Source organism: Vibrio sp. 10N.222.55.C7 (assembly GCF_041473335.1).
Classification (GTDB): domain Bacteria; phylum Pseudomonadota; class Gammaproteobacteria; order Enterobacterales; family Vibrionaceae; genus Vibrio; species Vibrio crassostreae_C.
Genome location: NZ_JBFRSC010000007.1, coordinates 33102 through 90772, shown reverse-complemented (window position 1 = coordinate 90772; position 57671 = coordinate 33102). Strand labels below are relative to the sequence as shown.

46 protein-coding genes (1 of these 46 only partly in view) are annotated in these 57671 nt (G+C 44.8%); 18 read left to right on the top strand and 28 right to left on the bottom strand.

Annotation, left to right across the window (positions count from 1 at the left end; genetic code table 11):
* The 6 genes from leuO to AB4482_RS01920 form a co-directional block, all read right to left on the bottom strand.
* Positions 1 to 903: the 5' portion of a transcriptional regulator LeuO gene (leuO, locus tag AB4482_RS01945; RefSeq protein ID WP_017061397.1), read on the bottom strand. It extends 57 nt beyond the left edge of the window; 903 of the gene's 960 nt are visible here — the first part of the coding sequence; its start codon is at positions 901 to 903; the stop codon falls past the left edge of the window.
* A gap of 346 nt (positions 904 to 1249) precedes the next feature.
* Positions 1250 to 2305: an MJ1255/VC2487 family glycosyltransferase gene (locus AB4482_RS01940; protein WP_017068817.1), complete on the bottom strand. Its 1056-nt coding sequence runs from the start codon at positions 2303 to 2305 to the stop codon at positions 1250 to 1252.
* A 54-nt stretch (positions 2306 to 2359) separates the two neighbouring features.
* Complete coding sequence (locus AB4482_RS01935) at positions 2360 to 2884, bottom strand: phosphatase PAP2 family protein (RefSeq protein WP_017062930.1); 525 nt, start codon at positions 2882 to 2884, stop codon at positions 2360 to 2362.
* A 309-nt stretch (positions 2885 to 3193) separates the two neighbouring features.
* Complete coding sequence (locus AB4482_RS01930) at positions 3194 to 6301, bottom strand: efflux RND transporter permease subunit (RefSeq protein ID WP_372180468.1); 3108 nt, start codon at positions 6299 to 6301, stop codon at positions 3194 to 3196.
* Positions 6298 to 7635 (bottom strand): efflux RND transporter periplasmic adaptor subunit, encoded by a 1338-nt coding sequence (locus AB4482_RS01925; protein WP_372180467.1) that lies wholly within the window; start codon positions 7633 to 7635, stop codon positions 6298 to 6300. The genes AB4482_RS01930 and AB4482_RS01925 overlap by 4 nt, the downstream gene beginning before the upstream one ends.
* Entirely contained in the window at positions 7635 to 8294 is a 660-nt protein-coding gene (locus AB4482_RS01920) for a TetR/AcrR family transcriptional regulator (RefSeq protein WP_372112564.1), read from the bottom strand. Before AB4482_RS01920 ends, AB4482_RS01925 begins: the two co-directional genes overlap by 1 nt.
* 568 nt (positions 8295 to 8862) lie before the next feature.
* Here AB4482_RS01920 and leuA point away from each other — a divergent pair.
* The 5 genes from leuA (at position 8863) to AB4482_RS01895 (ending at position 14685) form a co-directional block, all read left to right on the top strand.
* Positions 8863 to 10410: a 2-isopropylmalate synthase gene (leuA, locus tag AB4482_RS01915; protein WP_372180465.1), complete on the top strand. Its 1548-nt coding sequence runs from the start codon at positions 8863 to 8865 to the stop codon at positions 10408 to 10410.
* 97 nt (positions 10411 to 10507) lie between these two features.
* Positions 10508 to 11599 (top strand): 3-isopropylmalate dehydrogenase, encoded by a 1092-nt coding sequence (gene leuB, locus AB4482_RS01910; protein WP_017061390.1) that lies wholly within the window; start codon positions 10508 to 10510, stop codon positions 11597 to 11599.
* 117 nt (positions 11600 to 11716) lie between these two features.
* Entirely contained in the window at positions 11717 to 13129 is a 1413-nt protein-coding gene (gene leuC, locus AB4482_RS01905; protein ID WP_017062936.1) for a 3-isopropylmalate dehydratase large subunit, read from the top strand.
* A gap of 14 nt (positions 13130 to 13143) precedes the next feature.
* Positions 13144 to 13746: a 3-isopropylmalate dehydratase small subunit gene (leuD, locus tag AB4482_RS01900; RefSeq protein WP_017062937.1), complete on the top strand. Its 603-nt coding sequence runs from the start codon at positions 13144 to 13146 to the stop codon at positions 13744 to 13746.
* A 156-nt stretch (positions 13747 to 13902) separates the two neighbouring features.
* Positions 13903 to 14685: a DUF547 domain-containing protein gene (locus AB4482_RS01895; RefSeq protein WP_017061387.1), complete on the top strand. Its 783-nt coding sequence runs from the start codon at positions 13903 to 13905 to the stop codon at positions 14683 to 14685.
* Between the two features lie 95 nt (positions 14686 to 14780).
* On the opposite strand, the gene AB4482_RS01890 is transcribed toward AB4482_RS01895, so the two are convergent.
* Positions 14781 to 15326, bottom strand: coding sequence for a DUF924 family protein (locus tag AB4482_RS01890; RefSeq protein WP_017066942.1), 546 nt, complete (start codon positions 15324 to 15326; stop codon positions 14781 to 14783).
* A 57-nt stretch (positions 15327 to 15383) separates the two neighbouring features.
* On the bottom strand, positions 15384 to 16238 hold the full coding sequence (gene djlA, locus AB4482_RS01885; protein ID WP_372180463.1) for a co-chaperone DjlA: 855 nt from the start codon (positions 16236 to 16238) through the stop codon (positions 15384 to 15386).
* 149 nt (positions 16239 to 16387) lie between these two features.
* Between djlA and lptD the strand changes: the two genes are divergently transcribed.
* From lptD to AB4482_RS01855, 6 genes are all read left to right on the top strand, one after another.
* Positions 16388 to 18712, top strand: a complete 2325-nt coding sequence (gene lptD / locus AB4482_RS01880) for an LPS assembly protein LptD (RefSeq protein WP_372180462.1) — start codon at positions 16388 to 16390, stop codon at positions 18710 to 18712.
* Positions 18713 to 18755: 43 nt separating this feature from the next.
* Positions 18756 to 20054 (top strand): peptidylprolyl isomerase SurA, encoded by a 1299-nt coding sequence (surA, locus tag AB4482_RS01875; RefSeq protein ID WP_372180460.1) that lies wholly within the window; start codon positions 18756 to 18758, stop codon positions 20052 to 20054.
* Entirely contained in the window at positions 20041 to 21033 is a 993-nt protein-coding gene (gene pdxA / locus AB4482_RS01870) for a 4-hydroxythreonine-4-phosphate dehydrogenase PdxA (RefSeq protein WP_372137824.1), read from the top strand. Before surA ends, pdxA begins: the two co-directional genes overlap by 14 nt.
* Positions 21030 to 21845 (top strand): 16S rRNA (adenine(1518)-N(6)/adenine(1519)-N(6))-dimethyltransferase RsmA, encoded by an 816-nt coding sequence (gene rsmA / locus AB4482_RS01865; protein ID WP_017062942.1) that lies wholly within the window; start codon positions 21030 to 21032, stop codon positions 21843 to 21845. Before pdxA ends, rsmA begins: the two co-directional genes overlap by 4 nt.
* Positions 21846 to 21933: 88 nt before the next feature.
* Positions 21934 to 22314, top strand: a complete 381-nt coding sequence (gene apaG / locus AB4482_RS01860) for a Co2+/Mg2+ efflux protein ApaG (RefSeq protein WP_004735899.1) — start codon at positions 21934 to 21936, stop codon at positions 22312 to 22314.
* 29 nt (positions 22315 to 22343) lie between these two features.
* Positions 22344 to 23147: a symmetrical bis(5'-nucleosyl)-tetraphosphatase gene (locus AB4482_RS01855; protein WP_017062943.1), complete on the top strand. Its 804-nt coding sequence runs from the start codon at positions 22344 to 22346 to the stop codon at positions 23145 to 23147.
* 74 nt (positions 23148 to 23221) lie between these two features.
* Here the strand turns inward: AB4482_RS01855 and folA are convergent, their stop codons facing one another.
* The 6 genes from folA to rplU form a co-directional block, all read right to left on the bottom strand.
* Entirely contained in the window at positions 23222 to 23701 is a 480-nt protein-coding gene (gene folA, locus AB4482_RS01850; protein WP_017062944.1) for a type 3 dihydrofolate reductase, read from the bottom strand.
* A gap of 36 nt (positions 23702 to 23737) precedes the next feature.
* Positions 23738 to 24211, bottom strand: coding sequence for a threonine/serine exporter family protein (locus AB4482_RS01845; protein ID WP_017062945.1), 474 nt, complete (start codon positions 24209 to 24211; stop codon positions 23738 to 23740).
* Complete coding sequence (locus AB4482_RS01840) at positions 24211 to 24978, bottom strand: threonine/serine exporter ThrE family protein (RefSeq protein WP_017061378.1); 768 nt, start codon at positions 24976 to 24978, stop codon at positions 24211 to 24213. The genes AB4482_RS01845 and AB4482_RS01840 overlap by 1 nt, the downstream gene beginning before the upstream one ends.
* A 164-nt stretch (positions 24979 to 25142) precedes the next feature.
* Complete coding sequence (gene cgtA / locus AB4482_RS01835) at positions 25143 to 26315, bottom strand: Obg family GTPase CgtA (protein ID WP_017061377.1); 1173 nt, start codon at positions 26313 to 26315, stop codon at positions 25143 to 25145.
* A gap of 305 nt (positions 26316 to 26620) precedes the next feature.
* Positions 26621 to 26878 (bottom strand): 50S ribosomal protein L27, encoded by a 258-nt coding sequence (rpmA, locus tag AB4482_RS01830; RefSeq protein ID WP_004735905.1) that lies wholly within the window; start codon positions 26876 to 26878, stop codon positions 26621 to 26623.
* 19 nt (positions 26879 to 26897) lie between these two features.
* Positions 26898 to 27209, bottom strand: coding sequence for a 50S ribosomal protein L21 (gene rplU, locus AB4482_RS01825; RefSeq protein ID WP_004740823.1), 312 nt, complete (start codon positions 27207 to 27209; stop codon positions 26898 to 26900).
* Between the two features lie 268 nt (positions 27210 to 27477).
* Between rplU and ispB the strand changes: the two genes are divergently transcribed.
* Complete coding sequence (gene ispB / locus AB4482_RS01820; protein ID WP_017061376.1) at positions 27478 to 28449, top strand: octaprenyl diphosphate synthase; 972 nt, start codon at positions 27478 to 27480, stop codon at positions 28447 to 28449.
* A 103-nt stretch (positions 28450 to 28552) separates the two neighbouring features.
* Here ispB and AB4482_RS01815 read toward each other — a convergent pair whose 3' ends face one another.
* Both AB4482_RS01815 and mdh read right to left on the bottom strand, forming a co-directional pair.
* A complete protein-coding gene (locus AB4482_RS01815) occupies positions 28553 to 28744 on the bottom strand; it encodes a hypothetical protein (RefSeq protein WP_017061375.1) in 192 nt (63 codons plus the stop codon).
* A gap of 124 nt (positions 28745 to 28868) precedes the next feature.
* On the bottom strand, positions 28869 to 29804 hold the full coding sequence (gene mdh, locus AB4482_RS01810; RefSeq protein WP_009847834.1) for a malate dehydrogenase: 936 nt from the start codon (positions 29802 to 29804) through the stop codon (positions 28869 to 28871).
* Positions 29805 to 30136: 332 nt separating this feature from the next.
* Here mdh and argR point away from each other — a divergent pair, with 332 nt between their 5' ends.
* The 4 genes from argR to AB4482_RS01790 all read left to right on the top strand — a co-directional run bounded on the left by argR (position 30137) and on the right by AB4482_RS01790 (position 35295).
* On the top strand, positions 30137 to 30607 hold the full coding sequence (argR, locus tag AB4482_RS01805; protein ID WP_004740827.1) for a transcriptional regulator ArgR: 471 nt from the start codon (positions 30137 to 30139) through the stop codon (positions 30605 to 30607).
* A 342-nt stretch (positions 30608 to 30949) separates the two neighbouring features.
* The gene (locus AB4482_RS01800) at positions 30950 to 31918 is read left to right on the top strand and encodes a TAXI family TRAP transporter solute-binding subunit (RefSeq protein ID WP_017061374.1); all 969 of its coding nucleotides are present in this window, start codon (positions 30950 to 30952) and stop codon (positions 31916 to 31918) included.
* A 255-nt stretch (positions 31919 to 32173) separates the two neighbouring features.
* Positions 32174 to 34753, top strand: a complete 2580-nt coding sequence (locus AB4482_RS01795; RefSeq protein WP_065584689.1) for a TRAP transporter permease — start codon at positions 32174 to 32176, stop codon at positions 34751 to 34753.
* A gap of 104 nt (positions 34754 to 34857) precedes the next feature.
* On the top strand, positions 34858 to 35295 hold the full coding sequence (locus AB4482_RS01790) for a universal stress protein (RefSeq protein WP_004740830.1): 438 nt from the start codon (positions 34858 to 34860) through the stop codon (positions 35293 to 35295).
* An 84-nt stretch (positions 35296 to 35379) separates the two neighbouring features.
* On the opposite strand, the gene AB4482_RS01785 is transcribed toward AB4482_RS01790, so the two are convergent.
* Positions 35380 to 36342, bottom strand: a complete 963-nt coding sequence (locus AB4482_RS01785; RefSeq protein WP_372180458.1) for a D-2-hydroxyacid dehydrogenase — start codon at positions 36340 to 36342, stop codon at positions 35380 to 35382.
* A 34-nt stretch (positions 36343 to 36376) separates the two neighbouring features.
* The gene (locus tag AB4482_RS01780) at positions 36377 to 37111 is read right to left on the bottom strand and encodes a pseudouridine synthase (RefSeq protein ID WP_372180457.1); all 735 of its coding nucleotides are present in this window, start codon (positions 37109 to 37111) and stop codon (positions 36377 to 36379) included.
* Between the two features lie 158 nt (positions 37112 to 37269).
* On the opposite strand from AB4482_RS01780, the gene AB4482_RS01775 reads away from it, so the two are divergent.
* Positions 37270 to 38547: an NRAMP family divalent metal transporter gene (locus tag AB4482_RS01775; RefSeq protein WP_017061369.1), complete on the top strand. Its 1278-nt coding sequence runs from the start codon at positions 37270 to 37272 to the stop codon at positions 38545 to 38547.
* A 92-nt stretch (positions 38548 to 38639) separates the two neighbouring features.
* Here the strand turns inward: AB4482_RS01775 and rapA are convergent, their stop codons facing one another.
* A complete protein-coding gene (gene rapA, locus AB4482_RS01770) occupies positions 38640 to 41549 on the bottom strand; it encodes an RNA polymerase-associated protein RapA (protein WP_372180455.1) in 2910 nt (969 codons plus the stop codon).
* 466 nt (positions 41550 to 42015) lie between these two features.
* On the opposite strand from rapA, the gene AB4482_RS01765 reads away from it, so the two are divergent.
* Positions 42016 to 43395, top strand: a complete 1380-nt coding sequence (locus AB4482_RS01765; RefSeq protein WP_017062953.1) for a PhoH family protein — start codon at positions 42016 to 42018, stop codon at positions 43393 to 43395.
* 108 nt (positions 43396 to 43503) lie between these two features.
* Here AB4482_RS01765 and tldD read toward each other — a convergent pair whose 3' ends face one another.
* From tldD to AB4482_RS01720, 9 genes are all read right to left on the bottom strand, one after another.
* Positions 43504 to 44949 (bottom strand): metalloprotease TldD, encoded by a 1446-nt coding sequence (gene tldD / locus AB4482_RS01760; RefSeq protein WP_372180453.1) that lies wholly within the window; start codon positions 44947 to 44949, stop codon positions 43504 to 43506.
* A gap of 19 nt (positions 44950 to 44968) precedes the next feature.
* Positions 44969 to 45781, bottom strand: coding sequence for a carbon-nitrogen hydrolase family protein (locus tag AB4482_RS01755; protein WP_017061365.1), 813 nt, complete (start codon positions 45779 to 45781; stop codon positions 44969 to 44971).
* Between the two features lie 94 nt (positions 45782 to 45875).
* Entirely contained in the window at positions 45876 to 49751 is a 3876-nt protein-coding gene (locus AB4482_RS01750) for a YhdP family protein (RefSeq protein ID WP_372180452.1), read from the bottom strand.
* A 10-nt stretch (positions 49752 to 49761) separates the two neighbouring features.
* Positions 49762 to 51231 (bottom strand): ribonuclease G, encoded by a 1470-nt coding sequence (rng, locus tag AB4482_RS01745; protein ID WP_017061363.1) that lies wholly within the window; start codon positions 51229 to 51231, stop codon positions 49762 to 49764.
* 20 nt (positions 51232 to 51251) lie between these two features.
* Positions 51252 to 51875 (bottom strand): nucleoside triphosphate pyrophosphatase, encoded by a 624-nt coding sequence (locus AB4482_RS01740; RefSeq protein WP_017066953.1) that lies wholly within the window; start codon positions 51873 to 51875, stop codon positions 51252 to 51254.
* 7 nt (positions 51876 to 51882) lie between these two features.
* On the bottom strand, positions 51883 to 52371 hold the full coding sequence (gene mreD / locus AB4482_RS01735; RefSeq protein WP_017061361.1) for a rod shape-determining protein MreD: 489 nt from the start codon (positions 52369 to 52371) through the stop codon (positions 51883 to 51885).
* Positions 52361 to 53248 (bottom strand): rod shape-determining protein MreC, encoded by an 888-nt coding sequence (mreC, locus tag AB4482_RS01730; protein ID WP_372180450.1) that lies wholly within the window; start codon positions 53246 to 53248, stop codon positions 52361 to 52363. Before mreC ends, mreD begins: the two co-directional genes overlap by 11 nt.
* Before the next feature lie 94 nt (positions 53249 to 53342).
* On the bottom strand, positions 53343 to 54386 hold the full coding sequence (locus tag AB4482_RS01725; protein ID WP_017062957.1) for a rod shape-determining protein: 1044 nt from the start codon (positions 54384 to 54386) through the stop codon (positions 53343 to 53345).
* Positions 54387 to 54626: 240 nt separating this feature from the next.
* Positions 54627 to 57671, bottom strand: a 3045-nt coding sequence (locus tag AB4482_RS01720) for a DUF6701 domain-containing protein (protein ID WP_372180448.1), incomplete at its 5' end; no start/stop codon positions are given.

Here is a 57671-nt window from a genome sequence, read left to right as displayed (position 1 = left end):
GTGTCCTTTATCCTTTTCACTTGATTCGTGCCAGCTTAGGAAGCCAGAAATCGCCGCATTATCGAATGGGAAATCTAGAATCTGAAGCTGCTCTTTGTTTGCTGCATGTTCTACCATCCAACGAGGAGCAATTGTTACTAGTTCAGATTGGCCTACAACGTAAAGAACGTTGCTCAAGCTCGTACCTTCGTAGAAAGGCGTGCAATCTAGGTCACGGTAAGCTTGCTCAGAGAAGCTACGTTGACCGTGGATACGAGACAATTTCGCGTGCTTTTCATTAAGCAGCTCTGCCGCAGAAACTTCACCGTTGATACGTGGGTGAGAAGCAGAAGCAACCACAACTAATTCGTCTTGGAAGATTTCAGTGCTTGAGAAGCCTTGCTCATCAAAACGAGCGTAATCAATAACGAAGTCGATTTCTTGGTAGCGCATACGCTCAGAAAGTTGACGATCGAATTCAGCATCCATGTGCAGTTTCACGCTAGGTGCTTGCTCGTTGATTGTCGACATAATCTTAGGAGCAAAACGCATATCACAAGGGCTGCAAATCGCTAGTTTGAACAGGCGAGAAGACGACTCTGGAGAGAACACAGAACTTGGTAGTTCGTTGCGTACTAACTGTAGCGCTTGGCGGATTGGACCAAACAACTGACGAGCACGTTGAGTCGGTTGAATACCACGACCTTGACGCATGAATAGTTCGTCGTTAAACATCACTTTTAGACGAGCAACAGCGTTACTTACAGCAGGCTGAGACATACCCAGATTGTGAGCTGCACGTGTAATGTTTTGCTCTTGCATAACTGCATCAAATACAGTCAAAAGATTTAAGTCGACTCCACGAAGTGTGCTTTCCATTCTGTAGCTTGCAATAGCACTCATTGCGTCTTTCTTATCTAACATTCAAGTTGCCTCTTGTCGGTTCGACAGCGTTAAATTGGTAATGGTATGAGAATAGATAACCACTAATTCTTATATTTATCAGACCGATGTTTTTCGGATTGACATTACTATTAACCAATGCATCTCGAGCTACCAACAAGATTGATAAAGAATAATTTTATTTTACCTTAATGATTAAACAACATCTAAAAATCAATTATTTATAGAGTTATAAAAAAACATAAAATGCGTCACTTATGAGTTTAATTTCGACTTATTTAGCTGTTCTATCGTTTGGTTACATTTGTTACAATTTATTGAGCTCGTGAATTGTTCAACCGGTCAATTCAGAAATAGCACTTATGAGTTAGGTGAGCGATGCATAACTTGGAAAGTCGACCTTGTCCCAAAGTTGCTTTCTTAAATCATCTTGATTAGACCAATTCCCTGCTAATACCCACTCAACGAGTGCACTTGCCACGTCTGGATAGGTGACCACTTCGGCCTGTTTTTCACTGAGCCAAGCGCGCAAGATAGCCGCATCTAAAAACGTCATGGTTTGAGCTAACCCAAGGGCCTCTAGCGTCGCCACATTGCTCTGTTGTTCGAACTGTCCTTCGAGTGGTTTGAGAAGCAATTTCTTCCCCAAAGTTAGGGCTTCAGATGGCAATTCAAAGCCGCCATTTGCGACCACACCAGAGCACTGATTGAGGTCGAATTGAAAGCCCGCATGACTCAGTGGTTTGAACTCAATATTTTCAACTCGGCTATGCTCAATCACATCCGGGTGGTAACAGACAAAGTTTTGCGAAATGAACTTCATCAGCAGCTCTGAGATCGACTCAAGATCCTCAAATGGCAAATAGACCAACGTAAAGTCTTGTGCTGTTTTGGTTTGTTGCTCACCAACCAGCGTGTGAACGATAGGCGGCAAAATCGGCTGTTCAAAGTGATACCAGTGCAAGCCAATAGAGTGCTCGGTTGGGGCGAAATGTTGAATCACTGAATGTTCAATCCAGTTGCCCCCTTCTTTGGGTACATCATAACGAAACGCATTCTGGTGGCTTATCCCAATGCATGGCACACCTTGTCTCTTAGCCGCCCATGCAGTGACAGGCTCAAAATCATTAATCACTAAGTCATAAGGCGTAAGATCGATCTGGTTAATCTCACGGAGAAATCGCCAGATGTTGTTCTTCATGAATGTTTTGCCGTATTTAACCTGCCCCTGCTCGCTGTAAAAAGTTAAGCCGCTGCGGGTCTGATAGTTGCCAAACGCTTCCATCGAAAAGTATTTGCTCTCATCTCGCCCAGAGAACAGAAAATCGACATCAATATTTTGCTGACGAAAAGCGACGGCCATTGCTCTCGCTCGAGCGATGTGCCCATTTCCTGTGCCTTGTACGCCATATAAAATTTTCATGCATGTTCCTTTAAATTTACCACTTAAGCTCGGCAGTGGTTGCCAACAAAATAATTACAGGATGAAGCTGATAGCTAGGCTGGTACAAGCGATGCCCAAGGCTGCGCCAATCAGTACGTCCGTTAAAAAGTGCACACCGAGCAGGATTCGAGAGCCTGCAATCGCAGTTGCCCACACCAAGCTAAAGAGGTACAAGCTCGGATAGAAATGCCCGATTAGGGTCGCCATAACAAAAGCAGCAGCGGAATGCCCTGAAGGCAGACTGTATTTATCGGATGGCACAATATGAGAGTGAAGTAGTGAAGAGAATTCAGCTGGTCGACGGCGCTTGAGGGTATTTTTAGCAAACCAGTAAATAGGCAGTTCGATTGCGAAGGCGGTTAAGCCCACCAAAAGAAAGTCTCGACCGGTGTTGCTATCGACCAGCAGTGCAATCAAGGCAATCAAAACATAAAGGTGTCCATCTCCAGTATGAGACACCGCTTTACTGAGCGTTGCATGTTGCCCGCCATAGCGGTTGTTTAAACAGAAAACAGAAAATGCCACATCCCAGCGGACAATAGGTTCGATAGTACGCATACGATCTCCTTAACAATCCTTATTCAGTTAAGGCTCAAGTTATGCTCCTGAAATGACAGTTAAGTGACGTTTTGAATGAACTAAAATGAAATTTCCCATGCTTGATAGACAGGTCAATGGATCAAGTCAGGATGGCGATAGATGCAACCGATAAAAATAAAGCGACCCAAGGCCGCTTTATTCTTCTATGTTTTTACTTCTTTATATAATCAAGCAAACGCTACTTCTATCGTGTTAATGGTTATAGCGTTCGCTAATGATAATAGTGCTCGCTAATGATAATAGCGCTAAAGGCTATAGCACTAAAAGTTATAGCGCTAATGGCTCGTGCTTTTTCACCAAACCGAAATCCGCCAATATCGCGTAGGCCGCTGGGATCATAAACAATACTAATAAGGTCGAGGCAAATATGCCGAATACGATCGAAATAACCAGTGGCTGGATAACCTGAGCCTGTAAGCTGGTTTCCGTCAACAGCGGTAGCAAACCTGCCGCAGTCGTCATTGAGGTCAAGAATACCGCTCGGAAACGCTCGCGACTGGCTTTCACCACCGAGTCATGCACGCTATCTCCCTCATCGACATGGTGACGAATGTACTGCACCAACAAGATGGAATCATTAACCACAATACCGGCAAGCGACACAAAGCCCATCATGCTTGGCATACTCAAAGAATGGCCAAGTATCCAGTGACCAACGACCACCCCAATAAAAGCGAGTGGAATCGCTAACATCACGACCACAGGCTCTAAGTAGCTTCGGAATTGATAACTAAGAATCGCAAACACGCCGAATAAGCCGAGCAAGAACCCTTTGCCCATCGAAGCCCCCGTCTTGGCTGCATCCTTGGCCTCCCCTTCGAAATCAAAGCGTAAACCCGGGTACTTCTGAATAAGTTTGGCGGCTTCATCTTTTTGGAACTGAGCCAGAATCGCGGATGAACTCGCTTTCTTATTATCAATATCACCAAAGATACTGATGGTTCTCAGCCCATCAATACGTTGAATTCGCACGTAGTTACGTTGGAAATCTAATGTCGCCAAGGTTGCTAGCGGGATCTGACTGCCATCTGCGGTAATGATTGGGAAGTTAGCTAGCTGCTGTATGTCGCCCGCTTGCTCCTTATCAAGGCGTACTTCAATCGAGATATTTTCAACGCCGATTTGAATCTCATCCGCCGTTTGCCCAAAGAAAGCCGCTCGTAACTGAGACGCAATCATCTGCCCATTCACATTGTAGGTTTCGGCTCCAGGGCGCAGCTTAACCAAAATCTCTTCTTTACCCATACGCATGTCATCCAGCACGCCGTGCACGCCATCAAACTGATTAAGGTATTCCTGAATATCCAAAGAAGCCGATTTCAATGCGCTCAGGTCATCATGCTTAGCACGAATCTCAATCGCACGGCCGCCCGGTCCCATGGTCGGTTGCTTGAAAACTAACGAGATAGGATCAGCCAAGTCACCGATGTCTTCTCGCCATGCATCAATAAAGTCATCAATAACCGTGTTACGGCTCTCAGCTCCGCGTAAGTCTAAGCGCACGGTAGCTAAGTGCGGACCAGATTCGTTGGCATCTGCGTTGGCATTAAATTGGCTAGTAATGTGCTCAACCAAGGTGTTGCCTTCTTCGACCTCTTCGCTCCACTGCGCATTTAAACGCTCGGCTGATGCAACAATCTTATCGACCACTATCTCGGTTTGAGACAGTGACGCCCCCGGCGGAAGAATGATACGCGCCTCGGCAATATCGCCATCCAACTCAGGGAACGGTTGGAATTTGACAACACCACCAGCAATCAAGGCGACCGAAAGTAACAACAGCGTAATCACTCCGCCCATAAAGGCGTAGCGGAAGGTCACGACTTTCTCAACCATGTTCATCAAAGTGGTATTACGGAAGTTCTCAAACTTCTCAAGCAACACCACTTTAAAGCGCAACGCTGGCTTATCATTTTTTTCTTTATGTAATGAATGAGATAAGTGATTAGGTAGAATCAGGAAGGCTTCAATCAAGCTCAACGACAGCACCAAAATCAATACTTGAGGAACGGCCTTAAGCACCGCGCCCATCTCGCCATCAAGAAACAGTAAGCTACCGAAAATACACACCGTGGTTAAGAAAGAAGACAGTACTCCGGGAAGCACTTTCTTAACGCCGTTGTACACCGCATCATCGACGCTTTGTCCCCTATCTAAGTGGGAGGCTATCGATTCGGCGATCACGATGGCGTCATCCATCATAATACCGATTGCCATTAACAACCCGACCAGCGACATAATGTTGATCGACAAACCAAGGTTGGCCATTAAGAACAAGCCACCAAGGAAGGCCACTGGCAACCCTGCCGCCACCCAAAATGAATAACGTAAGCTGAAGAACAGCCACATGGTGGCGAACACCAGCACAATACCTTGCCAGCCATTGCTCACCATCATGGTTAGACGATCCCAAAGTACAGATGAGAGATCGTTGGTCATTTGTAGTGTCACGCCATCAGGAGCAATCGCGCTTTGATCTTCAACGAATCGTGTTACGTTCTCTTTGATTCTCAGCGCATCGTCTTCTTTGTTCTTACTGATCTTAAGCAGCGCTGAAGGCTTGCCATCAAATAGCACCTTTTGCTCATCAAGCTCAAAGCGGTCGGTTATTTTGGCTATGTCTCTCAAACGAATCACCGAGCCATTAGGCGCAGATCCAACCACGATGCTTTCCAGCTCAACAGGCGTAACTCGTCTCTCGTCGAAACGAATCAGAAAGTTTTTGTCTGGTGTTTCAACGTTACCACTCGGCAGTTTTACATTCTGTCGACCAATTTGATCCGCGATATCACCGACACTCAAACCCAACTGACGAATAGCTTGGGTATCCAGTTCCACTCGATATTGATGATCCGAGAAGCCGCTAACCTCGACCAAAGATACATCGTAATCAAGCTTCATGGTGCGCTTAAGATCTTCCGCGTAGGCCTTAAGTTCTGGCCACGACGTTTCGGCTGTTATAGCGATATCGACAACTGGTTCATTCCAATCTAGCTCTTGAACAACAGGCGATTCAATCTCAGTTGGGAAATCATTGATCGAGTTGATCTGGGTTTGCACATCCACCAGCATTCGGCCGATGTCCGCTTTTTCATTTAACTTAAGAATTAAACGGGCGCTGCCTTCGATCGCCTCACACTGAGTTTCTTCAATGTTGGCTAAACCATCTACCGCGTCTTCCATTCGCACACATAGGCTCTCTTCCACTTCTTGTGGAGAAGCGCCGGGATAAACGATGGCTGCCATAATGTAAGGCGGATCATAAGCGGGGAAGGTTTCACGTTTGATGGTTGATAATGAGCTTATACCCATGATCAACAATCCAAGCATCAACAAGTTGGCTGCTGTTGGGTGCCTAGAGAAGAACTTGATCATGACGCACTCTCCTGAGTATCCGATTCAAGCTCAGCCTCTTCAGAGTTCGACTCTTTCAATAACATGCCCTCGATAGCTGGCAGGACATCATTTAGAACCAACTTGTCTCCGGTTTGTAGCTCGCCACTCACAACCACTTGATTGTCTCTGCGATAAAGCACTTCAACATTCACCACTTGCAAACGCTGATTGTCATCCATCAAGTAAACCTTATCACCATGCAGTGCTCGCTCCGGCACAACCCAACTCAGATTCGCTACACCTTCAATCTCGGCTTTTACAAACATACCATTAACCAACGGCGTTGCGCTGTCTGGCTGCAGTTGTGAATAGTCTTGAGCGATCTCGAGAATAATCCCCGCCGTCGCTTGGTTTTCATCAACCGTTTCGCTGATTCTTGCTACCTTCGCAGGCCAGCTAAGATTCAGGTTACCGCTGTTAAGTTGGATGCTTGCTTTGATTGGCGCTTCATAAGGATTAGGAATTCCTGCGGTATCGCGAGGGAACTGCTTAAAACTGGAGGCTAAAGTTTGTATATCGTGAATAGAAAGTTGCGCCTCCACTTCCATGACATCAATCCCGTGAGCAATAAACATCTCTTGCTGAAGGTTAACCACTTGATTTTGCTCGATATAAACTTGAGCAACTCGCATCGCTCTTGGTAAAGTGACGGTAGTCTTATCGAGAGAGCGTTGCGCCTCTTTGACTTTAGATACATTGACCTTAATCACCGCTTGCGCAACACGTTTTTCGTCTGGCATTAATGCGATTTGGTTCGCGATATCTAATACCAACTTCTGTTGAGATAGCGCACTTTGTTTTTGTAGATCGACATCCGATTGAGAGGTGAGCCCTTTCTTACGCAGATCCTGTTTACGTTGTAACTCTTTATTACTGATCACTAAGCGATTCTTTTCGATCTTAAGAGTCTGATTAAGGTTGTCTTCTTCTTGATTCAATTTCGCTAATGAGGTTTGGCTTGATTTTAGATCCGCCTCTGCTTGTATCAGTTTCAATTCGTAATCCAATGGATCAACCTTGAGCACGACCGTTCCTGCAGGGATCACCTGGCCTTTTTCAAGATCTGGATGTCGATACACGATCTGTCCTGTCACCTCTGCAATCGCTTTCCATTCAACTTTAGGCACCACTTTGCCAAAGCCGACCGCTAACGGCGCTATCAGTTGTTGTTCTAGGCTCACAGTATCAACTAAGCGAGCCCTATCACCCGCAGGTTTGGTTGGAAGATCCGGCTTCAAGTTAATCGCGGCGACAAGGCCAATCACACCAACCGCAAGTGCTGGAAAGAAGAGTAGTTTTCTATTTATTTTCATTATCTTTGGTCCTGCACGGAAGAAGGGCTCGGTGCGTTAATAAAGCCTTCAGTCATCAATTGAATGTTGTGTTCGATTAAACGATTAAGAAATTCTTCATTAATCTCAATCCCATGAATTGCCAATAAAGGCGGCGGAGCGATGAAAGGAAACACCATCAAGCTTACATACGAAACACGGCACAATTTTGGATCCATGTTCTGTTTTAAGATGCCTTGTTCAACCAGCTTTTCAAAAATGACATCTTGGGCTGGCTTTGCAACATCGAGGAAAACCTTTTCGAGCAACTCTCTTTGCACTTCAGAGGGAGGCATATTCATCACTTGGGCTATCAAGCGAGGAAACTTCGGCACCTTGACCATCTCTTTGTAGTAAGTCCTCATTAAATCAAGAAAGTTCTCATGACTGCTTTCTTCAACCAACCTCTGCATCTGCAATTGCATCGGTCGTAGCGTTTCACGCAGCATCGCTTCAAACAGCCCGGCCTTACTACCAAAGTAATAGCGGATCATCGCAATATTGACACCCGCACGCTCAGCAATCAGGCGCGTCGAGACCTTGTCGTATGCTTGAACGACAAACAGATCACGAGCATGCTCAATCAATAACTGTCGAACATCTAAGTTTTTTTGAGGTCGCCCCGCTTTACGCGCTGCCATCACTGAGACCTATCCCTATAATTAATCACACGATTAATTATAGGGATAAATCGACATGGTTGTAGAAGATTAATTACTCACTATTTAATCAAATGATTAATTAATTTAGCCACCCTTTTAATTTTATTGGTGAATCGTTCCATCAAAAAGATTTACTACAAAGTTTTAACCTACACATCAGCCAAACGATAAACTAACCGCCCAGTACAAAACACTCAATCAGCTGATAACACCAGCAAACAACACGCAAGCAGCACAAACCAAAAAAAAACACCGCCAAAGCACGCTGATATTGGATTTTCTTGTTTGACGCTCAGAATAAATTGCGGTAAATATGGTGTTAACAGTTTATTTACGGATATTTGTGTAATGATTTTTTCTTCTTCTCGACTGCTGAAACTTCTCCTTATCGTGAACCAATCGCGCGGGTAAGTTGTGGGTCAAGAACTACACAAATATTAAAACCCGCGCTGAGCGGGTTTTTTTGTAACTGGCACTTTTAAAAGAACATCATTCTTAATAATAATTTGGATAGCAATCGATTCATTATCGATATAAGGAAGCACCCATGAACGATCAAGTGATAATTTTTGACACGACCTTACGTGATGGCGAGCAAGCGTTGGCTGCAAGCTTAACGGTAAAAGAGAAATTACAGATCGCTTATGCACTTGAACGACTGGGTGTAGATGTTATTGAAGCGGGCTTTCCGGTGTCATCACCAGGCGACTTTGAGTCAGTACAAACCATCGCAAAAAATATTAGAGACAGCCGAATCTGTGCACTTTCTCGTGCTGTAGCGAAGGATATCGATGCCGCTGCAGAAGCGTTAAAAGTCGCTGAGCAGTTCCGTATTCACACCTTCATTTCTACATCAACGGTTCACGTGCAAGATAAATTACGCCGTAGCTACGACGATGTTGTCGATATGGCAGTAAAAGCGGTAAAGCATGCGCGCAACTACACAGACGATGTTGAGTTCTCTTGTGAAGATGCAGGTCGTACGCCTATCGATAACCTATGTCGTATGGTTGAAGCGGCAATCAACGCGGGCGCGAAAACCATCAACATTCCAGACACAGTGGGCTACACAGTACCTAACGAGTTTGGTGGCATTATCAAAACGCTATTTGATCGCGTTCCAAACATCGACCAAGCAATCATCTCTGTTCACTGTCACGATGACTTGGGTATGTCGGTTGCTAACTCAATTGCTGCGGTACAAGCCGGTGCTCGTCAAGTTGAAGGTACTATTAACGGTATCGGTGAGCGTGCGGGCAACTGTTCTTTAGAAGAAATCGCAATGATCATCAAAACTCGCCAAGAGTTACTAGGTGTTCATACTGGTTTGGATCATCAAGAGATTCACCGTACCAGTAAGTTGGTTAGCCAGCTTTGCCACATGCCAATTCAAGACAACAAAGCAATCGTCGGTGCTAACGCATTCAGCCACTCTTCAGGTATCCACCAAGACGGCATGCTTAAGAACAAGAACACTTACGAGATCATGACTCCTGAGTCTATTGGCTTGAAAAACAAAGCATTGAACCTAACCAGCCGCAGTGGTCGTGCAGCCGTTAAGAGCCACATGGACGCAATGGGCTACAAAGACAATGAGTACAACCTAGATTCATTGTACGAAGACTTTTTGAAACTGGCTGACCGTAAAGGCCAAGTATTCGATTACGACCTAGAAGCACTAATGCACTTCGCAAATCTACGTGACGAAGATGACTTCTATAAACTTAACTACCTAAGCGTACAATCTGGTAGTGTTATGTCTACCACCAGCATCAAGCTGCAATGTGGTGATGAAGAGAAATGCGAAGCGGCTGTCGGTAACGGCCCGGTTGATGCTTTATACCAATGTATCTACCGCTTAACGGGTTACGAAATTGCATTGGATAAATTCGACCTTACCGCGAAAGGTGAAGGCGAAGATGGCTTAGGCCAAGCTGATATTATTGCTAACTATAAAGGCCGTAAGTACCACGGTACGGGCGTTTCAACGGATATCGTTGAGGCCTCTGGTCAGGCGCTACTGCACGTTATTAATAGCATTCAACGCGCAGACACCATTGCTGAAATGAAACAGCAAAGAATCGCAACAGTTTAAACACCCAATAACAGAGCCCTAGAGCCGATGTTATTGGCTTTAGGGACAAAATTTAAAACGAGCGAAAGAGCTCAGTAACAAGAATTAAAGGATTAACATGACTGATAAATCATACAAGATTGCCGTACTACCTGGTGATGGCATTGGCCCAGAAGTAATGCAGCAAGCACACAAAGTGCTAGACGCGATTGAAAAGAAGCATGCGATTAGCTTTTCTCGTGAAGAGTATGATGTTGGTGGTATCGCAATTGATAACCACGGCTGTCCACTTCCAGAAGCGACAGTAACAGGCTGTGAAGAATCTGACGCAGTACTATTTGGCTCGGTTGGCGGCCCTAAGTGGGAACACCTTCCACCAAACGATCAACCAGAGCGTGGTGCCCTACTTCCTCTACGTAAACACTTCCAACTGTTCTGTAACCTACGTCCAGCTCAAATCCATAAAGGTCTAGAGTCTTTCTCTCCTTTACGTGCTGACATCTCAGGTAACGGTTTCGACATCGTGGTAGTCCGTGAGCTAACAGGCGGTATCTACTTCGGCCAACCTAAAGGCCGTGAAGGCGAAGGCGCAACGGAAAAAGCTTTTGATACCGAGGTTTACCACCGCTACGAAATCGAACGTATTGCAAAGATTGCTTTTGAATCTGCACGCCTACGTAACAAAAATGTTTACTCAATCGATAAAGCGAACGTTCTACAGAGCTCTATCCTATGGCGTGAAGTCGTTGAAGAGATCGCAAAAGATTACCCAGATGTAACGCTAAACCACATGTACATCGACAACGCGACCATGCAGCTAATCAAAGACCCATCTCAGTTTGACGTAATGCTATGTTCAAACATCTTTGGTGACATCATCTCTGATGAGTGCGCAATGATCACTGGCTCTATGGGTATGCTTCCTTCTGCAAGTTTAAATGAAAGCAACTTCGGCCTATACGAACCAGCAGGTGGCAGCGCACCAGATATCGCAGGTAAGAACATCGCAAACCCAGTCGCGCAAATCCTTTCTGCAGCCCTAATGCTTCGTTACAGCCTAGGCGAAGAAGCGGCAGCACAAGACATCGAAGCAGCGGTTTCTAAAGCACTTTCTGCAGGCGAGCTAACGGCAGACCTTGCTGGCAAAAACCAAGCGCTGACTACCTCTGAAATGGGTGACAAGATCGCTGAGTACATCTTAGCTTCATAAGCTAAAGGCTCCGATTAGAAGCAAGTACATAAGAATAATATCAAGCCAAGTCAGCGTAAACCGCATGACTTGGCTCGAAACAAACACTGGGACTGATGCTCCCAAGGAAGAAAAGCTATGTCGACAAACCAGCACGCAAAAACCTTATACGAAAAAGTTTATGACGCTCACGTTGCGGTTGCAGCGAAGGGCGAAACACCAATTCTTTATATCGATCGTCACTTAGTTCACGAAGTAACGTCACCTCAAGCATTTGATGGCTTGCGTGAGAAAGGCCGCAAAGTTCGCCAAGTTGGCAAGACTTTCGCGACCATGGATCACAACGTATCGACACAAACTAAAGACATCAACGCTTCTGGTGAGATGGCTCGTATCCAAATGGAAACGCTATCGAAGAACTGTGAAGAGTTTGGTGTCACGCTTTACGATCTAAACCACAAATACCAAGGTATTGTGCACGTAATGGGTCCTGAGCTAGGTATTACGCTACCGGGCATGACCATCGTATGTGGTGACTCGCACACGGCTACACACGGTGCATTTGGTTCACTAGCATTTGGTATCGGTACTTCAGAAGTGGAACACGTTCTAGCTACGCAAACGCTAAAACAAGCTCGCGCTAAAACCATGAAGATCGAAGTAAAAGGCAAGGTTACTCCTGGCATCACTGCAAAAGACATCGTGCTAGCGATCATCGGTAAAACAACGGCTGCTGGCGGTACTGGCTACGTAGTTGAATTCTGTGGTGAGGCAATTACCGACCTTACGATGGAAGGTCGTATGACAGTATGTAACATGGCAATCGAGCTTGGCGCTAAAGCAGGCTTAATCGCTCCAGATGCAACGACATACGAGTACATCAAAGGTCGTAAGTTCTCTCCAGAAGGCGAAGACCTAGAAGCAGCAATCGAATACTGGGATACGTTAAAAACCGATGCTGATGCAGAATTCGATGCAGTTGTTACATTAGAAGCGGCAGACATCAAACCACAAGTCACTTGGGGTACCAACCCAGGTCAGGTTATCTCAGTAGACACACCAATCCCTGCACCAGAAAGCTTCGCAGACCCTGTAGAAAAAGCATCAGCTGAAAAAGCGCTGGCTTACATGGGTCTTGAAGCCGGTAAATCTCTATCTGATTACAACGTAGATAAAGTGTTCGTGGGTTCTTGTACTAACTCTCGTATCGAAGACATGCGTGCAGCAGCAGCAGTAGCGAAAGGTCGCCAAGTTGCAAAACATGTGCAAGCGCTTATCGTTCCGGGTTCAGAGCAAGTTAAAGCACAAGCTGAGGCTGAAGGCCTAGATAAGATCTTCATCGAAGCAGGCTTTGAATGGCGTTTACCGGGTTGCTCTATGTGTCTTGCGATGAACAACGACCGTCTAGGTCCACAAGAGCGCTGTGCTTCTACATCAAACCGTAACTTTGAAGGTCGCCAAGGCCGTGATGGTCGTACGCACCTAGTTAGCCCAGCAATGGCAGCCGCAGCGGCTATCGCTGGTCACTTTGTCGATATTCGTGAACTTTAATTAGAGGATTTAACATGTCAGGTTTTCAACAACACACCGGATTAGTCGTTCCTCTAGATACGGCCAACATCGATACTGATGCGATCATTCCAAAGCAGTTTCTACAGAAAGTAAACCGCATCGGTTTTGGTAAGCACTTGTTCCACGATTGGCGCTTCCTAGACGATGCAGGCCAACAGCCAAACCCTGATTTTGTAATGAACGAAGCTCGCTACCAAGGCGCTTCAATTCTTTTAGCTCGTGAAAACTTCGGTTGTGGTTCATCTCGTGAACACGCACCGTGGGCGCTTGCCGATTACGGTATCCAAGTAATGATCGCACCAAGCTTTGCCGACATTTTCTACGGTAACTCGATCAACAACCAAATGGTGCCAGTTCGATTGACTGAGCAAGAAGTGGATGAGCTATTCCAATTCGTTGAAGCGAATGAAGGTGCAGAAATTACGGTTGATCTAGAAGCAATGAAAGTCAGCGCGAACGGCAAAGAGTACTCGTTTGAAATTGATGAGTTCCGTCGTCACTGCTTACTGAATGGTTTAGATAATATCGGCCTTACACTTCAACATGCCGATAAGATCTCAGAGTTTGAAGCTAAGATTCCTAGCTTCCTAAAATAATGAGACGTTTCTGAATAAATCTAAAGGTTGGCCAAGTGCCAACCTTTTTTATTTGGCTAAGCTTTTAACTTAACTTCATATGTTTATTTAAATGAAGAGCAATGAAAGAAAATGGTAAGCCTTAAGGTCTTAGTAGTCAGTCATCAGGAGAATGCCATGAAACAACTACTTTTTATTGTCAGCCTACTTTTCTCAACCTTAGCTTGGTCTGCGCCTAAATCCGATCTTTGGCCATACTGGAAGCAAAGCGACGAAACCAACCTAGAACAGGTATCTCATCAAGATTGGCAGCAATTCCTCGATAGCTACTTGGTTAAACAGGGGCAAAATACGTTAGTTAGCTATAAAGCGGTGAACACTGCCGATAAGACCAAACTTAAGCAATACATCAAGCAACTCGAACAGGTGAATCCGCTCAACTATTCAAAAGCGGAGCAGTATGCCTACTGGGTTAATCTATATAACGCCGTGACTGTCGATTTGATTCTTGATGCCTACCCGATCAAATCCATAACTAAACTTGGCGGACTATTTAGTTTCGGTCCGTGGGGAGATGATGTGGTAGTCGTTAATGGGAAATCACTGACACTCAATGACATTGAACACCGAATCCTAAGACCAATTTGGCAAGATCCTCGCACGCATTATGCAGTGAACTGTGCCAGCCTAGGTTGCCCTAACTTACAACCTGACGCTTTTACCTCTAAAAATACTGAAGCCTTGCTAGAGCAAGCTGCAACTGAGTTTGTAAGCAGTGACAAAGGCGTGATGGTTACAAACAATAAGCTTCAACTATCATCGATTTACGAATGGTTTGCTGTGGATTTTGGTACGAAGAAACAGCTTATTCAGCACTTAGAACAATATCGAATTGAAGCAGTAACCAATACTCAAAACATCAGTTATGAATACGATTGGTCGCTCAACCAAGCAAACTAGCTCTAAGGCTAAAGTTGATCACTAAAGTAAAAAAGAGGCGAGAGGTTTTTATTAACCTCTAGCCTCTTCTCAATTCTTTGACCGTATTTCTACAATTAAAAGCTTGAGCTCGGTTGCTGCAAGAACTCAATCTCTTCGGGAGTCGAAGCTCGCCCTAACACCTCATTACGGTGCGGATAGCGACCAAATCGCTCAATGATAACCTTGTGCTTAAACTCAAAGTCCAGATTATGCTCTAATCCCGTTTGAGAAAAGAGTTCCACGGCTTGTTCATGGACTAACAAAGATTCACTGTGCATATAAGGCATATACAGGAAGCTTTTCTGTTGCTCGTTAAGCTGGTGATCAAAACCACCCGCTACCGCCTCTTGGGCTAGAGCCAACGCCATCGGATCAGCAGAAAATGCTGTCGGACTTTTTCTACCAATATTTCGAGAAAACTGATCAAGTACGATAATCTCAGCCAATCGTCCTTGCGCAGTTTGGCGCCACTCAAATAGCTCGCCTTGAATGGCTGCTTTATGCAATTCAGAAAATCGAGACTCTATCAAAGTGTCAATCTCGGCGCCGCCAGTAAACCAATCTTTAGGCGTCAACTCATCGAACCAAAACTCTAGAACATCCTGATACGTTACCGTCATATAATTCCCTTTAATAAAAAACCGAGTAACTTTGTTATTACTCGGTTTAGTGTTCAATTACTTAAAACCTTTTACTTTCTTTATCAGGTCATAAGCATTCTGAATTTCTTGCGATTTCTCTTTCGCAACATTCATCATCTCAGGCGGTAAGCCCTTCGCCATCAGTTTATCTGGGTGATGTTCATTCATCAGCTTGCGGTAGGCTTTCTTCACCTCTTTACCGTCAGCACTTTCACTCACACCAAGAACCTTATATGCGTCGCCAAGTTGGTTCTGTTGCGAAGCCTGTTGCCAACCTGATGATTGCCCATGACCCTGATGGCCACCAAAGCTTCCACCTTGCTGTTGGAAACGGAACGCAGCTTCTTGCATCTGCAAGCGGCGTTCTAGTTGTGCTGCCGAAAACCCAAGCCCTTGCGCTATTTTATGCAGAACTTGACGTTCACTCGGGTGCAAACTTCCATCCGCAAATGCGGCAGATACCTGAAGCTCTAGAAAGAACTGCAGAAGATCAAAACGACCACCCGATGAGATTTTAACTCGCTCAAGTACGTCGTTCAGAGGGAAGTCGCTCTCTTTGCCGTCACGGAATGCATCTTGCGCTGCTTTACGCTGTTCGCCATGCAGGTTCATACGCTCCATCATGGTAAAAGCGAGTTGAATCTCTTCTGGCGTTACCTGCCCTTTCGCTTTAGCAACGTGCCCCATAACCGCAAAAGCGGATTTAAAAAACTCGTTCTGTCTTTCTGCTTGGCTTGGACCTCGACCAAAACCAGAGCTATTGAAGCCTGATTGGTTCAATCCGCGAGCTTTATCGAATTGGTGTCCTAAAAACAGACCAAAAACTAAACCGAGTGGCCCTCCAAATAAAAAGCCAAAAAACGCGCCCAAAATTTTGCCAAATATTTGCATTATGTGTTCTCTATCTATGAATTTTATCTGAGTAATGCTGTCTGATGATGCTGAATGCTATTATTTCCTTTATCATAAGGAAAATGCTTTATTAATTGGATTGATACTAGATCAACCCTTCATCTAGTGACACAGGATAGTTCAACTTCATGCAATCTTTTTCCCGCACCTTGTTAGCCGCGTCTATAAGTACGGCGTTATACGTGTCGACAACTCAAGCTGAAACAATCACCGATAGTAGTGTGCAGGAAATGCCCTCTATAGATCAATGCTTGATCGAGCCCGCTGCAGAAAACGAGACACAGCTACCCGCTCATGTTGAGTCAGATCGCTTAGAAGCTATCAATGGTGACAAGGCAATATACTCAGGTGACGTAGTCGTTACGCAAGGGAACAAGACCATCCTTGCAGATAACGTAACCCTGCACCAACAAGAAAATATCGTTGTAGCTGAAGGCAACGTAAACTTTAGTGATGGTCAAATCAAATCTATCTCAGACAGAGCGACCAATAATCTGACTACAGATGAAATGACGCTTGAGAACACCGATTACGAATTCCTTTGCGAGCCCGGTCGCGGAGATGCTGTTTATATAGCAAAAACAGGTAAAGCGGTTTATGAGATTGAAGATGGCTCGATTACGTCTTGCCCAATTGGCGACAATGCTTGGCGTCTAAGAGCATCGAGCATCAGTGTCGACCAAGACGAAGAACAAGCCACTTTTTATAATCCACGTTTTGAAATCCAAAGTGTTCCTGTCTTTTACTTACCTTACTTAACGGTACCGGTGGGTGATACACGTAAAACCGGTTTCTTGTACCCAACAGTTTCATACGGTTCAAGCGATGGTTTTGAAGCTGAAATCCCAGTTTATTGGAACTTAGCACCAAACTACGACTTAGAAACCACCTTCAAGTACATGCAAGAGCGTGGCACTCAACTCAACAGTAAATTCAGATATTTGAGCGACTTTGGTTCAGGTAGCATCAAATCAGAATACCTACCTGATGATAAAAAGTTCGAAGAGAAAGGTGACCGCTGGGGTGCACAACTCCAGCACTCAGGTATATTCCAACAGTCTTGGTTATTCGAAGTCGACTACTCAAAAGTGAGTGATATTGATTACTTTACTGACGTTAGCTCAAGCAGCATAGGTAACCGTGAAGATGGCCAGCTATTACAGGAAGGGCAGGCAACTTACCGTTCTCAAAACTGGGATGCGTCTGTACTTGTACGAGATTTCCAAGTTCTTACTACGAGCAACAACCTACCTTACCGTCTGATGCCTCAGCTTGAATACAATTACTACGCTCCTGAGGTAATGGAGTATTTAGACTTCGATATGATCAGTCATGTTTCACTCTTTGATACCGACGCTTCAGGTAAACCTTCTGCGACTCGTGTCCATGTTGAGCCTGGCATCACCATCCCTGTAGGCAATACTTGGGGGACTTGGACAACAGAAGCTCGACTACTTGGTACATACTACCAACAGGATCTGAATGACATTGATAGTGAGTATGAAGATTTAGAGGAATCAGTAACACGTGTAATACCTGAGTTTAGAAGCCACGCAGGTATCGTTCTTGAACGTGATACAAAAATTGTAGGTAATTACACTCAAACACTCGAACCTCAAGTTCAGTACCTTTACGTACCAGAAGAAGATCAAAGCGATATTGGTCTTTATGATACTACGCTGTTACAAACCGACTATTATGGCTTATTTAGAAGTCGTAAATACAGTGGCGTAGACCGCGTTGCTGCGGCAAATCAAATCAGCTATGGCGCCTCGTCTCGTTTCTTTGATGATGAATATAAAGAACGTCTCAATATTTCTTTTGGCCAAATTTTTTATATCGACAAAGATACAAAACAGACTTTAGACAACGACGACTCTGATAAGAAAACTAATTATTCGTCTTGGGCTATCGAAATGGACTTCAACTATGATGACTACCTGTTCTACCATGGTGGTGTGCAATACGACATCGATACCACTGCGATGCAACTTGCCAACAGCACATTAGAATATCGCTTCGCAGGCGGTTACATACAGACCAACTATCGCTATGTAACAGAAGAGTACATAAATGAAACTGTTGATTTTGACGTATCAGGAATAACTAGAGATGGTATCTCACAAGCGGGTTTACTTGGTGCCTACCAAATTTCACCGAAATGGAGCACAAGTGCTCAATATTTCTATGACTTAACCACACAAGAGGATCTAGAGTGGTTAGCTCGACTAAATTATAAATCGGACTGTTGGTACATCGGCTTTACCTATAGCAACCGTTTGACGAACAACATTAGTGATCCAAGTATCACTCCTGAATATGAAAACAACTTTAGTGTGAACTTCGGTATTATCGGCTTTGGTACCAACATTGGTTCTGACTCAGGAGCCGTTGGGGATAGCAGCTCTGACAACTCTCTAAGCTATGGTCGCCCATTCTTCTTAAACAACTAATTTTCTTTATTGATAAAACGTCAGTAAATTTAAAGGATTACACATGACATTGTGGAAACGCACATTAATTGCTATTGCAGCGACTTGTACTTTATCAACAAGCTTTGCAGCACCGGTTGAGCTAGACAGCGTAAAAGTTATCGTTAACGAAGGCGTTATCTTACAAAGCGACATCGATGCTTCGATGAAGACACTGCGTGCCAACGCAAAAAAAAGCGGTCAAACACTGCCATCGCAAGATGTGCTCAATGAGCAAGTACTAGAAAAACTGATCATCGATACTATTCAAACTCAAGAAGCAGAACGTATCGGTGTTCGTATTGATGATGCTCGACTTGATCAAGCAATTGAAGGTATCGCTAAAGACAACAACCAAACGGTAGAACAACTTACCGCATCGGTTGCTGAAGAAGGCCTTAGCTACAATGCATTTCGAGAGCAAGTAAGAAAAGAGATTGCAGCAAGTGAAGCTCGTAACGCCTTAGTTCGTCGCCGTATCAATATTCTTCCTGCGGAAGTTGATAACCTAGCAGATATCTTAGCGCAAGAGACTAACGCGACCGTTCAATATAAAATTGGCCACATTCAACTGCGCTTTAATGATGACCAAACCAAAGAAGAGTTAGAAGCTCAAGCTACTGAACTGGTTGAAGAACTGAACTCAGACAAAGATTTCAGCACCATGGCATATACTTACTCTAAGGGTCCTAAAGCGCTGCAAGGTGGTGATTGGGGTTGGATGCGTAAAGAAGAGATGCCAACCATTTTTGCTGACCAGATCAAAATGCAAAATAAAGGCAGCATCATCGGTCCTTTCCGTAGCGGTGTAGGTTTCCACATTCTAAAAATTGAAGATGTGAAAGGCTTAGAAACCGTAGCAGTAACGGAAGTGAATGCTCGTCATATCTTGATTAAGCCAACCGTAATCTTGAGTGACGATGGCGCGAAAGAACAACTTGAAGAGATCACGCGCCGCGTAAACACAGGTGAAGCGAGCTTTGGCGACCTTGCACAGCAATACAGCCAAGATCCAGGTTCTGCAGTACAAGATGGTGAGCTAGGCTACCAAACACCAGATTTGTATGTACCAGAATTCAAACACCAAGTAGAAACGCTACCAGAAGGCAAAATCAGTGCGCCATTCAAAACCGTACACGGTTGGCACATTGTTGAAGTACTAGACCGTCGCGAAGTCGACCGTACCGATTCAGCTTTGAAAAACAAAGCTTACCAAATTCTATTTAACCGTAAATTCAACGAAGAAGCTGGTGCTTGGCTACAAGAAGTAAGAGCAAGTGCCTTTGTTGAGATGGTTGAGGACGACCAAGATGGCAACAACTAAACGTATTGTCATAACCGCAGGTGAACCAGCAGGGATAGGCCCAGATTTAACTTTGGCTCTATCTCAAGAAAGTTGGCCTCATCAACTCGTGGTTTGTGCTGATAAAACACTGCTATCCGAGCGAGCTAAAATTCTTGGTATCGAAGTCGATCTGCTAGATTATGACGCAAACGCAACTAAGCAACCGCAACGCGCTGGCACACTGGTAGTGAAACACGTTCCACTTGCTGAAGCGGCAGTTGCAGGTCAACTCAATGAGGCTAATGGTCATTACGTATTAAATACTTTAGAAACCGCAGCAATTGGCTGTATGAATGATGAATTTGATGCTATTGTCACCGGCCCCGTTCACAAGGGTGTAATTAACCGAGCTGGCGTTGCTTTTAGCGGCCATACCGAGTTCTTTGCAGAGAAGTCCAATACACCACTGGTGGTGATGATGTTGGCAACTGAAGGGCTGCGTGTTGCGCTAGTCACAACGCACATCCCACTAGCTTATGTATCTCAAGCAGTGACCGAAGACAGATTAGAGCAAATTATTGCTATTCTGAATAAAGATTTGGTTGAGAAGTTTGCTATTGAGAAACCAACTATCTACGTATGTGGCTTGAATCCACATGCTGGTGAAGATGGTTGTTTAGGGCGTGAAGAGATTGAAACCATCACCCCGACGCTAGAAAAAATTCGCCAAGAAGATGGCATCAATTTAGTTGGCCCATTGCCAGCAGACACCATCTTTAATGAAAAATATTTGCAAGATGCAGATGCTGTTTTAGGTATGTATCACGACCAAGTACTCCCGGTATTGAAATACAAAGGGTTTGGTCGCTCAGTGAACATCACGCTTGGCTTACCGTTTATTCGCACATCAGTCGACCACGGTACCGCCTTAGACTTGGCAGGGAAAGGCCAAGCCGATACAGGGAGCTTTAGAACAGCGCTCACGCACGCCATTGAATTAGTAGAGAAAAAGCAATGAGAAATGATGTCCACTTAGGGCACAAAGCGCGTAAACGTTTTGGTCAAAACTTCCTTAACGATCCATACATTATTGATGGCATCGTATCGAGTATTAACCCACTACCAGGTCAAAACTTGGTAGAGATCGGTCCTGGTCTAGGCGCAATTACTGAGCCTGTGGGTAAGCTTGTCGATAAATTTACTGTTATCGAATTGGATAGAGACCTTGCAGAACGTCTTCGTAACCATCCAGATCTTGCGGACAAGCTAACGATCCGTGAAGGCGATGCGATGAAGTTCGATTTCCAAGAACTGGTTAAGCCAAACAATAAGCTACGCATCTTTGGTAACTTGCCATATAACATCTCTACACCATTGATGTTCCACCTTTTTGAATTCCATAAAGACGTGCAAGACATGCACTTTATGCTTCAAAAAGAAGTGGTTAACCGTCTAGCTGCTGGCCCTGGCAGTAAAGCTTACGGTCGTCTTACTGTAATGGCTCAATACTACTGTAAAGTAACGCCTGTGTTAGAAGTTCCACCAACGGCCTTCGTTCCGCCACCGAAAGTAGACTCAGCAGTCGTGCGCCTACAGCCATACGAAGTGCTGCCTTATCCGGCAAAAGATCTGAAATGGCTAGATCGCGTCTGTCGTGAAGGCTTTAACCAACGTCGTAAAACAGTTCGTAACTGCTACAAGAGCTTAATCGATAAGGAAGTGCTTGAAGAGCTAGGTATCAACCCAAGCATGCGTCCTGAGAACTTAACGCTCGAGCAGTTTGTCGACATGGCAAACTGGTTGTACGACAGTCATAACGCTGACAAATAAATAAAAAAGGCTCCTACACTTCGGTTAGGAGCCTTTTTTATGTAATACTTTAATTACATTAAGTATATCAACAACAAAAGGTGCGAATATGGATATATCTACGCCTTGTATCAAATGCCAGGTTCACTCTAAGTACATAGAAGAACAATCTGAGCCAACGAAGAATCGTTATGTCTTCGCCTACATTATTACCATCAAAAATCTAAGTAAAACAACGGTGCAACTTATGTCTCGCCGCTGGTTAATTACCGACTCTAACGGCAAGCAGCTCACCATTGAGGGTGATGGTGTAGTTGGCCAACAACCCGTGATTGAAGCCAACGACGAGTACACCTACACAAGTGGTACGGTCATCGAAACCCCTGTTGGCGTTATGCAAGGTCACTATGTGATGACCGATAACAAGGGCATTGATTTTATTACCGAAGTTGACCCATTCAGACTCGCAATCCCTAATATTCTTAATTAGCCGTACATCCGTATCTACAGGAAATTATTGTGTCGAATTACATTGTCGGAGACATCCAAGGGTGCTTCGACGAACTTCAAGGACTACTTGAAAAAATTAACTTTGATAAACACCAAGATACTTTATGGGTCGCCGGAGACTTAGTTGCTCGAGGCCCTAAATCATTGGAGACGTTACGCTTTATTCGTAACCTTGGTGACGCAGCTAAGGTTGTATTAGGCAACCACGACTTACATCTTCTGGCGGTGTCCTTAGGACTATTTCCAGCGAAACCAAAAGATAAGACTCAAGCGATTCTTGATGCTGAAGATCGTGAACTGCTAATCGAATGGTTAAGACAACAGCCTTTGCTTCAAGAACACCCAGAGTTCGTGATGTGCCATGCGGGTATCTCACCGCAGTGGAATCTAGAAAGAGCACGTGTTGAAAATCGAGAGATCGTATCCTTGTTAAAGTCCGATAAATGGCAATGGCTAATCGAAAACATGTACAGCAACGCGCCTGATTTATGGCATCAGGATTTACATGATATTGAGCGCTATCGCTATGCGATCAATAGCCTGACAAGAATGCGTTTCTGTTTTGAAGATGGCCGTCTCGACATGGCATGTAAGCTACCACCGAATGAGATTACCGATGAACCATTAGTGCCATGGTTTGACCTTCCGCAACGCATAAAGCTCGATAAAACCGTTGTTTTTGGACACTGGGCTGCGCTTGAAGGCTATAACGGAAAAGACGTAATTGGACTTGATACTGGATGCGTCTGGGGAGGTGAATTGACAATTCTTCGCTGGGAAGACAAACAGTTTTTCACTCAGAAAGCGCTATAAAGATACGAGAAACTTGCGCTACCTTGGTAGGGTAACGCAAGCATTTTTCAGAGACTAGCTATTGATAACCACAGTTAACGCTCGAGAATCACAAACTCCATGTTGTGTTTGTTTTTCTCGTCAGCTTGATAGCTCTCGTTAAAGCTCTGCTTCCAACCTTCACCCCAGTCAGGAAATTGTGTATCTCCATCGACGGCGAAATCGATGTAAGTCAGATACAACTTGTCCGCTTTAGGTAAGCAGCTCTCATAAATAGAGCCGCCACCAATGATCATCACCTCTTCAACATCACTGAGTAGCTCTAGAGCCTGTTCAATAGAAGTTACCGTCGTTACACCTTCAATCTTTAAACTCTCATCACGGCTGATTACGACATTCAACCGACCCGGCAAAGGGCGTCCAATAGAATCGTAGGTCTTACGTCCCATCACGACTGGTTTACCCATAGTCGAGCGTTTAAACCATGCAAAATCCGCAGGTAAATGCCAAGGCATCTGATTGTCTTTACCAATTATACGGTTGTTTGCCATTGCCGCTATCATGCTGATGATCATAAATCGAAAGTCCTGTCCCTAAAAAGAAAATTAACGCTAAACGATAGGTCTACGGCGATAGAATAACAGCCCTGGCACAGCTAAGCCAACCGCCAACCCTGCGATAATGAACATCGATTTTAAAAAGTTCTCCATCAACATTGCCAACAACTCAGGCGTGTAGCCTGCCCTGTTAATCTCCACCATCGCAATCATCGCCTTGAAGGCGAACACACCTGGCACCATAGGAATTAGAGCTGCAACCGTAAACACCTTCGGATGTGCTAACAGTTTATGTGACCAATGAACCCCTATCATACCAACCACGGTTGCGGCGAAGAACGTCGCCCATTCGATTGGAATACCAAAGTGCATCATCAGATACCGGCTACCATGACCGATAGAACCACCGAGTGCACAATAAATTAAAGCACGTTGCGGAACGTTAAACACCAATGCAAACCCAACCGCAGGAATAGCGGCGAAAAACATATCGTTGAGCAGACCTAAAAACAGTTCGAAAATACTCATTAGCTTGCCCACCCCCAAACATCTGATAGACTCATCGCCGCGACAATGCCCAAGCTCGTCGCCAGAGTTAATAAGCTGGCCATGGTAAAGCGCGCTAACCCCATATTAATATGGCCTTTAAGCATATCAGCGACGGAGTTAATCAGAGGAAAACCAGGTACTAACATTAATACAGATGAAGCCATCACGATCGTGGGTTGGCCGCCAATATTGTAAAGTACGGCTTGAGCTGAAATGGTCGTGGTAACGAATGCTGTGATAGCAAAGTTTAATAGCGGATTGAAATGGCGGTGCCCAATCTCTTGCCTGACGATCATACCGCAAGCTGAAGCAATAAAAGTCATCATGAAGACTTGCCAGTCTCCGCCCGCAAGGTGGCTAAAAGAGGCGCACGACAACCCTATCATCACAACCACTAACCAACGGTTGTAGCGCTCGGGGCTGATGTTTTGAATCTTTTTATACGCCAAATCATAATCGAGAATTCCCTTCTCCATCATGATGCAAATGCGTTGAATGTCGGTGATAACCTGCATGTTAATGCCACGATCAGCACAACTTCGAGTAGTGGTAATACAGTGATCATCCATTACGGTAGTTACAACAAGCGCATTGGCTGACAGTGCGACTTCAACCTCATTCACCCCACAAGCAATACCGATGCGACGCATGATATCGCCGACCAGTGTGCTCTCTGCCCCGTGCGCCAATAACATTTGTCCTGATTGAGCGACGAGTCTTGAGATCGCTCTTTGCTTTGATGCCATGATTTCCTTCCCATAGGCGTTAATTATCTAAAGATAAATTTTGCATAAAAAACAGTAAGACGTCATGATTTAGATACAAAAAAACCGCAATTTTCATTGCGGTTTAATAAAACTATCAGTGTACTTGTAAGAAGCGACCGATGCGTTATGAGAAACTAAGAGGATTAGTCACGAACATAGATAACATGGCCGTCATCCTCTTCGTCATCCCAATCGTCCCAATCGTCGTCATCTTCAGTAACGACATTCTTACCGCTCATCGCATCTTTATGGTAGTCATCCCACATAAAGTCTACTTTTTCTTCTTCTTCAACTTCTACAACTTCACGAGGTAGGTTTTCCATAAACTCACCTAGTTTGAAGCAAAGATCTTTGGTGCCGATTTTATTCACAGCAGAGATCTTGAAGTACTCGCCTTCCCAGCCCAAAGCATCGATGATTTCTTGAATCTTTTCGTCTGCTTCGTCTTCTGGCATTAGGTCAACTTTATTGAACACTAACCAGCGAGGTTTTTGTGAAACTTTTTCACTGTATTGCTCAAGCTCATCGATGATCGTTAGTGCATTCTGAATAGGATCAGATTGATCGATCGGCATAATGTCGATCATATGCAGAAGAACACGACAACGCTCAAGGTGCTTAAGGAATCGGATACCAAGGCCAGCGCCATCAGCTGCGCCTTCGATTAGTCCTGGGATATCGGCAACAACGAAGCTCTTTTCAGGGACAACACTTACCACACCCAAGCTTGGGATCAAAGTAGTGAACGGGTAATCAGCCACTTTTGGTTTCGCAGCAGATACTGAACGAATAAAAGTAGATTTACCTGCGTTTGGTAGGCCAAGCATACCAACGTCAGCTAATAGAAGAAGCTCTAAACGCAGTTCACGAACTTCGCCTTTAGTACCCATTGTCTTTTGACGAGGAGCGCGGTTAACAGACGATTTAAAACGCGTGTTACCAAGACCGTGCCAACCACCTTTACCAACCATTACTTTCTTGCCGTGTTCAGCAACTTCAGCAACGATTTCGTTGGTGTGGATATCAACTGCACGCGTACCAACTGGTACTTTCAGCGTAATGTCTTTACCACGTTTACCAGTACAGTTACCGCCGCGACCATTCTCGCCACGCTCTGCATTGTAAAAACGTTGGAAACGGTAATCGATCAGTGTGTTTAAGTTCTCATCCGCTTGGATGTAAACATCACCGCCGTCACCACCGTCGCCGCCATCAGGACCACCTTTAGCGACGAATTTTTCGCGCCAAAAGCTAACTGTACCATTACCGCCATCACCGGCTTCTATTTTTACTACCGCTTCATCAACGAATTTCATTTTTTAACTCCGCACTTACGTTGCGTTACCACTCATCAAGGAGTGATATAAATTCTAGCAGATCCGTGTTTAGATCGATCACCTAAGATCTAGGCCGACCTGCAACCAAGGAACAAATAAGGAGAGGTTCTTTGCTTCTTATTTCTTAAAAACTAATCTGTTTATCAAAAAATAAAACGGCTTCTCAAAACCAAAACAAGAGCGTCTGCTTTTTTATTCTTGCTATAAATAAAAAACCCTGCCGAATCGGCAGGGCTTTTGAATTCAGCTTGAAAGCTAATAAAATAATCTAGTTAAAGATTAAATTACTCAGCTTCGATGCTTACAAACTTACGGTTTTTAGGACCTTTAACAGCAAATTTCACTTTACCTTCAGTAAGAGCGAAAAGAGTGTGGTCTTTACCGATGCCAACGTTTGTGCCAGCGTGGAACTTAGTACCACGTTGACGAACGATGATGTTACCTGCAAGAACAGATTCACCACCAAAACGCTTAACACCAAGACGTTTGCTTTCTGAATCGCGGCCGTTATTAGTAGAACCGCCAGCTTTTTTATGTGCCATTGTTAAACTCTCCTAATACTTAAGCGTTAATGCCAGTGATTTTCACTTCAGTGAACCACTGACGGTGACCAGCTTGCTTACGCGAGTGCTTACGACGACGGAACTTAACGATTTTTACTTTATCGCCACGACCGTGTTGTACTACTTCTGCAGTAACCTTGCCACCTTCAACAAGAGGTGCACCAACAGCGATTTCTTCGCCGTTAGCAACAAGAAGAACTTTATCAAATTCAACAGTTGCACCAGTTTCAACGTCTAATTTCTCTAAACGAAGTGTTTGACCTTCGCTTACTCGGTGTTGTTTGCCACCAGATTGGAAAACAGCGTACATATTTTACTCCGCTTTTTCCGCACAGCCTATGGTTGTTAATTGTACAACTCGGGTGTGCGCTAAACTAATCAATAGGGCGCAGATTCTACGGGAATCATGGCGCTATGACAAGCCATATTTTTAAAAAATTGGCGAAAACCTGTTCGCCAAAGAAAAGTGCGGCAATCATGCCCTTTAGCGATGTATTAATCAACGTTTTTTAGTGTATTATTCAACAATTAAATACAACGTATAAGCCTTACAGGGTCTAACTTCAGCCGGATGAACAATGGATTTTAAAGCTATCCAAACGCTTACTGCCAATGATATGGCAAAAGTGAATGAAACAATTCAAGCCCAACTTAATTCTGACGTAAGTTTAATCAACCAGCTTGGTTTTTATATCGTTAGCGGTGGTGGCAAACGCCTACGCCCTTTGCTTGCTCTTTTATCTGCTCGCGCACTTGGTTATCAAGGTGAAGCTCATATCACCTCTGCAGCCTTTATCGAGTTTATTCACACCGCAACCCTGCTTCACGACGATGTTGTCGATGAATCAGACATGAGACGCGGTAAAGCGACGGCCAATGCCGCTTTTGGTAATGCCGCTAGCGTTTTGGTGGGTGACTTTATCTACACACGCTCATTCCAAATGATGACAACGCTAGGATCTTTAAAGATCCTTGAGCTAATGAGTGAAGCGGTAAACGTGATTGCCGAGGGTGAAGTTCAACAATTAATGAACTGCAATAACCCAGACACCACAGAAGAAAGCTACATGCAGGTGATCTACTCTAAGACTGCTCGTTTGTTCGAAGCTGCGACCCAAATCGGTGCGATTCTTACTGAGTCATCACCAGAGATCGAAACAGCAATGCAGAACTATGGTAAATACCTAGGCACCGCTTTCCAACTGATTGACGATGTGATGGATTACACTGCAGATGGTAAAGAGATGGGTAAAAACGTTGGTGACGATCTAGCCGAAGGCAAACCAACACTGCCTCTACTTTACGCAATGCATAATGGCTCTCCTGAACAAGCAAGCATGATTCGTGAAGCGATTGAGAAAGCGAACGGCATGGAACGTCTTGACGATATTATGGCTGTAATGAAAGAGACAGGCTCTTTAGAGTACACAACAAATAAAGCCTACGAAGAGGCCGATAAAGCCATCGCTGAGCTTTCTGTACTTCCTGACTCAGAATATAAGCAAGCGCTAACCACGCTCGCACACTTAGCTGTTAAACGCAGTAAGTAAGCAGGTTAATAGACAACTCGCTTCTAGCTTCTATATAAATAACAAAAAGAGCCTCAGGGCTCTTTTTTTTGGTTTTCAACAAATATTTGTAGGTGAGCCAAATTCAATATCGACTGGCTTCTAATGATAACGGCAGTTGTGCTTCAATCTCTTCAAGCTCTTCCATTGGCACCGCGTACTGCTCATGCCCGTTGTAAGTCTCTACTAGCGCGTACTGCTCTTGCTCATCAATTACCAATACTTTTCCTAAGTGCCCCAAATATTCGACATTCATACCCTTCTGAACAGTAGCCATAACATTTACCTTCACATTAATTGTAAAGCTAAATACGAGTAGCTTGAACTTCAGGATCAAAAAAGCCGATCATAATGACCGGCCCTTATTAATTAGCTTAAGTCTGAGTTAAATAGCGTTTCGCTTATTTAGCGAATTCAACACCAATCTCGATGTCACCATTTAGCGTTTCAAGCATGCTATCTAAAGCGTTACGTTCGAAGTCACTTAGCTCACCGTAGCTAAGGATCGCTTCAGCGCCCTCTTTGCCTAGTTTAACTGGCTGTGCGAAGAATGGAGCGTGCTCGCCTTCACCTTCAACGTATGCACATTCAATCACGTTTTCTTCACCTTGAAGTGCTTTAACTAGTGCAAGACCGAAACGACAAGCCGCTTGACCCATAGACAGTGTCGCACTGCCGCCGCCAGCTTTAGCTTCTACTACTTCAGTACCTGCATTTTGGATGCGAGTCGTTAGCGCTGCAATTTCTTCATCAGTGAACTCTACGCCTTCAACTTGAGAAAGTAGAGGAAGAATCGTTACGCCTGAGTGACCACCGATAACAGGAACACGGATGTCGCCTGGATCTTTGTCTTTTAGTTCAGCAACGAACGTTTCAGAACGAATCACATCAAGAGTCGTAATACCGAATAGACGACGCTTGTCGTAAACGCCCGCTTTCTTCAGTACTTCAGCCGCGATTGGCACTGTTGTGTTTACTGGGTTAGTAATGATACCAACACAAGCAGTCGGACAAGTAACTGCGATTTTCTCTGCAAGAGACTTAACAATGCCAGCGTTCACATTGAAAAGATCCGCACGATCCATACCAGGCTTACGAGCAACACCCGCTGAAATAAGTACAACATCCGCACCTTCTAGTGCTGGTGTTGGATCTTCACCCGCGTAACCTTTGATCGAAACAGGCGTTGGGATATGGCTAAGATCGGCAGCAACACCCGGTGTTACCGGAGCGATGTCGTAAAGTGCAAGATCTGAACCAGCAGGTAGGCGGTTCTTAAGTAGTAGGGCTAGGGCTTGACCGATGCCACCAGCGGCACCAATAACAGCTACTTTCATTGTTATTCTCCTTGAGAGCTTTCTCTTATAGATTCTTTGTAGGGTAATTCTTGAGCTAAATCTAAGTTAAAAAACTATATTAATCACAAAGTGATTACAATCAATTAACGCTAGCTTTGCGACTTCGCGCAAGTCAATAAAACCGTGCTACACAGCAAGTTCGCATTATGGCGATAATCGACTGAAATAACAAAATAAGTCGTCGCAAATAACACATTATTCTATTAAATATTTACAGTGATATGACTAACAAATTACAGGGATGTTTTGGCTAAAATTGAATATGTATGCGAAAATATGCAAACATCTTTGTTAATGAATAAGAATGACATATGCGCAATACAGAAAAGCAAGACAACTTAGTTCGTGCATTTAAAGCCTTACTAAAAGAAGAACGTTTTGGCTCACAAGGCGAAATTGTGGATGCCCTAAAACACGAAGGTTTTGAAAGCATCAACCAGTCTAAAGTCTCGCGTATGTTAACCAAGTTTGGTGCCGTTCGAACTCGTAACGCAAAAATGGAGATGGTTTACTGTCTTCCTGCTGAGCTAGGTGTTCCGACCGTTTCTAGCTCTTTACGAGAATTAGTACTAGATATTGACCACAACAATGCATTGGTGGTGATACACACAGGTCCTGGTGCGGCGCAGCTGATTGCTCGTTTATTAGACTCACTAGGTAAGTCGGAAGGTATACTGGGCGTAGTCGCAGGTGATGACACTATCTTCATTACTCCAACGTTATCGGTTACCACTAAGCAACTGTTTGATTCAGTGTGCGAACTGTTTGAATACGCTGGATAATTGATCGCTGTTTCATAACTATCAGCCTTATTAATGGATCACGAGTATCTATTTGCTTCGTGATCCAAATCACATCCTAGAATATCCATACCTCCCTTCCAAAATCACACTAAACCATTGATTTTAAAAAACTCAGTAGCAAATCAAACACGAGATCAAGACATCATTTGTTAGATTTTTTAGCTATATCTTTTAACATTCGAGTAATTTTCTGCCAATTTTTGATATTATTCAGCCACTTTTTCATCACATGGATTGAAAAAGGTGCCGTTTCCAAATAGGAAACTCCTGAAGCAACTACACTTGTTTCAGGGTTAATAATGAATAAAGGAAGGGAAATTCATGGCATTTACCAAACTTATTAAAGTTGGTGCTATTGCAGCTGCTGTAATGGGCGCTGGCGCTGTTAACGCTCAAGAGTTCATCACGATTGGTACTGGTTCAGTTACGGGTGTTTACTACCCAACTGGTGGTGCGATTTGTAAGCTAGTGAACAAGGGCCGCAAAGACCACAACATTCGTTGTTCTGTAGAGTCTACTGGTGGTTCAATCTACAACGTTAACACCATCCGTGCTGGTGAACTAGATTTCGGTGTTGTTCAATCGGACTGGCAATACCACGGCTACAACGGTACAAGTAAGTTCAAAGATCAGGGCGAATACAAGAAACTTCGCGCGATGTTCTCTCTACATACAGAACCGTTCAACATCATCGCTCGTACTGATGCTGGCATCAACAATGTGTCTGACCTAGCAGGTAAGCGTGTAAACATTGGTAACCCAGGTTCTGGTGACCGTGCAACGATGGGTGTTGTAATGGACGCTATGGGCTGGACTAACGACAGCTTCAAGCTTGCTTCTGAACTTAAAGGTTCTGAGCGTTCACAAGCACTTTGTGATAACAAGATTGATGCATTCATCTACATGGTTGGTCACCCGAACGGATCAATCAAAGAAGCAACAACGTCTTGTGATGCAAAACTGGTTTCAGCAACAGGTCCACAGATCGACAAGATCGTAGCTGAAAACCCATACTACGCTTACAGCACAGTTCCTGCTGGTATGTACCGTGGTACTGACGCTGACGTAAACAGCTTCGGTGTTGCAGCTACTATGGTAACAACTTCAGACGTTTCTGAAGAAGTTGCATACAACGTTGCTAAGGCAGTATTTGAAAACTTTGACACTTTCAAACGCCTACACCCAGCATTTGCTAACCTGAAAAAAGAAGACATGGTTAAAGCGGGTATCTCTATCCCTCTTCACCCAGGCGCAGCAAAATACTACAAAGAAGTGGGCCTTCTAAAGTAACTCTACTTTAAGCCTACTACACCAATAAGGAGGCTAGCCCTCCTTATTGGCTTTTCACGTTTTATAAAAATAATTTAAGTGAAAAGAACAGCCCTTTAAGTTTCTCCAATTTGGAGGACTTACCTTCGTATCAAGCCTAAGACAAAGACGAACAAAAAACGCATTTCCCTATCCATTCACTACACTAGATAGGAAATAAATAACGTTTGGTTGTTCGTAAGAAAAGGCAGACCATCAATAATAAGGATAAAGTACATGACGCAGACAACATCACCGTCTCCAGATGTGCAAGAAATGGTGGCACAATCAGATACTGGTGCGCGTAGCCCTCGTGGTATCCAAGGCCGTATTTTATGGTTTGTGCCTCTATGTTGGTCACTGTTCCAACTTTGGTATGCATCTCCGCTGCCGTTCATTTTTAACTTCGCAATTTTAAACGACACTGAAGCTCGAGCAATTCACCTTACGTTTGCTATTTTCCTAGCCTTTACCGCTTATCCAGCCATGAAGAATTCGCCTAGGGATCGCATCCCCGCAGTCGATTGGATATTAGCGCTTGTAGGTAGCTTTTCAGCTTCTTATATCTATATTTTCTATACTGAACTCGCTGAGCGATCGGGCGCACCAACAACATTCGATATTGTTGCGGCTGTATTCGGTATGGTTTTACTGCTTGAAGCAACACGACGCGCTTTGGGTCCACCTCTTATGGTTGTGGCAGCAGTATTCCTACTTTATACCTTTGGCGGCCCTCACATGCCGGACGTTATTGCCCACAAAGGTGCGAGCCTGAACAAGGCAATGTCGCATCTGTGGCTAACAACTGAAGGTGTATTCGGTGTGGCACTTGGCGTATCAACGTCATTCGTATTCTTGTTTGTACTGTTTGGTGCAATGCTAGAACGTGCTGGCGCCGGTGCTTACTTTATTAAAGTTGCATTCTCACTGCTTGGTCACATGAAAGGCGGCCCAGCGAAAGCAGCCGTTGTCGCATCAGGTCTGTCTGGTTTGGTATCAGGTTCATCTATCGCGAACGTGGTAACCACGGGTACCTTTACTATCCCGCTAATGAAGCGTGTTGGTTTCCCGGGCACTAAAGCAGGCGCAGTAGAAGTCGCGGCTTCAACCAATGGTCAATTAACACCACCTATCATGGGTGCAGCAGCCTTCTTGATGGTTGAGTATGTGGGCATTTCGTATGTAGAAGTAATCAAAGCCGCGCTACTGCCCGCTCTGATCTCTTACATCGCTCTGATTTACATTGTTCATCTAGAAGCATGTAAAGCAGGTATGACTGGCCTACCTCGTCGCCACACACCAACTATCGTACAAAGCTTACTGTCTTTCACGGGTACCATTTTAGGTCTGTGTGTTATCAGTGCCGCAGTTTACTACGGTGTCGGTTGGACGAAAGATGTCTTTGGCGATGCTGCAACACCAATCGTAACGGTGGCTCTATTAGTCGCTTATGTCGCTCTGGTTCGTGTATCAGCAAAATACGCATCTGAAGGCGGCATGGAAATCGATGCGGATCTCAAAGAAGTTCCGGATCCAGGTCCAACAATTAAGTCTGGCCTGCACTTCCTATTGCCTATCGTGGTGCTTGTTTGGTGTTTAACAGTTGAACGTTTCTCTCCAGGTCTGTCGGCATTCTGGGCGACCGTGTTCATGATCTTCATTCTGATCACTCAGCGTCCGTTAATGACTCTAATGAACAAATCAGACGATCTTGCAGAGCAAACTAAAGCTGGCTTCGTTGATCTCGCAGAGAGCTTGGTTTCAGGCGCACGTAACATGATTGGTATCGGTGTCGCGACAGCGGCTGCAGGTACGGTTGTAGGCGTGGTGACTCTAACGGGTATCGGTCTAGTAATGACGGACTTCGTTGAGTTTATCTCAGGCGGCAGCATCATTCTTATGTTGCTATTCACTGCAGTAATCAGCTTGATCTTAGGTATGGGCTTGCCAACAACGGCGAACTACATCGTTGTATCAACGCTGATGGCTCCGGTAATCGTGACCCTAGGCGCTGCGCACGGCTTGATCATTCCATTGATTGCGGTTCACTTATTCGTGTTCTACTTCGGTATTCTTGCGGATGATACACCTCCGGTAGGTCTCGCGGCGTTTGCAGCAGCGGCAATTGCGAAATCAGATCCGATTCGTACTGGTATCCAAGGCTTCACCTATGATATCCGTACCGCAATTCTACCTTTCATGTTCATCTTCAATACTCAACTACTACTGATGGGCATTGATTCTTGGTGGCACTTAGCACTAACGATTTTCTCATCTGTGACTGCGGTACTTATCTTCGCAGCTGCAACACAAGGTTGGTGGTTCACCAAGAACAAGTGGTGGGAAACGGTGCTGCTTATTGCATTAACCTTCACTTTCTTCCGCCCTGGCTTTTGGTGGGACATGATTTACCCAGAGAAAGTTCTTTCACCTGGAGTTGAGATTGCTCAAATCACGGAAAAGCTGGATGTGGGACAATCACTTGAACTTAGAGTGGGTGGCGAAAACTTAGAAGGTGACTATTCTGAAAAGACAGTTCGCCTGCCGTTTGAAGATTCTGCGACCTCAAGTGAAGATCGTATTGCCTCTATGGGTCTAATGCTGACTGAATCAGAAGGCAAGATGATTGTTGATATGGTTGAGTTCGGTAGCCCAGCAGAAGCGGCTGGTATTGATTTCGATTGGGAAATCAAATCCGTTATCCAAGATGCAGATCGACCAATGAAAGAGTGGGTATTCTTACCAGCTCTGATCATTTTGATTGGTTTAGCGATGAACCAAAGAAGACGTGCTCGTAAGGATGAGATTAGCGCGTAATGGATAAGGCTGAGTAGTGCTTAGCGCTATTTGGCTTTATTACATGGAAAGGATAATTACAGTGCTAAGTGAAAGCTTAGCGCTGATTAAAAAGAGACGAATACATGTATAAACAAATCCTTGTTCCTGTTGATCTTAATGACAAAGGCTTTTCTGATAAGGCAGTCGAACTGGCGGTATGGCACGCAAAACACAGCAATGCTGAAATCCACATTCTGAACGTACTACCAGGCATTCACATGTCGATGGTGGCGTCTTACTTCCCGAAAGATGCAGCGAACCAAATGAAGCTTGATGTTAAAAATCAGCTCAAAGAGTTTGCCGACAAACACATCGACGATGAAGTGGTTTACAAAGTTCATGTTGCTGAGGGTAAAACCTACGCGACGATTCTTGATTACGCAGAAAAGCTTGGCGCCGACCTTATCGTGATGCCTAGCCATAAGCGTTCAAAAATCGACAAAGTGGTACTTGGCTCGGTTGCAAGCAAAGTAGTACAGAACTCACCAATCAATGTATTGGTGGTTAAACCGCAAGGTTAAGTCATTTAATCGACACACAATCTAAAAAGGTTGGCCTACAGGCCAACCTTTTTTGTTTTGCGTTCGCACCATTTAATTCTTTAATCAACTCACTAAGTTCTGCGGATTACCCTCAACAAACCCATCAATATTATCGATTAAGATATCAGACAGTTTTTGAATCGAGCTGTCGCTGCCCCACGCCACATGTGGAGTGAGTAATAAGTTCGGTAAGTGGCTATTAGCCAATAGTGGATTTGAGTTGTCGGCTGGCTCTTGTGTAAACACATCCATACCTGCGCCTGCAATCTCATGTTTTTTCAAAGCCTCAACTAGGGCTTGTTCATCTACTAGACCTCCGCGCCCGGCATTAATTAATACCGCGCTCGATTTCATCATTGTGAGCTCTCGCTCTGAAATCAGATTTTGGGTCGCATCAGTCAATGGGCAATGTAGACTGATCGCATCCGCTTGCTTCAATACCGTATCAAAAGGTAGATACCCTTCTCGACAAGACTCTGCTCCTTTTCGCTCGGCAAACATCACCTTCATACCAATCGCTTTGGCTAACATTGCGGTGGCTTGACCTAAGCTGCCACTCCCCATCAACCCCAGTGTGCTGCCAGCCACATCTTGAATCGGATGAGTAAAGAAGCAGAACTGCTTGTCCTTTTGCCACTCGCCCGCCTCAATGTCTTTATGATAACCAACAAGGTTTCGTTTAAGTGCAAACAGCATTGCGATGACATGTTCAGGAACCGATTGAATCGCATAGCCTTGCACGTTTGTCACTGCAATGTTTTTAGATTTGCAGTATTCCACATCGACATTATTAACACCGGTCGCTGAAACCGCGATCAACTTGAGTTGTTGTGCTTGAGCTAAATTATCAGCGTTGAGCACAACCTTATTGGTGATAACAACATCTGCTCCGACAACGCGTTCAGCAACGAGTTCTGGAGCAGTAAAGTCATACTCTACCCACTCATGTTCAAAGCTGAGAGGTTTTAAATGGATTTGAGATGGGATAGTGGCTCTGTCGAGAAAGACCACTTTCAACTTCGGCATTGTACGTCCTTGAATTGGTATTGATGAGACCATTCTAAGCTTTTAGCTTAGTGTAATCTGGAAGCTCTGGCGCAATTTCAAAGTGCTGCTCGATTTGTGGCGATGCTTGAGGATAAAACTCACACGGAACAAAGGCTTTGAATAACTGATCATTGGCCGGGTGATAAAAACTGAGTTCACACGCGTGCAGAGCCAACCTATCGCTATAGTTAAACGCATCTAGCGTTGCATAAAACTCATCACCCACAATTGGGTTCCCTATTTCCATACAGTGCACTCGCAACTGATGGGAACGCCCGGTAATCGGCAGTAACTTCAATAAGGTCGTTTTTACCTCTTCTTGCTCAACCACATAGCGAGTCTGAGATGATTTACCATCCTCGAAACACACTTTCTGCTTCGGCCGGTTTGGCCAATCGCAAATAAGAGGGAGGTCAATCAAACCTTCAGCTTCTTCTACTGAACCCCATACTCGGGCGTAATAGAGTTTGTGTGTCAGTCGATATTGAAATTGCTTCTTCAAATGACGCTCAGCTTGTTTGTGTTTAGCGAGCAGCATCAAGCCCGATGTCGACATGTCTAATCGATGCACGACTTGAATCTCTGGAAATTCGACAACCAAGCGACTCCACATACTGTCGTAATGCTCAGGTAACCTACCCGGAACAGAAAGCAGGCCTGCAGGCTTGTTCACCACAAGAATATCGTCATCTTGATAAACAATATCAATCCACGGTTCACGTGGTGGTGTGTACTGTTCTAACGCCATTGAAGCCTCTTAATTGCTAGTGAACAAATAATTCACGGTTGATTCGTTTATAAATAAATACAATTTTCAATATTTTCGTACATAAAAGTTGACGGCTTTACAAAACATGGTATTGATAGGGTAACAGATAATAAGAAGTCAGCATCAAAGGAAAAACGATGGACAGTACGGTTAAAACCACCAACACAAAAACACCAACCTCAGCTCCCCTATCAAGTTTAATTAAGTCTCTTGGTCCAGGCATTATGATGGCCGCAGCGGCTGTAGGTGGTTCTCACTTAGTCGCCTCAACCAAGGCGGGTGCGATTTATGGTTGGCAGCTTGCCGCTCTCATTATCCTCGTTAACGTATTTAAATATCCATTCTTCAGAGCCGGCATCCAATACACGCTAGGAACGGGTCAAAGCTTGGTGGAAGGTTACTCTAACCTAGGCCGCCCATACCTTGTGATCTTTTCGATCTTGAGTGCCATATCTGCGGTCGTGAATACCGCTGCCCTGCTATTATTCAGTGCAAGCCTACTCAGTTACTTTGTTCCTTTCGATTTAGCCACTAGCACCTTGTGCATGATCGTTTTAGCGACCTGTTTGATCATTCTGTTTGCTGGCCATTATCGTGCTCTAGATACACTATCTAAAGCGATCATGGCGATCTTAACCATCACAACCTTAGCTGCAGTCGCCATTGCTATCGGCTCTCCAGTCGAACCTGATGCTGCTTTTGTTCCACCGTCGCCTTGGTCATTGGCTGCTATTGGTTTTATCGTGGTGACCATGGGTTGGATGCCTGCGCCTATCGAAATATCAAGCATCACCTCTATGTGGCTAAAAAGCCAAAAAGAGAAGCAGGAAGTGACCGCACAATCAGCGCTGTTCGACTTTAACGTTGGCTACATTGGTACGGCGCTGCTTGCTTTAGTATTCGTTGCGTTAGGCGCGCTAGTACTTCACGGTTCGGGAGTTGAACTGTCTCGCTCCGGTGTTGGCTTTACTCATCAATTGGTCGGCATCTACGCTTCGACAATTGGTGAATGGTCTCGCCCGTTAATCGCTCTTATCGCTTTCTTCTGTATCTTTGGTAGCACCATTACCGTTATCGATGGCTACTCACGCGTGCTTGCTGAATCACAACGTCTATTATTCAAAAAAGATTCAAGCCCAAGAATGCTGCAAGGCTGGATAATCATTGTCTCTATCGCGGCACTCGCGATTGTGATGTTCTTTAGCGCAGCACTGATGCCTATGCTCGATTTCGCAATGGTACTCGCGTTTGCAACAACGCCATTCTTCGCTCTGCTTAATTTCATCTTGGTCAACAAAGCTAAGCTTCCAGAAGCGCTAGCCATTGGCAGCAAACTAAAATGGTTGTCTGTAGCAGGTCTTGTTTACCTATTTGGTTTCCTAGCGGTATTTGTTTGGTGGAAGTGGTTAATGTAACCAGCTACTTGAATTGTTAATTAAGCTACAGATACAAATAAGGCCTTCATAATGAAGGCCTTATTTCGTTGAAGCATTTCGCTAATTCAAAACTAGTTGTGAGAAACCACAATCAAGCGTAATGAATCTAGCTGAACCTGAGCTTTGCTGATGTAACCGGTCAGTTCATTGATTTGAGCTTCGATTACCTCTAGCTCTTCATCACGAATATTAGGATTCACGGCTTTAAGCGCTTGTAGACGCTCTAATTCACCGTTCAGGTTAGTCTGCATATCTCGTTGAGCTTGTTCACGCACTTCTTCCACTTTAGGAAGTACGTGCGTCTCACCCGCTTCGATTAGCTTGTGAATTTCACCTTGTACCGAGTTAACTAGCTTGCTCGCTAGGTGACGGTTTACAGGGCTTAATTGACGGTTAAAGCTGTCGAACTCAACCTGAGCTGATAAGTCATTACCACGGCCATCCATCATCAAACGAATTGGCGTCTTAGGCAAGAACTGGCTGATACCGCTGCGTTTCGGCGCTTGCGCATCCACAAGGTAAACCAGCTCAAGCAGGATAGTACCCACTGGCAGCGCTTTGTTTTTCAGTAGTGATACCGCTGATGCACCAACACCTTCACTCAGTAGCAGATCGATACCGCCCTGAATCATTGGGTGTTCCCAGCTAATGAAGTTCATGTCTTCACGAGAAAGCGCAGTATCACGATCAAACGTGATGGTTGCGCCTTCGTATGGTAAGCCTGGGTAGCTTGGCACCATCATGTGCTCAGACGGCGTTACAACCAGAGCATTCTCACCCTTGTCGTCTTGGTTCAAGCCAATCGTATCGAACAGGCTTAGTGCAAACGTTACTAGGTTAGTGTCGCCGTCAGTCGAGGCAATCTTCTCTGCAATTTCATGCGCTTTGTCGCCGCCGTTTGAGTGCATTTCTAATAGGCGATCACGGCCTTTTTCTAGATCTGATTTCAGGCTTTGATTTAGCTTGGCAGACTCTTCAATCACTTCATCAAGTTGCTCAGTGTTACCAGAAGCCAGCATCTCGATAAGAACATCTGAGTACTTATCGTAAACCGTGCGACCCGTTGGACAAGTTTCCGCAAATGCATTCAGACCTTCATCGAACCAACGCGCAAGGATCGCCTGTGATGTGCCTTTTAGGTAAGGAACATGAATGTCGATATCACGCAGCTGACCGATACGGTCCAAACGGCCAATACGTTGCTCAAGCAAGTCTGGGTTGAATGGAAGATCGAACATCACAAGTTGGTTAGCGAACTGGAAGTTACGACCTTCAGAGCCGATTTCACTACAGATAAGAACCTGAGCGCCGCCCTCTTCTTGAGCAAAGTAAGCCGCAGCTTTATCACGCTCTAGAATCGACATGCCTTCGTGAAATACGGTTGCACGCACACCTTCACGCTCACGCAGTGCTTGCTCTAATTGAAGAGCCGTTCTTGCACGAGAGGCGATCACTAGGATTTTCTCGCTGCGCTTGTCTTGGATCTTTTCAATCAACCAGTTAACACGTGAGTCGAACTGCCACCAGCTTGAATCTTCACCTTCAAACTCTTGGAAGATCTCTTCTGGATACAGCATCTTCATTGCACGAGCTTCGGGAGCCATTTTGCCACCGATCATGCCAGATACACGCATTGAGGTTGTGTACTGCGTTGGAATCTCCATCGGCAGTAGGTTTACATTACGCTTAGGGAAGCCTTTGATTGCAGCACGTGTGTTTCTGAAAAGAACACGGCCGGTACCATGGCGATCCATAAGGTTATCAATCAATTCTTGGCGAGCTAACGCTTGCTCTTCTTCGCTGCTATCACCTTCAATCACACGGAACAGAGGCTCAACATCTTGCTCAGAAAGCAGTTCCGTAATCTGGTTCTTCGCGCTGTTTTCAAGCTTCACTCCAGAGAACAGAGCCGTTACTGCATCAGCAACCGGTGCGTATTGGTCTTCTTCTTCAACGAATGCTTCGTAATCGTAGAAGCGATCAGGATCAAGCAGACGCAGACGTGCAAAGTGGCTCTCACGACCAAGCTGTTCAGGCGTTGCTGTTAGTAGTAGCACACCAGACGTATTTTCCGCTAAGCCTTCAACCACTTGGTATTCACGGCTTGGTTTGTCTTGGCTCCACTCAAGGTGGTGCGCTTCATCGACAACCAACAAGTCCCACTCGCCTTCAAGTGCTTGCTCGTAGCGCTTACGGCTCTTACGTAGGAAGTCCAAAGAACACAGAACGTACTGCTGGGTATCAAACGGGTTGTCTGATTCAGCAAACGCTTCAATACAACGCTCTTCATCGAAGATAGAAAAATGCAGGTTGAAACGGCGCATCATCTCTACTAACCATTGGTGTTGTAGAGTTTCAGGAACCACAATCAGAATGCGTTCAGCACGGCCAGACAGCACCTGTTGGTGGATGATCATGCCCGCTTCGATGGTTTTACCTAGGCCCACTTCATCAGCCAGTAAAACGCGCGGAGCGTGACGACGACCCACTTCATGAGCGATGTATAGCTGATGAGGGATCAAGCCAGCACGCATACCACACAAGCCACGCATCGGGCTCTTGTGTTGTTGGTACTGGTTGCTTAGCGCACGGTAACGCAACACAAAGTTATCCATACGGTCGATTTGACCTGCGTATAGCTTATCTTGTGGCTTGTTAAAGCGGATCTGGTTGCTTAAGAAGATTTCACGCAGAGTGACTTCTGTTTCTTGGGTATCTTCGCGAGTACCTAAGTAGGTTAGCAGCCCTTTGTCTTCGATAACTTCTTCGACAGACAGAGACCAACCTTCTTGGCATTCGATGACATCGCCTACATTAAACGTTACTCGGGTTACGGGAGCATCAGTACGTGCATAAACACGGTTTTCTTCTGACGCTGCAAACATTAGTGTCACTGTGCGAGCATCCATTGCTACAACGGTACCTAAACCTAAATCGCTCTCCGTATCGCTTATCCAGCGTTGCCCCAAAGCAAATGTCATGAATCGACTACCTCAATCTTATAGTTGGAATTTGGTCTTCTTAACTGCAGTTTTAAACAAGAACATTATCGCTCCTGAACTAAAAATATAGCCAAAAATGTCTAGTTTGCAGCCACTTTTTAAGTGCGCTCTCAATAATAAATATCTCGAGAAAATGGTGCAGAAAAAGGTCGCTAATCTTACTCGATGCTGTGATTTAGGTCACGCCTAAAGGAGATGATTTCATGCTTTTTTTCTGTTTTCGCCAGTGCAATCAAACTGTCAAAAATTCATGGTTAATCTATAGGTAGCAGATTGCTGCTCTCAAACGAATACACCATATTCACTCGTAACGATATGGTGCTGTTCCTCTAGATGAAGTTTAGGTGAGTAGTTGACTATCACCAGAATCAGATACTAATCTTTATATGAGCTTTATCTACGTTCAATGAATGCAAGGCAAGCCGCACGTCGGCAAGGAGATGCTATGGGCGAGACCAACCGGAAGCTATTTGTTTTAGACACCAATATCCTACTTCACGAACCCTTCGCTATATTTTCTTTCCAAGAGCACGATGTCGTTATCCCCATGACAGTGCTAGAAGAACTCGACAGAATCAAAGACAGTAAAAGAGACGTTGCTCGAGATGCGAGAATTGCGATTCGAACGCTCGAAGACCTGTTCAGGGAAGCCACACCAGACCAAATATCGGAAGGCATCCCTTTTTCTAAAGACATAAATGCATCTGGCAGTATTTCAATACTCGCTGACTACGAACTTCAAGAAAGCATCAAAGCCTTTGCCGATGACAAGGCGGGCGATAACCGAATCCTCAACGCTGTCCTCTATCTTCAAAATAAACGCGCACCACGCGAAGTGGTTCTCATCACCAAAGACATCAATATGCGTTTACGAGCAAAAGGCGCCGGTGTACGTTTTGTTGAAGACTATCAAACTGACCAACTGATTGATGATATCCAATACCTCACCAAAGGCTTCCAACAACTGGAAGGCTCATTTTGGGATGGTATCGATAATGTCGAGAGCAGAAGTTTAGGCGGCAAGACGCTGCACACCTTAGCAAGAGCGCCGTTCGAGCCAACCTTCCTCAACCAATATGTGATTGACGAAGAGAGTGATTTTGCCGCTCGAGTCGAGGAGATTGAGCCGGAAAGCATTACGCTAAGAGACCTCAGCCGCGAAAGGCTGATGAATCGCAGGGCATGGGACATCACACCAAAGAACGTTTATCAAGGCATGGCGATAGATGCGCTGCTCGACCCTGATATTGATCTTGTGATTCTCACTGGCGCGGCAGGTAGTGGTAAGACACTGCTTGCTATGGCTGCTGCACTTGAACAAACCATTGAGCGCAAACAGTTCGATAAGATCATCGTAACCCGCAACACCCCTGATATTGGTGAATCGATAGGTTTCCTTCCGGGTACAGAGGAAGAGAAAATGTTACCTTGGTTAGCCGCAGTGACCGATACACTGGAAGCGCTGCACAAGAACGACCACTGCACAGAAGGCTCGATGAAGTACATCTGTGACAAAGCCAATATCCAGTTCAAATCAATCAACTTCATGCGTGGCCGCTCGATTCAAAATGCCTTTGTGCTTTTGGATGAGTGTCAGAACCTCACCGCTTCACAGATAAAAACCATCATCACCCGTTGTGGTGAAGGTACTAAGATCGTCTGCTCAGGTAACTTAGCGCAGATAGATTCTTCTTACCTAACCCCTGTGACTTCAGGCTTAACCTACATGGTTGAGCGTTTTAAAAACTTCGAAGGCAGTGCCAACATCCACCTCAATGGTGTGGTGCGTAGCCGACTAGCTGAGTTTGCGGAAGAGAACATGTAGTGACTCTATACGCTCACTGAATCAGTAATCTAAAAACAAAAAGCGCCTCACATTGGAGGCGCTTTTCAATTTAATATTTTGAAGTAAGTCGGCAGAGGTTAGTCTGAATTACTCAGTACCACCAACGGTTAGCGAGTCTAGTTTCAATGTTGGTTGACCAACACCCACTGGCACACTTTGACCAGCCTTACCACACACACCCACACCACGGTCGATGCTTAGGTCGTTACCCACCATAGACACCTGCTGCATCGCTTCGATACCAGAACCGATTAGCGTCGCGCCTTTCACTGGGTGAGTGATCTTACCGTTTTCAATCATGTACGCTTCAGACGCTGAGAATACGAACTTACCTGATGTGATATCGACCTGACCGCCACCGAAGTTCGGTGCGTAGATACCTTTCTCAACCGTCGCGATGATCTCTTCCGGTGTGTGTTCGCCCGGTAGCATGTATGTATTCGTCATACGTGGCATTGGAAGATGCGCGTATGACTCACGACGACTATTACCTGTCGGTGCTACACCCATTAGACGAGCGTTCAGCTTATCTTGCATGTAACCTTTTAGGATGCCGTTTTCGATTAACGTATTGTACTGACCGTTAACACCTTCATCATCGACGTTCAATGAACCGCGTAGATCCGTTAATGTACCGTCATCGACAATCGTACATAGGCTTGAAGTTACTTGCTCACCAACTTTGCCAGAGAATACTGACGACTCTTTACGGTTGAAGTCGCCTTCTAAACCGTGGCCTACCGCTTCATGCAGCAGAACGCCCGGCCAACCAGAACCAAGAACCACAGGCATGGCACCAGCAGGCGCTGCAACCGCTTCAAGGTTAACTAATGCTTGGCGAATCGCTTCATCCGCAAATTGGTAAGCAACTTGAGTGCCTTTGTCATCACTTAAGAAGAAGTCGTAACCAAAACGGCCACCACCACCAGCGCTACCACGCTCACGACGATCACCCTTCTGTGCAAGTACGCTAATAGACAAGCGAACCAGCGGACGAATATCACCAGCGTAAGTGCCATCAGTCGCAGCAACCAGCATCTGCTCATGCACACCACTTAAACTCACCGATACTTCAGTCACCATCGGCTCTTTAGTGCGAATGTAAGCATCTAATGATTTTAGTAATTCTGTTTTCTGCTGTTTTTCCCAACTCGCAAGCGGGTTAACTGCATCATAGTAAGCTTGATTAGAGTTGCGTTTGAACGCTTGAACCTTGCCGTTTTGACCTTGTTTAGCAATACCACGAGCCGCAATTGCGCTCTGCTTAAGACCATCCAATTGGATTTGGTCAGAGTAAGCAAAACCAGTCTTTTCACCAGATACTGCACGAACGCCAACACCGCAATCGATATTGAAAGAGCCGTCTTTAATAATGCTGTCTTCTAGCACTAAAGATTCGTGCCAGCTTGACTGAAAGTAGATATCAGCATAATCAATTTGGCGGGTAGCAATACTCGCCAATGTATCTGCGATATTTTGCTCCGTAAGCCCTGTCGGGTTCAGTAGCGCTTCTTCAATTTGATTAATGCTCATAGATGGCTCTTGTTTGTAATTAAAATTGATTGGTAAATCGAGAGTGTTGCGCGATGGGCATATTTTGCCTAATGGACTCGCAACTGGATGTGTCTATCTCAACCACCATACTTTTAGGATCTTGGTCTAACTGTGCGACCACTCGTCCCCATGGATCAACCACCATTGAGTGTCCCCATGTTTCTCTTTGGCAAGGGTGTTTTCCGCCTTGACCTACCGCGACAATCCACGACTGTGTTTCAACCGCGCGGCATCTTAATAGTACTTCCCAGTGCGCTTGACCCGTTACCGCTGTAAAAGCCGCAGGCACCACAATGATTTGTGCCCCTTGCTTACGTAACTCTGAATACAAGTGTGGAAAGCGCACATCATAACAAATACTCAAACCTAAGCGACCAAAAGGCGTTTCCGCTGTCACAACTTGGTTGCCCGGAGTGAAAATATCCGACTCTCGATAGCACTTATGGGCGTCAGCGACATCCACATCAAACATGTGTAGCTTGTCGTAATGAGCAACGAGGCAACCAAAATCATCAATCACCAAGGTGGTGGTCGTCACTCCGTTAGTTGTGCTTATCGGCATACTGCCAATGACGATCCAAATTCTGTGAAGCTTTGCTAGCTCAGAGATTTTCTTTTGCAGTGGGCCATCATTAAAAGGCTCAGCACACTGGTGATAGTCGGCTTTACTGCCAAAAACTAACGCGTTTTCAGGGCAAACAACCCACTTAGCCCCCAACTCTTTGCACTTTGCAACTTCTTGAGCAAGGTACTCAAAGTTCAATTCAGGGCTGGGGCCAGATGTCATTTGAATCAACCCAACACAATCCATGTGTATCGCTCCTCCATTCATTATGATTCAGAAATCAGCATTTCACCGTATATTCGCTGACTCGGGCATAAGGTATTTTCGGCTAATTTAAGGCCTATTCGGCTAATTTTCTCAGCTTCTCTGGCAGCTGAAACTCGCCAGAGCTACGAGAAAGTTCGCTCACCGTTGGTGAATCCAATGGTCCTTTCACCGAATAATTTACTTGGGTAAAGACTTCCACAACTGGCGAGATAACCGTGGTCACCGCCAATACGTACAGCGCTGTTTGAGGGGTTACCGCAAAGGCCGTTAATACGGGAATACCCGAGGTAATATCTGGGGTAAAGTTCACCTCAGCATCAACCTGACGCGTGTTGAGGTTAGCGATACCTTTGATTTTCATCTCACCTGCGACCGCATCCATGTTCAGATCATTGGTCAGGAAGATACCATTTTGAATCTCGCCCGTTCCGGTGATGCTGTTGAAGGCCATACCTTTATCAAACACATCTGAGAAATCGAGCTGCATCTTACGGATGATCGAATCTAGGCTAAACAGGCCAAGTAATCGAGCTGCGCCGCTCACATCCGAGATAATGCCTTTACCAAACTTGGTTTTAACGTTGCCATCAAGGGTATCCATTTTGATTCCCCAAGGCGAACCATCCCAATTTAGTTGACCTTCCAACGCGAATGGCGCTTTTTGAATCCCGGAAGTAATACCAAAGCGCTCCATGAGCTCGCTGTTGTTTTCACCTTCAACATCAACGGTTAACGATGAATGACTCTTGTCACCTTGCAGTTCCCACCAGCCACTCACATCCGCTTTGTTACCGCCGCTTCGCACCTGGATTTTGTTCCACTCGATACGATCTTCGTTCCTCGTCATTTCAACATCGACCTTACCCACCTTGTAGCCTTGCAGCCAAAAGTCGTTCAGCGTCAGGGTCAGGTTTGGCATCGCATCGTGGATCTCTCTATCCAATTTGGATATCAATGGCGCAGCTTGTTCTTTACGTTGCAGCAGTTGCTGATCTTGGTTGTTCTTATCACTCCACTCAGGAACAAACAGATGCAGACGATCCAGTGAAACTGTCAAATCATAAGGAGGCAGGTAGTTAATATCCCCTTCTAGCTCTTGGCTAGACACTTCCATTTGCCACGCCTGTTTGTTATTACTAGCACTAAAATCGACGTCATTCCAAGAGATACCACCCAAGATCAGCTCTTTACTCTCAAAGGTAATACGGCTTGGCGCAGGTATGGTTGGCGTGTTCATTTGACTAAGTACAGCCGTTGAAGGCTTTACCGGTTCCATTACAACCGATAACCAATCATCGGCATTGAATTTGTCTGTACGAATCAGGGCGTGATGGCCCACCACCGGGCTAATTTTGTAGCCACCGCGACCAAGCACTAAGTTGGTCGCCGTTAACTCAGGCACGTCGCCTGTGATATCAATCTCAGCTTGGTACTTGGTGTTTGGCAATTGCAGGCGCGCGGTAATCGTCTCTTGGTTACCCGATGCCTGTAGCCTTGCAGAGCCACTTTCTAGTGATTTTTTCGCCAATGGATATGGGTAATCACTCGCCAAGTATTTTAGGTCTGACTGTAAGTCTAGTTGGTAGGTAAAGCCGATATCATTCAGCTGGATATCAATCTGGCTTTGCCATTGCGCATGACCTGATAAGCGGCTTAACCATTGCTCACCGATGTAAGGTTCTAGAGGCTTGACGTCCCAATCACCTAACACATCAATATCAACTGCATAGCCAGGACCATCATTAAGGCCCTTAAAATCAAGCGAGATACCTTGGTTAAGCAGATCCGCAGCGAGGCCATTTGCCGTCACTACGTCATTATCAAATTCAATTCGACCCGTGGTGTTCTCGAGCACCATTGGCGGCGCTTCAATCTCAACATGGTTGCCACTTAAGTCGGCGTAACCCCATGCTCTTGCTTCTTTTTCAGAATCAAACGGAATATTCAGCTGGAACTCCGAAGAGACATCACCACTCACTTGAAGTGCGGTTAAGGCTGCGCCTACCGAGCCCACCAGTGGCGAAGACGTCATGTAATCGCGTACTGCGTTGCCAGACGCCGTCGCTTTAGCTTCAATTTCAATATGGCCGCCTTCCCCTAAATAAGGAATGCGTCCTGTGATTCGATCTGCCGTCACATCCATCAGTTGAGCTGAGCGAGAATCCAGATGCATCGCATCATTTTCAAACAACAAATCAAGCTGAAGATCAGTAATCAGTGGCCACGCGGTATCAAAGCTGAATTTCGCATCTTCTAAGCCAACCCAAACCTGGAAAATACCATCGTGGTTAGTGTATGGGTATTGAGACAAATCACCATGCCACAACAGTTTTACGGTATCCGCTTTACCGGCTTGAATCGCAGTTGAAAGGTAGTCTGTTAGATCTTGCCCAAGAGCCAGTGTAGGTAAGTAGCGCCATGTTTCACCGACATTGTAAGCGTCCGCTTCGCCGTAGAAGGATAAAAACGGGCTCGCATCTTTTGGGAAGTCTAAGCGGAATGCGCCTAGTACTTGTAAATCGGGGGTGGCAGCTGTGATTTTGTCTGACCACAGCTTCCAGCCGTTTTCATCTTGCTGCCAAACAATATCAACCTGACCTTGTTTGATATTCAAAGGCGCTTGGAATACGTCACCATAAGGGAACACATCGTCAATAACATGCAGGCTAGCTTTCGCTTCCGAGGCCGAACCAAACACACTACCAGACACTTGGCTAAAGCCTGGGACTAGTTCCCACTGCTCGATAGCAAGATCAGAAAAACTGGCTGAATAACGTAAACTGTCAATTCCCGAACCCATGGAAACACGGATATCAGAAACAGAGCCGCCCGGCGCCAATACGTTAATCATTTTGGTTGATTGTTCAGAGTCAGGCAGCAGCTTAATCAACGGAGTAATAGTCGCAATATCCAGCTCAGAAATGTTGAGTTGCCATGGACCTTGATTCCACTTGAACGCTACGTCGAGTTCCGGCCAAGGTGTGTCATCCGTTCTAAGGTTTAGTGAGTGACCATTTACTTGCCAACCATCATCAGTCGGCGACAACTTAAAGACACCGGACTCAAGCATGAGGTCATGCTCGCCATCTTCGTTCCACGCCAGTTCTGAGGGTAAAACCTCAACATAAGCGCTCACTGGCTTGCTATTTCGCAGCGTAAGCCAGCTATTCAAGCTCACAGTACCCGTTTCAATGCCGGATTCCGCCTGCATATAATGCGTAAGCCATGGCTTAACAGAAATGCTGTCGGCACTGACATAAAACTCACCAGTCACATCAGTCAGTGACCCACCATCAATAAAGTTAGCACTCACTGACAGAGAGTTTAGATTGGCATCTTTGATACTCACCACACCTTCAGCAAGGTGATGTTTGTCTGAATTTTGCCATTTTAAGGTTTCTATATCGAGCTGACGTTCTTCACCCGAAACAGAGTGATAAAGAATAGAAGAATCTTTTGCAGTTACATCGACGAGTGTTTTTAGCAGTAAATTATCGAGCTCTTGTATCACTCGCTTGGAAGACTCGGGATCTGTAGGTTCGTCTTTGCCATTTTGTCCGGCAAACAGATCAATTGAGCGGATATCAAGATACATTTGATTCATGACTAGATCGGCCACAACCGGGCGCATCTGCACGAGCGATTGAATCAAGTCAAACTCGACTTCAACACGCTCAACAGAGAAGGTCACATCTTCTGCATTGGGGAGGCTAGCTTTAACGCCTTGCAGAGCAATAGAGGGGTGAGTGTTACGCCAAAAACCGCCCACGTCTTGAATCGAAAAATCAAAACCGGAGTGTTGGTTTACCCAAAGCTCAATTTCAGATTGATACTTGTTTAAATTGGGCAAGGCTACACGCAGTGTAGTAACGGCAATGGCTAGCGTTACTAAGAGAGTAACCACTAACCATAAACATGCACGTAGAATCAGAGTAACGCTTGAGCTCACAAAATTTCCATTACATCATAACAACATCAAACTGCTCTTGTATGTACAGAGGCTCAGCCTGGATTTTAACTTGCTTACCAATAAAGACTTCAAGCTCCGCAAGCGCATGAGATTCATCGCCCTCTAACGCCTCAGCTACGGCAGCTGCCGCATAGACCACAAATTTATCGGCGTCGTACGCACGATTCACTCGCGTGATCTCTCGAAGAATTTCATAACAAACGGTTTCAACTGTCTTCACACTGCCGCGGCCTTCACAAGCAGGACAGCTCGAACATAGGATATGCTCAATACTTTCACGAGTACGTTTACGAGTCATCTCAACCAACCCAAGCTGCGTGAAGCCATTAATATTGGTTTTCACACGGTCTTTGTCGAGCGCAGCCTCTAAAGAAGTTAGTACTCGCTTACGATGTTCCTCAGACAACATATCAATAAAGTCGATAATGATGATGCCACCTAAGTTACGTAGACGCAGCTGACGAGCAATCGCTTGAGTCGCTTCTACATTGGTGTTGAAAATCGTCTCTTCTAGATTACGACGACCAACAAACGCGCCAGTGTTGATATCAACCGTGGTCATCGCTTCAGTTTGGTCGATAATCAGATATCCACCAGACTTTAATTCGACTTTACGATCCAATGAACGCTGAATTTCGTTCTCGGTATCGTACATATCAAAGATAGGCTTATCACCTTCATACAGCTCAAGCTTGTCTGTCAGCTCAGGCACGTATTCAGAGGTAAACTCTTTTAGGTTTTCATATTCTAGACGAGAATCGACCTGAATCTTGCTCAGCTCAGTACCGACGAAGTCACGTAAGATACGTTGGCTTAAGCAAAGCTCACCATACAAACGAGTACGCGCCTTGTGCTTACCACGACGCTCTAATACTTTTAGCCATAATCGCTTCAAGAATGCGGCATCTTGTGCCAACTCATTTGAATCTGCACCTTCTGCTGCTGTGCGGATGATGAAGCCACCGTGTTCGTCACAGTAACGAGACACGACTTTTTTAAGACGGTTACGTTCAGACTCGCTGTCGATACGTTGAGATACACCAACATGACTTGCGCCCGGCATAAATACCAGATAACGAGACGGTAGAGTGATATCAGTGGTTAAGCGAGCACCTTTAGTACCAAGAGGGTCTTTGACCACTTGCACCACAATGTCTTGCCCTTGACGGACAAGCTCTGAAATATCACGAACCTGAAATTGTTTCTTTTCGTTTTCAGCGACACATTCAGTGTGTGGGACAATATCAGAGGCGTGTAAAAAAGCTGCTTTCTCAAGGCCTATATCCACAAAAGCCGCCTGCATTCCCGGAAGAACACGGCTTACACGTCCTTTATAGATATTTCCTACGATACCGCGTCGAGCATCTCGTTCGACATGGATCTCTTGAAGAGCCCCCCCTTCAATCATGGCCACACGAGTTTCACTCGGGGTCACGTTCAGCAACAATTCAGCACTCATGGTGCACCTCAGATTAGTAATTATAAGAATTCTTGCAGTAGCTGGTCCGTTTCAAATAAAGGTAAGCCGACAACGGCGTAATAACTACCTTCGATTCGGGTGACAAAGCGTCCGCCCAAACCTTGGATCCCATAGCTACCGGCTTTATCGCATGGCTCCCCTGTTTGCCAGTATTGTTCTATTTCTTTTTCACTGAGGGGTTTAAACCATACGTCGGTAATAATGATTTCTGTTCTTTGTTTTTCTTCTGAAACCACAGAAACCGCCGTCATCACTTGGTGACGTTCATTCGCTAACTGAGTAAGCATGCGCTTAGAGTCAGCAAAATCGGTGGGTTTCTCAAGCACTTGCCCTTGGCTTACGACGACTGTGTCAGAACCAAGAACGACTATATCAGAGCCATGATCTACAGTATCAGAACTAGGAACGACATGCTGCCTTTCAGAAGGGTTATCTTTCAATAAAGACAACGCAGCTAAAGCTTTATCTAAAGATAGTCGCTTAACATATTCTTCGGCGGTTTCTTGAGCGTGTTTACACTCTTCAACATCGGTTACGAGGACAGAAAACTCATAACCGAGTTGAGATAGCAATTCTTTGCGGCGTGGAGAGCCGGATGCCAAAACTAAATGTTTCTTTTCCATCGTCACGCTACCTCACATGCCAATGGCGACGCACGCGTCTCATTAATAAAAACATCCAAGGCCAAAGTATACAGTTTATCAATGCGCTCCATAACGATAACGGATTGAAAACAACATCTTGGATCAAATATTCACCAAAGAAGATCAACACCTCAAACAAGACCGTTAACGCGGCAATGATCATCGCTTGCTGCCATAACGCCATGTTACGAATGACGAGGAAGTTCATCGCAATAATGTACATCACTATTGCCATCATCATGCCTCGAATACCCAGAGTAGAGCCGATCAAAAGGTCCCACAATAAACCTAAAATCAAAGCACTACCCACGTTAACACGATGCGGTAGAGCCAAAACCCAGTAACACGTAACCAGCAGTAACCAAGATGGTCTAAATAAATCTAAGCTACCAGGCCAAGGGATCGTCTGCAGAATCAGTGCTATTAAAAATGAGCAGAAAATTACTACCTTGCTTCTCAAAACGCTATTGGCCATCTTCGCCCTCTAACAATGCTTGTTCTATGCTCGATTGATCCGCTTGCATCTGTTTGTTTTCATCAGGCCATACAAGCAGCAGGTATCTGAGCTTATCGAACTCAACCACAGGCTCTGCTTTAATCACAGCGAACTCACGTTTCGGGTCGTAATCAACGGCCGTAACATAGGCGACTGGATAACCTTCTGGATATACCCCACCAAGACCTGATGTCACCAATAGATCTTCTTCTTGTATATCGGTACTGGTTGGAATGTGCTCTAGCTGGATCTCATCAATCATGCCATTGCCCGAAGCAATCACACGGATGTCATTACGAATAACCTGAACAGGAATCGCATTGTTTGCATCAGTGAGTAGTAATACACGACTATTATGAGCAGCAACGAAAGTGACTTGGCCGACAATGCCTTTTTCGTTGATCACCGGCTGACCTTCATACACCCCATCAATCTGACCTTTGTCGATCACGATTTGATGGCGATATGGTGAAGTGTCTACCGCCATAACTTCTGTGACGACTTTCTTCTCATCACGGATAAACGGCGAGCCTAACAGCTTACGAAGGCGCTTGTTTTCTTCTTGATATTGCTCAAGCAGAATCAGCTCGCTCTTCAGACGCAAGACTTCTCGTTTAATATTATGGTTAGATTCAATTAACCCTTTGCGAGTGCTAAAACGGTCGTAAACACCATCGAACATAGTGCGAGGCAAGTTGGCTGCATATTGAATAGGCGCAACCATGCTGTTTAATAGATAGCGAACATTTGAGAAAGCATCTAAACGACTATCAGCCAGCATAAGGCTGGCTGATAAAATTACAGCAAAAAACAGGCGCAATTGTAGAGAGGGACCTCTACCAAAAATTGGCTTCATTCTATATTTGGTCCTAGAGCTACATTTGATCCTATAGACAAGGTCCTAGGCTCTTTACATAAAACTAGATAAGAAAAGAGCCTAACACTAGATATTATTCTTCGCTGAACAGATCGCCGCCGTGCATGTCGATCATCTCTAGAGCTTTACCGCCACCTAGAGCAACACACGTTAATGGCTCTTCTGCAACAACAACAGGGATACCTGTTTCTTCTGTTAACAGGCGATCAAGGTCTTTAAGCAGTGCACCACCACCTGTTAGTACCATACCGTTTTCTGAGATATCAGAAGCCAGCTCTGGTGGACACTGTTCAAGTGCAACCATGACTGCAGATACGATGCCAGATAGAGGTTCTTGAAGTGCTTCAAGGATTTCGTTTGAGTTTAGGCTAAAGCTACGAGGCACACCTTCAGCAAGGTTACGACCACGTACTTCGATCTCTTCGACTTCATCGCCAGGGTAAGCTGAACCGATTTCGTGTTTGATCTTCTCTGCTGTCGCTTCACCGATCAAGCTGCCGTAGTTACGACGAACGTAGTTGATGATCGCTTCATCAAAACGGTCACCACCAATGCGAACAGAAGACGAGTAAACCACACCGTTCAGTGAGATAACCGCAACTTCAGTAGTACCACCACCGATATCAACAACCATTGAACCTGTTGGCTCAGAGACACGTAGGCCAGCACCAATCGCAGCAGCCATAGGCTCATCGATTAGGTAAACCTCACGAGCACCAGCACCTAACGCTGATTCACGGATAGCACGACGCTCAACCTGTGTTGAACCACAAGGTACACAAACCAAAACACGAGGACTTGGTTTAAGCACACTGTTGTCATGCACTTGTTTGATGAAGTGCTGAAGCATTTTTTCCGTTACGTAAAAGTCGGCAATTACACCGTCTTTCATTGGACGGATCGCTGAGATGTTACCAGGCGTACGACCAAGCATTTGCTTAGCAGCGTGGCCAACAGCAGCGACACTCTTTGCAGAACCCGCACGATCTTGGCGAATAGCTACAACTGAAGGCTCATCAAGAACAATGCCTTGGCCTTTTACATAAATAAGGGTATTGGCTGTACCTAAATCAATCGATAGGTCGTTTGAAAACATGCCACGAAGTTTTTTAAACATATTCTTCGCTCATCCTGCAAGAATTAGAAGACAAAAATTGCACTAAATGTACCAATGCCTTGCTGTTACGGCAAGGCATTGAAGTGCAAACATGGACTGAAACCCGCAATTTCTTACAGATTCCTAACTTAAGGGGCAAAAATTATATTATTACTGACCTGTTAAGCCACTTTCACCTCGGTAGATCACACGATCGTTACCGCGGTAGATACCGAATATACGTAACACTAATAGGTGGTACTAGTTTTGTTCACTCCACCAAATCACTCGATCACTCCCCCTATACAAACCAAAACGAACTTCGTACGATATAGTATCGTCAAAAATACCATCTTGGTTATAATCGTTTCTCAACCACGGAAACAACTCAAATCCAAGCGTACTTTCTAGAGATCCTCGATTCCCCTCACCAGGCGCACTGTAAGATATATATCCCTGGCCATACTGAAGAATAGGCGTCGACTCTATGGTGGCAGCGGTAACACCACCTCCAACGGGTAGAGCACTTGAGTCATTACCAACATCAAAGCTCAAATCCACAACCGAAAAGTCACTGCAAGAGTCACTGGTATTCGTTTTAAAGCTTAAACCGTCAAAATAGTAGCTTGTTACAGCGGATTGCACCCTTGAGGTTTCAGGGCCAAAAGTATCTGCTAGATCTAGGTATCCCCAACGTTGACGTTGTGAATCTGAAACTGAAAAATCAAAACCGGAGCAAGAAGAACTTCCATTCGTTTGATAACAAACACCATCAAGATCTTTTGTGTCATTAACAGCTAAACGAACGACAACCCCTTCATTGATTGGTCCTAAGGAGGTTAGCGGTTTCACATAAGCTATTTGAGCCTCTTCTAAGCTTGCCAATTGAAGGTTAGATTCAAAAGTGACTTGTCCCGGCCAAGCAAAACCTTGGGTTTTAACAACTTTACTGGAATCGGTATCAATAATTGACAATGTTGAACTTTCTGCCCAGAAAGTTCTAAAGTCCCAAGGATTAGCATATCGCCACCAACCGTCAATTTTATAATTGATCGTTTCTTGCTCTCCGTTACTGCCCACGTTATCAAACGACCGTCCAGTAACCGTTAATTCAGGTAAGCGACTAAACTCCATCGCTTGTCCTAAATACGTAAATGTTGAACAAGCTTCAGTAAAACTCGGTGTGTTGCCATTCAGATGAAGATAATAAGGTGTAAACCGCCCCACAGAACCAGTTTGTGCACCTTGAACTGTAAATGAGTTGCTGCCTAAGTAGGAAGGTAACTCTTCAACTAAAAAGTTAAAAATACCTACTTCAGAAACACTTTGAGCGACAGAGTTAACCCCAGAACTAATTGCGGTATGACTGTAAGAAACATTACCAAGTAAACCAGGTTCTGTACCGGTAACTACTGGAGCCTTAAGTTCATGACTCAAAGAAATATCTTGTGAGCTAAAGTTAGGAGTAACTACTCCAGTATCGCCGGAAGCCCAAATATTTAATGTAAAAGCCTCACCGGCTTTCGCAAAAACGGAGCAACTTAAATCTTCAGTTACACAGGAACCACTATTTCCAGCCGTATTTTTAGCTTGTATATTGAGCTGCTTAGGGAAGCTTACGAACTGGGTACTCCCTTGCATATCCAATCCAAGTTCATCATCAGAACCTTCATACTGAGCATTAAGTTGTAACTTTCCTGCGTCAATATAACTAACATCAAACTCTGCTTCCCCATAATTATCAAAATCAACGGCAAATACTTTTGGGGAAGCGCTGTTCATTGCCAGATCTTTTTTAACACTGCCAACTTCTAAACCAATAATAGGACTACCAATAATGACAGAAGAATCGGGGGTAATGTACTTACCAAAGAATTCGATATTCTTTGAAGTGTTCTGGAAACTTGGTAAACACCTTTGAGCATCATCAGAGCTTTTGACCGCTTTAATATGACCAGTTACTGGCCTGTTCGCTATTTTGTCGGGTACATCTAAGACAAAACCACTACTAAAAAACTCAATGTTACAGTTGCCGCTTCCCAGACCACCTCCAGCACTCGAACATAATGTTTCCCCTCCTGGTTTGACCGCAGGATCAGAGTCAATAACGCCAATGCTCAAGTTACCCGCAGTATTCTTTCGAACTGAATATATTCCTGTACCGCTAGATAACTGAATTTGATTACCACCAACCCAACCTCCACCACCTGCTACATTTGCAGGAGATAAAGTGACATCAATATCTCCTGTCACCAGTTCTGAACAGGATTCATTAGCACATGCACGAACCGTCACTTCTTCAGCGTTGCACGTAAGTTCGCTACCTGAATGCTCAAACTCAAAGTGATCGATAGAATCACCTGGTACATATGAACATAAGTGCGCCTGGTTATATAATTGGAAAATTTGTTTATTCGTTAATGGCTGTTCAAAAATTTGAACTTCATCGATATAACCATGAAAAGCCCGCCCTGAAAAATTCTGGTCTTGGCCTATCTGTAAAGGCTTAGTATTATTTACTAGCTTTCGATTTGCATTTATTAAAAGTTCGCCCTGTTCCTCTCCATTAATAAATATGCTAGCCAGAGATTTATTATTACTATAATTTTCCGAGTCATATCTAAGCGTAATAAACGACCAACCATTTAATGGAATGCTAACTTCACTTGTTAATGTTCTTGTTTGAGCATTTCCGTTCCCATTTTTGTTTTTATCTTGCCACCACCAGAATATTTTACCACTTGAGTTTAAGTGAAACTCATAGTTATTATCTTTCGATAAAATAGAATACAAACCGGATGTAGGGTAACGAACGGGCTTAACCCAGGCTGATATTGTGAAGTTTTTATCTATATTTAAAATATTATCATGTGGTATATTAATATATTGATTTGAATCATTATTAAAGCCTCCGAAACCACAAGTTCCAAGAGAATCAATAGTTGGGATCGCAGATAATTCAGATGCAGGCTCTGGTGTTGCTCCATTCACCGATTTACCATGTAATTGGTTACCAGAGCTATCTACTACCTCATTGTTCGAGCCATTCCATGTTGTTTCATCTAAATGATATAAGGCAATCGGATCGGGTAGTGCTTCTATCCCACACGCACTTTCTGGCACGGTTTTATACAAACAAGTACCATCAACCACCGTTCCATTACTGACATAAACCGTCCCCCAGTTAGGTTGCCCTGCTTTAACATCACCAATAACATAAGAGTCATCGAGTTCTACAGTTTCAGAAGAACTCGTAATGTCACCAGAGACTTGGGAGCCCTCGATAACAATTTTGTTTGTAGTTGA

What these genes read in the sequence shown, in the direction of transcription:
- AB4482_RS01940 (WP_017068817.1), bottom strand. Translation starts at nt 2,305, where the DNA reads ATGAAAATTTTATATGGCGTACAAGGCACAGGAAATGGGCACATCGCT.
- AB4482_RS01935 (WP_017062930.1), bottom strand. Translation starts at nt 2,884, where the DNA reads ATGCGTACTATCGAACCTATTGTCCGCTGGGATGTGGCATTTTCTGTT.
- AB4482_RS01930 (WP_372180468.1), bottom strand. Translation starts at nt 6,301, where the DNA reads ATGATCAAGTTCTTCTCTAGGCACCCAACAGCAGCCAACTTGTTGATG.
- AB4482_RS01925 (WP_372180467.1), bottom strand. Translation starts at nt 7,635, where the DNA reads ATGAAAATAAATAGAAAACTACTCTTCTTTCCAGCACTTGCGGTTGGT.
- AB4482_RS01920 (WP_372112564.1), bottom strand. Translation starts at nt 8,294, where the DNA reads ATGGCAGCGCGTAAAGCGGGGCGACCTCAAAAAAACTTAGATGTTCGA.
- leuA (WP_372180465.1), top strand. Translation starts at nt 8,863, where the DNA reads ATGAACGATCAAGTGATAATTTTTGACACGACCTTACGTGATGGCGAG.
- leuB (WP_017061390.1), top strand. Translation starts at nt 10,508, where the DNA reads ATGACTGATAAATCATACAAGATTGCCGTACTACCTGGTGATGGCATT.
- leuC (WP_017062936.1), top strand. Translation starts at nt 11,717, where the DNA reads ATGTCGACAAACCAGCACGCAAAAACCTTATACGAAAAAGTTTATGAC.
- leuD (WP_017062937.1), top strand. Translation starts at nt 13,144, where the DNA reads ATGTCAGGTTTTCAACAACACACCGGATTAGTCGTTCCTCTAGATACG.
- AB4482_RS01895 (WP_017061387.1), top strand. Translation starts at nt 13,903, where the DNA reads ATGAAACAACTACTTTTTATTGTCAGCCTACTTTTCTCAACCTTAGCT.
- AB4482_RS01890 (WP_017066942.1), bottom strand. Translation starts at nt 15,326, where the DNA reads ATGACGGTAACGTATCAGGATGTTCTAGAGTTTTGGTTCGATGAGTTG.
- djlA (WP_372180463.1), bottom strand. Translation starts at nt 16,238, where the DNA reads ATGCAAATATTTGGCAAAATTTTGGGCGCGTTTTTTGGCTTTTTATTT.
- lptD (WP_372180462.1), top strand. Translation starts at nt 16,388, where the DNA reads ATGCAATCTTTTTCCCGCACCTTGTTAGCCGCGTCTATAAGTACGGCG.
- surA (WP_372180460.1), top strand. Translation starts at nt 18,756, where the DNA reads ATGACATTGTGGAAACGCACATTAATTGCTATTGCAGCGACTTGTACT.
- pdxA (WP_372137824.1), top strand. Translation starts at nt 20,041, where the DNA reads ATGGCAACAACTAAACGTATTGTCATAACCGCAGGTGAACCAGCAGGG.
- rsmA (WP_017062942.1), top strand. Translation starts at nt 21,030, where the DNA reads ATGAGAAATGATGTCCACTTAGGGCACAAAGCGCGTAAACGTTTTGGT.
- apaG (WP_004735899.1), top strand. Translation starts at nt 21,934, where the DNA reads ATGGATATATCTACGCCTTGTATCAAATGCCAGGTTCACTCTAAGTAC.
- folA (WP_017062944.1), bottom strand. Translation starts at nt 23,701, where the DNA reads ATGATCATCAGCATGATAGCGGCAATGGCAAACAACCGTATAATTGGT.
- AB4482_RS01845 (WP_017062945.1), bottom strand. Translation starts at nt 24,211, where the DNA reads ATGAGTATTTTCGAACTGTTTTTAGGTCTGCTCAACGATATGTTTTTC.
- AB4482_RS01840 (WP_017061378.1), bottom strand. Translation starts at nt 24,978, where the DNA reads ATGGCATCAAAGCAAAGAGCGATCTCAAGACTCGTCGCTCAATCAGGA.
- cgtA (WP_017061377.1), bottom strand. Translation starts at nt 26,315, where the DNA reads ATGAAATTCGTTGATGAAGCGGTAGTAAAAATAGAAGCCGGTGATGGC.
- rpmA (WP_004735905.1), bottom strand. Translation starts at nt 26,878, where the DNA reads ATGGCACATAAAAAAGCTGGCGGTTCTACTAATAACGGCCGCGATTCA.
- rplU (WP_004740823.1), bottom strand. Translation starts at nt 27,209, where the DNA reads ATGTACGCTGTTTTCCAATCTGGTGGCAAACAACACCGAGTAAGCGAA.
- ispB (WP_017061376.1), top strand. Translation starts at nt 27,478, where the DNA reads ATGGATTTTAAAGCTATCCAAACGCTTACTGCCAATGATATGGCAAAA.
- AB4482_RS01815 (WP_017061375.1), bottom strand. Translation starts at nt 28,744, where the DNA reads ATGGCTACTGTTCAGAAGGGTATGAATGTCGAATATTTGGGGCACTTA.
- mdh (WP_009847834.1), bottom strand. Translation starts at nt 29,804, where the DNA reads ATGAAAGTAGCTGTTATTGGTGCCGCTGGTGGCATCGGTCAAGCCCTA.
- argR (WP_004740827.1), top strand. Translation starts at nt 30,137, where the DNA reads ATGCGCAATACAGAAAAGCAAGACAACTTAGTTCGTGCATTTAAAGCC.
- AB4482_RS01800 (WP_017061374.1), top strand. Translation starts at nt 30,950, where the DNA reads ATGGCATTTACCAAACTTATTAAAGTTGGTGCTATTGCAGCTGCTGTA.
- AB4482_RS01795 (WP_065584689.1), top strand. Translation starts at nt 32,174, where the DNA reads ATGACGCAGACAACATCACCGTCTCCAGATGTGCAAGAAATGGTGGCA.
- AB4482_RS01790 (WP_004740830.1), top strand. Translation starts at nt 34,858, where the DNA reads ATGTATAAACAAATCCTTGTTCCTGTTGATCTTAATGACAAAGGCTTT.
- AB4482_RS01785 (WP_372180458.1), bottom strand. Translation starts at nt 36,342, where the DNA reads ATGCCGAAGTTGAAAGTGGTCTTTCTCGACAGAGCCACTATCCCATCT.
- AB4482_RS01780 (WP_372180457.1), bottom strand. Translation starts at nt 37,111, where the DNA reads ATGGCGTTAGAACAGTACACACCACCACGTGAACCGTGGATTGATATT.
- AB4482_RS01775 (WP_017061369.1), top strand. Translation starts at nt 37,270, where the DNA reads ATGGACAGTACGGTTAAAACCACCAACACAAAAACACCAACCTCAGCT.
- rapA (WP_372180455.1), bottom strand. Translation starts at nt 41,549, where the DNA reads ATGACATTTGCTTTGGGGCAACGCTGGATAAGCGATACGGAGAGCGAT.
- AB4482_RS01765 (WP_017062953.1), top strand. Translation starts at nt 42,016, where the DNA reads ATGGGCGAGACCAACCGGAAGCTATTTGTTTTAGACACCAATATCCTA.
- tldD (WP_372180453.1), bottom strand. Translation starts at nt 44,949, where the DNA reads ATGAGCATTAATCAAATTGAAGAAGCGCTACTGAACCCGACAGGGCTT.
- AB4482_RS01755 (WP_017061365.1), bottom strand. Translation starts at nt 45,781, where the DNA reads ATGGATTGTGTTGGGTTGATTCAAATGACATCTGGCCCCAGCCCTGAA.
- rng (WP_017061363.1), bottom strand. Translation starts at nt 51,231, where the DNA reads ATGAGTGCTGAATTGTTGCTGAACGTGACCCCGAGTGAAACTCGTGTG.
- AB4482_RS01740 (WP_017066953.1), bottom strand. Translation starts at nt 51,875, where the DNA reads ATGGAAAAGAAACATTTAGTTTTGGCATCCGGCTCTCCACGCCGCAAA.
- mreD (WP_017061361.1), bottom strand. Translation starts at nt 52,371, where the DNA reads ATGGCCAATAGCGTTTTGAGAAGCAAGGTAGTAATTTTCTGCTCATTT.
- mreC (WP_372180450.1), bottom strand. Translation starts at nt 53,248, where the DNA reads ATGAAGCCAATTTTTGGTAGAGGTCCCTCTCTACAATTGCGCCTGTTT.
- AB4482_RS01725 (WP_017062957.1), bottom strand. Translation starts at nt 54,386, where the DNA reads ATGTTTAAAAAACTTCGTGGCATGTTTTCAAACGACCTATCGATTGAT.